Source organism: Pokkaliibacter plantistimulans (assembly GCF_003194385.1).
In the GTDB taxonomy this organism is placed as follows: domain Bacteria; phylum Pseudomonadota; class Gammaproteobacteria; order Pseudomonadales; family Balneatricaceae; genus Pokkaliibacter; species Pokkaliibacter plantistimulans.
The window spans coordinates 1-57671 of sequence record NZ_LAPT01000032.1 but is presented as its reverse complement, the minus strand read 5'-3'; the positions used below and the strand labels follow the sequence as shown (position 1 = coordinate 57671).

Here is a 57671-nt window from a genome sequence, read left to right as displayed (position 1 = left end):
GTCCATGACGTTCAGTGACGAAGGCCCAAAGCATCCATATAAGAACAAAGGCGACAACTAACTGATGGTAGTCCATGACATTGAAGCTCAAGGCATAAGAGGAAACGGGGTTAGCCTAGAGTCGATGCGTTATTCTGTCCAAGAATATTTAATCAGATTTATATGTCTGATCAGCATAAATGATGGGTGACTACGTGAGGGTCACCCATGTGGTTTAAATGAGTCCTAGTTACTGCTCAGCTTTTTCAGTTCGCTCTGCAGCTGCTGGATACGCAGGGTCAACTCTGCCTTGTGCAATTCCTTTCTGGCTTTTACCAAGGACTGCTGCTCTGGAGTAAGAATGGCAAACACCTCATCCATGACTTTGTGATCAATATCATGTTCCTGCTGGTGCAGATTTTCGCGTTCCGCTTGATGAGATGCCTGGATCGTTTTGATATTAGCCAGTTGCTCGTCGGTCAGGTCCAGATCGCGGGTCATGTGCATGAAGTCGTTATCGTCATGAGCGCGAGGTGGAGGCGTACCCACATCGTGTCCAGGCATTGGCATGGGAAGCATGACAGGGACGGCACCACAGTTCTGAGTGATAGGCATGGGCTCGGCATGTACAAGAGACATGTTTAATAATCCAGCGGTTGCGGTACTTAGCAGGACGCTGAGAGATGGTTTCATACGGGTAAGCTCCTCAGTTAATGTTATGCAGCACAGTCTATGGAGGGCGGCGTAAACCGGGGTCATACCTGTGTAAAGGAGGGGTAAAACTTGTTGCATGGGCTGGCTAGCCCATTTGGTTATGTCAGAATGGGCGCAATTAGAGAGGAGTCCGTATGGCTACACTATTACTTGTTGAGGATGATGAAGGGTTGGCAGGCCTACTGACCGAGTTGCTGGAGTTGGAAGGTTTTACCCTGTTACGGGCCAGGGATGGAGAAGAAGGTTTAGTGTTGGCGCGGAGTAACGAGGTTGATCTGGTCATCCTCGATATCATGCTGCCCAAGAAGAATGGTTTTGATCTGTTGCGTGAACTGCGCCAGGACAAGTCTACTCCGGTAATCATGCTGACAGCGCGTGGTGACGAAGTGGACCGTATCGTGGGTCTTGAAATGGGTGCGGATGATTATCTGCCTAAGCCTTGCAGCCCACGTGAATTGTTGGCACGGATTCGTGCCCTGTTGCGGCGAGTTGATCTTGAGCGTCAAACAGCGGTTGAAACCACGACTTCATTGACGGGTGTTAAAACGATCGGCCTGTTGCAGATCAACCCCAAGTCCCGTCAGGTCAAGGCCGACAGCCGCGAGCTGTCGTTGACCAGTACCGAATATAGTTTGCTGTTTGAGCTGGTCAGCCATCCCGATGAACTGCTCAGTCGTGAAACCTTAAGTCGTACGGTCCTGCACAAACGCCTTCAGCCTTTTGATCGTAGCCTGGATATGCATGTCAGCAATCTGCGCAAGAAGCTGGGAGAGGGTGATGGGTTACCACGCATTGCTACTGTACGTGGTCAGGGGTATTTGTTGAGTATGCCATCTGCACAGATGCGCAATGGCTGAGTGCACCAGTTTGATCAATCCCCGCGCCTGATATTCCCATCGTCAGTCGGCCCTGAAACTGAGCGTGTATAGAATGGGAATACGTCTTTATTGGAAAGTGCTTCTGGCAGTGTTGCTTACCATGATCCTGGTCAGCGTTGCCACATTCTTTATAGCGGATGAAGTACGACGCCAGCAGTTCGAGTCTGAAATCAACGTCGAACAGTGGCAGCATATGGGAGACGACCTGGTCTCCCGCTATCGCCGTGATGGTGAACAGGTACTGACTGACGCATGGAATGCTGAAGGAATGGTCCTGCTCTCTCCTGCGATGCAGCCTTTGACCAATATCCCTATCCCTATTCCTCCTCCGCCCAACGGGCATCGTGATGAAGAGGGGCGGCCAATGCCGCCGCCTGAGCAGATGGTGCCTCCAGCCAATGGAGCTCCCAGTGACCGGGCTCCCGGTCCTCCGCCAGATATGGTGGGTAAGAGCTTTGTGCCTAATGGTGAGCCATCAGGCGGTCCTCCTGTGCATTTTCGAGCCTGGCAGCATATCGAGCTGAGCGCCAGAGATGATGGTAAACCGTACTGGTTGGCTATCGATCAGGTCAAGCGTTTCGACATAGCACAACGTAATCGCCTGCCCCTTTATCTTGCTATCGCCGTTGCTCTGGCTGCTTTCTGCTGTGCCATTTTGACGGGCTATATTACCCGTCCGCTGAAGGCGTTGAGTCGGGCTACTCGAGAGCTGGCTGAAGGTAATCTGAACTCGCGCGTGGCTGAGTCGGTTTCCTCCAGAAGAGATGAACTGGGTGAGTTGGCGAAAGATTTCAATACCATGGCCCAGCGTCTGCAGTTACTGCTGGAAGATCAACAGCAGCTGTTGCGTGATATTTCACATGAGTTGCGCACGCCACTGGCACGACTGCAGATTGCACTTGAACTGGCAAGGCATCGTGCGGCGGGTGTAGTCGAGCGCGAGCTGGACCGCATTGAATATGAAGGCAATGCCATCAATGAGCTGATCGATGAAGTCCTGACGCTGGTCAGGGCCAATCAGCCCGCAGACGCATCGGAGCTGGTGGATGTAGCGGACCTTTGGCTGGAAAGAGTGGAGCAGGCTCAGCTTGAAGCAGAGGAGCGTGGCATACGTATTGATACCGTACTGCGTGATCACATTGAGGTGATTGGCCAGCGCCGCTGGTTGGGCCGGGTAATGGACAACCTGATTCGCAATGCGCTCAAGTACAGCCCGGATGACTCAGTTATCAGTATTGCTTTGCAACGTGCTGGTAAGGGATGGGAGTTCAGCATTGCTGATCAAGGGCCGGGAGTAGAGCCGGAAGCGCTGGAGCATCTGTTTAAGCCCTTCTACCGTACCGATCAGGCAAGGCAGACAGGCAGTGGCTATGGCATTGGCTTGTCGATTGTAGAGCGAGTCATCCGCTTTCACGGTGGTAACGTTGTGGCTCGGAATGCGCAGCCCAGCGGGCTTGCAGTAGTGGCCAGCTTTCCGGTCCTTGTTGATAGCGTGCGGTCAGAGTAGTTCAGAGATGCGGTGCTTATGATGATGCGCCGCTCAGTTTTGTATGGGCGGCATGGTCGCTGACAGACATTTTCCGCTGAGGTAGGTTACACTTACTCGAAAATAAGCTGATCTGAGCGGTGTATGTGGATACGCTACTGACCCGTCAATTGCAGCGGTCAAGGCCGATGCGGTTTGGTTTTCTGTTACTTCCGAATTTTTCTCTTCTGAGTTACTCCTCAGCCGTTGAGCCATTACGTATGGCTAACTGGATCAGCGGACAACCTCTATATGAGTACCTGACCCTGAGCGCAGATGGTTTGGCTGTCACGGCAAGTGTTGGGAGTACGGTGCAGGTCGATTTCTCCCTGAATGAAATCCCCAGTCTCGACATGTTGCTGGTGTGCGGTGCCAGCCCCATTGCCAAGACCGGCCATGAGTCGGTACTGAGCTGGCTACGAACACAGGGTAAGCGCCTGCCCGCCATTGGTGGTGTGGGCACGGGGAGCTATCTGCTGGCACGGGCGGGGCTGTTGGATGGGTGTCGGGCCACTATTCACTGGTGGGATCTCAATCATCTGCGCGAAGCCTTTCCCAATACGCGTTTGACCACCAACCTGTATGAAATTGACCGCAACCGCTTTACCTGTTCAGGTGGTTCGGCGGCGATGGACATGATGCTCTATATCATCGGACATCAATATGGCATGGACCTGGCCGCCTCTATATCTGAACAGTTTGTCTGTGAACGTATCCGGACCAACGAGGAGCCGCAGCGTGTACCACTGAAGTCGAGAATCGGTGTGGCTCAGCCCAAGCTGATTGAGGCAGTTACCCTGATGGAGGCCAATATCGAGGAGCCGCTGAGCCCGGATGATCTGGCGATGCATGTCGGTGTGTCGCGCCGCCATCTGGAGCGCTTGTTCAAAAAGCATCTCGATACTGTTCCCTCCAAGTTTTATCTGGAATTGCGGCTGGAACGTGCTCGGCAGATGTTGCAACAAAGTGACAAGTCGGTCGTGCAGGTGGGGCTTGCCTGCGGGTTTTCCTCGGCTTCTCATTTCAGTACGACGTACCGTAATCACTTCAACATCACTCCCAGAGAAGAGCGTAATAACCGCACTCGTCCGGGTGGCATGGGCTTTTCGGTCGAACTACCCTCGTGATCTTTCGGGGTCAGCCGCCTGTGGATGCGGCGGCAGCACTGAGCAAGTACTTCTCTCTTTTTACCTGCCGGACCGAGAAGTGTCGCTGTTTCATATAGGCCCACACATCATCGACCATAGCGGGATGACCGCAGACATAGACAAGATCCTGTTCCGCAGTCGGCTCAAGTTCGTTCAGATGCTGCAGCAAGCGTCCCTGCCTTTCGAAGTCATGCAGGTGTGCGTCGACAGGCAGACGGCTATAGCAGGCTAACAACTGGAAATTCTGCTGCCGTTTAGCAAAGTGGATAAAGTCGTCCCCGTACAATAACTCCTCAGGTTGCCGGACGCCCATCAGCAGTATGACCTGAGTATCAGGCTGAACTTTCATTCGTCGTGACAGTAGCGGAAGCATGGAACGATAGGGGGCTACGCCCGTGCCGGTGCCTATCAAAAGTAAGCGTTTAGGTAGCTGCTCGGGCAAGGTCAGAGCCCCGAAGGGGCCGGTCATGGTCAGTTCCGCACCGAGTGGCGCATGCATGAAGTAGTCGCTGGCCTGACCGTTGTCCAGACAGGTAGCAGCAATTTCCAGCTCCATATTGGCGTGGATGTTATCGGTGAGGGTGGCCACACTGTAGCTGCGTGTCACCTGTCCTGTTGCGGTAGGAATGTGTAGTGAAAAAAACTGGCCGGGTTCATACACGATGGGCTCATTGTCGGCGCGCTGAAAAACCAGCTTGAGAGTGCGTTCAGACAACGTCTCTCGTGCAACCAGATTGATGGTAATAGGGCTGGGCATAGCAGACTCCCTGTACTGGGATCGTTATTGTTTTTTAGCCTGAGGGTTTGCTGATCAGATCCTTTCAGTCGACCTTGCTTGTCTCAGACTGGGTTTACCGTCGCCAAAGATGACGTCATGCTTTTCATGCTGCAATGCGATGCCCGCTTCAACCCCTGTGTGGGCTTTCTGTTTACCATGCGCGCAGCTGTTGGCATTCACCCTGCCACAGAACGCTGTGCGGTGCGGTTGAGTCAACCAACAGCAAACGTTCAGCCGAGGCAATCGCCAGCCATTGAGGCTTGCTAAGGGTCCACTGCAGATGACTACTGTCGAGATGACCAAGCAACACTCTTTGGCCTTTTGGATCCTCTGCCCATAGGCCCAGCGTTGCGCCTACTGGTAATGCCTGCTGTGGGAATAGCTTGACTACAGCATGGCCCGGCGCAAGCCGTGCTGATGTGACCACCAGCGAGGGGGATTCTCTGGCATCGCGTAACACTGCCATGTAATGGGGCAGGACCGGGATGGTGGAGTGGGGCGTAATGGCAAACTGAGATAGCCATAGCATCAGCAGCAGGCAGGCTGCCAGAGCCAGTTGGTTGAGGGTATGTTGCCAATACTGAATCACTGAGGCGACCCTCTTGGTGAGGGCGGGCTGATCAGGCAGCTGCTGGGTAATACGTTGCCAGATATGCTGTTGATTGAGTTGTGCCAGCTGATCGTCCGTCACCGTGGTCGTCAGAAGTGGCTGTAGCCGTTGCTCCCACTGTATGACCAGAGCCTCCATACTCGGTAGTTCTGCCAGCAGTTGCTGGCATCGCAGGCGGACCTTCAACGTCTGCATGCCCAGCGCGTAACGCTCAGCTAATCGTGTTTGCAGCTCGGATTGCAGATATCTCAGTGGCATAGGCATTGGCGTAATTTCTCCATTCCTCGCCTGACCCAGGACTTCAGTGTGCCTAAAGGGGTGGCAAAATGCTGGCTAAGTTCTTCGTGGCTGTATCCCTGGGTATAGCTCAATAGAATGGCTGCCCGGCTCTGTGCTTCCAGCTGATTGAGGCAGTGCCAGATGCGCTCGCGCTCATGAGGAAAGCCGGGGGCTGGCGCGTCAAATACCACCTTATCCTCCATTGCCACGTCTTCCTGCTCTGACTGCAGTGACACTGCCGTGCGCCGCTTGCCGGAGCGTAGCTGATCAAGCGCCAGGTGGCGGAACAAGGCAATCATCCACGCTTCACCATTGCCACGTTGGGGCTGCCAGGTATGGGCTTTGTGCCAGAGCTTGATGAACCCCTCCTGAATTACATCCTCTACGGTGCTGGCATGGCCAAGCAGGGGATAGAGCAGGGCAGCCAGACGACGAAAGTAGGCCTGATACAGTGCCGCCAGCGCTTCTTTATCGCCTCTGGCAATCTCTTGCAGCCAGTACTCAACCTGAGCCGTGGCATCTGCAGCCGGAAAGGCTGTTGAAATGGGAGGGCGTTCCATTGTCACCGTGAGTGTCTGTTCCCTGGCTGATGGGGAGTGAGTGGCACGTGCATGTTAAGTATTACGTCTATACATCGTTTTCAGATGCATCCAAACGCATGAGGTAAACGTATTCCTGTTGATCCATTCCGATCAGACACAGGAGTTACCCATGAACAAGCAGACCGTAATCGCATTAGTATTGACCCTTGTCGCCTCCTCTGCCATGGCGGATCCAGCCATGGTTGGAGACAGTAAGCTAGGTAAGGTACTTACCGATGGTCAGGGGATGACGTTGTACACCTTTGACAAGGACAGCGCCGGTGTCAGTCAGTGCTATGAGCAGTGTGCCAAGGCATGGCCTCCGCTGCAGGCAGCAGAAGATGCCGTGGCGGCGGGCGACTACAGCGTAGTGAAGCGTGAGGATGGCAGTATGCAGTGGGCCTACAAAGGCCATCCGCTGTATACCTGGGTGAAGGACAGCCAGCCGGGAGATACCACGGGAGACGGTGTGAAAGGCGTCTGGCATGTAGCCAAGCCCTGATGATCTGAATGGCATAACGCAGATGAATTCGGTCATCCCTGACCCTGCCATTCCGCGTGCTGTTGATGACTATGAAAGTACAGTCATAGTCATGGCTCGTGAAGCAGTGCTTTGATTATTGGCGAGATTCCGGGGGGATATAGCCCGGGATCTTGCTGTAATCAATATCGTCGATCTGCTCTGCCTTCAGGAAGCGCTCAGCAAAGCTCAGATAGACCTTGTGATCGATAAAGATGTCAAACAGATCGGGGTCAATGTGATTGCTAAGCTTCAGCTTGCCCATGATGTACAGACATTCGCTGATCTTTTTGGCGTTCTTGTAGGGCCGGTCTGATGCGCTCAGGGCTTCAAAAATGTCAGCGATGGCCATGATACGTGCAGGTACTGACATCTGCTCGCGGGTCAGTCCGCGCGGATAGCCGGTGCCGTCCATTTTCTCGTGATGACCACCGGCATACTCGGGCACGCGGCGCAGATGTTTGGGGAAGGGCAGGGCCTCCAGCATTTCCAGGGTGATATCCATGTGCCGGTTAACGATCTTGCGCTCCTCGGCCGTCAGCGTGCCTTTGGCAATGCTGAGGTTATACATCTCATCATCACTCAACAGATTCTGCACCTCGCCACCGATCTCTACCTGCATGTCCTTGCCGATATGGCGTACCCGTTGCTGATCTTCAGGTGCCATGAACTCACTGCCAATATTGATCTTGTGCAGGAAACAACGATCCTCTTCGATACTGATCAGCTGCTGTTCCAGCTCACTTTGCAGCCGCTGACATAATTCGTCATCACCACTGCGTTCAGCCTGGTAAATCTGTTTGAGGAACCGGATTTCCAGATCGCGCTTGGCAATTTCCAGCTTGGCATCCACCAGACTGATGCGGTCGTATAACGTCTGTAATTTGGTGGCTTTGTCCATCACGTATTCGGGTGTGGCAATCTTGCCGCAGTCGTGCAGCCAGCCTGCAATGGACAGCTCGTAGCGGTCGGCGTCGGTCATGCGAAACGTCGCCAGCGGCCCCTGTTCGGTGTTATGCACCGCCTCGGCAAAAATCATGGTCAGTTCGGGGACCCGCCGACAATGGCCGCCGGTATAGGGTGATTTCTCGTCAATGGCCTTGGCGATCAGCCGCGTCAGGGACTGGAACAGGGACTCCATACTGTCGATCAGATGGCGATTGTTGAGCGCTACTGATGCCATGGATGTCAGGGTCTGCACCTGCTCGATCGCTGGCGGCTGGAACGGAACCACCTTATCGCCCTCCTGGGCGTTGATCAGCTGCAGTACACCATTGAGCAGGCCTTCATGGTTCTTCATCGGGATCGTCAGCACCGACAGGGTGTGGTAACCATTCTTCTGGTCCATGCTGCGAGCGGCACTGAGGTCATACTCACTGCAGTTGTACGCATCCTCGATATTGATGATCTCCCCTGTGGCTGCTGCCACAGCGACCAGCGCATTGGTGTTGGGATTGCCGTCGTCGTGGTAGATCGGGATATTGGGAAAGGGGATGGAGTCCCCGGAGACGCCACCCAGATAGAGGTTCAGGGAGTCGTTGATCAGCGTTTCGAACTTAAGCTGATTGTTATCGGTGATGGAGTAAATGGTCCCGCCATCGGCATTGGTCAGATCTCGCGCGGCTTGCAGAATATCTTCCAATAACTTGGTGGTGTCCCGTTCCGACGACAAACGGATACCAATATCCACCATATGGCGAAGTGCATCTTGGTGTGTGGTGCGAGCCTGACTCATGGTGTCTGAACCTGCTGAATGATGCCAGGAGCTGACCTGCAACTGCTGCAGACTCCCGTGATGTTGATTGGTTGCCGTACACCTTCACGACTGACGATGAAATTGCAGTGATAGATCCTGCGCCCTGCCAGCAAGACGTTTCAGATCGCTGTCATTTGCTGGTATGGGCGTAGCTGCCATCCCAGTCATCACCGGGTGGCGCCTGTCTCAGGGCTCTCACTCTCTCCAGATAAAGCAGGTACAGCGATTGATGTTCAGTCTGATGCTGTAATTCTAGCAACAAGCTTTCAGCTGCGTTCCATTGCTGGGCGAAGTAGTGCGTCAGTGCCTGGTTAAAACGCGACAATTCGTAGCGTTGTGCCTCGGTGAGCTGAGCAAGTCTGCCCAGCGGTTCATATATCGAGACAGGTAGCTGTTTACCTTTAACCTTCACCCTGTCGACTGGCATAAAGGCCCAGTCAGGACATTGCGCCTGGGTGAACTCACTGACCAGCAAACGGACCCCATAAAATTTGGTCAGCCCTTCAAGGCGTGAGCCCAGATTGACTGCATCGCCGATCACCGTATAGGCCCGTCGATAACTGGAGCCCATATCGCCGACGTTCATATCGCCAGTATTGATACCAATGCCGATATCAATGGCAGGTAAACTTTCAAGCTCAAATACCCGTTGCAGCTCATCGGTAATCTTCAGCATCGCAAAAGCCGTTTCTACCGCATGTTCGGCATGCGCCCGGTCTTCCAGAGGCGCATTCCAGAACGCCATCACCATGTCGCCGACGTATTTGTCGATGGTGCCCTGATGTTCAAAGATGGCCTTGGTGATGGGGGAGAAGAACCGGTTCAGTACGGACTTCAGCTCACTGGCCCCCAGTTTTTCGGAAATACTGGTAAAGCCACGAATATCGGAAAACAGCACGGTCATCTCACGGCGCTCCCCGTCCATTCCCAGCCCTTCCGGGTGATTCAGCATGCGCTCGATATGGGCTGGCGGGACATACTGATCAAAAATCGACTTGATGCGACGCCGCTGGCGGGCCTCACCAAAGAACCCGGATGCCATGTGAAAGACGGTGAGCACGGTGATCAGTAACAAACTCAGCGTCAGCGACAGATCCAGGCGCCATACCACCCACAGGTAGCCATTGATCAGCACCACGGCAGTCACCAGCAGAGCGCCGTTGATGGCCATGGCCAATGGTCCCAGCAGAGGCAATAGCGCATTCAGTACACTGCCCACCAGCAACATCAGCACCAGCAGGGCACCATCTGCCCAGTCGGGATGGACAGGTAACAACTCCGGGTTCAGCAGCCCTTCAAAGACGTTGGCATGGACCTCCACTCCGGGGTAGAGCACACCGACGGGCGTGGCGCGCAGGTCGGCGTTACCAACGGCAGACGTGCCGACAAACACAATGGCATTACTGAATACGTCCGCTGGTAAGTGCCCGCTCACCACATCCGTCGCTGATACGTACGGGAAACTGTAGGCAGCGCCCCGATAAGGGATCAATACCCTGCCAAAGGTATCGGTTGGTACTCGCTTGCCGCCCACATCGACACCGATGATGGAGCGATAATCTCCGATCTCCGCCGTATCCACCTTAAAACTGTCCGACAAGGTATAAAGCCTTGCGGCCTCCAGTGCCAGTGAAGGATACAGAATGCCCTGATGAGCCATCAGCAGAGCAGCCGAACGGATGAATCCGTCGTCGTCCGGAGTACTGTTGATGAAGCCCGCACCGGCTGCACGCTGTTGCAGCAGCTCGATATTAGCCAGATAGCCCGGAAAGCTGCCGACGGCCAGCGGTTTACTGTTGCTGTCGGTCGTCAGCACCGCTGGCGGCAACTCACCACGAATCACGTTGCTGTCATCCTGAAACAGGATGCCGAGCACTGTATCCGTGTCTTGCAAGTGACGGGCCAGTGCCTGATCAGCATCCAGCTGTCCAACCAGAGGGGCCAGCTGTTGTCTGATCTGAGGATCCTGTACGTGTGTCATGACCAGCTGCACAGGATTGTTCTGCGGTTCGGCAAACAGAATATCGAAAGCCACCACGGCTGTTCCTGCCTGAGCCAGATTGGCCAGCATCTGCGCGACCTTGTCGCGGCTCCATGGCCAGCGCCCCTGTTCACGCAGGCTACGCTCATCTATATCGACAATGACAATGGGCAGGCTGGAGTGAGGGCGCCAGCGGAGTGTCGACTTTAGCCGGAAGTCATAGAGGATGCCGTCTATCCGTTTCAGTACGGCAATGCTGTCGGTCGAGGAGGAAACATACGCCACCTGCAGAGCAGCGATAAGCAGCATCAGCAGACAGCCGCCGAGGATCTGGCGATAGTGTTTTCGCCAGTAGTCGCTCAGGCGCATGACAGGCACATACCTTCTCTGGCAAAGCTGACAGGGAAGGGCAGGGCCTGAGTGGCAAGGTCGGCGGCAATCGCATCCAGCTCATCGTCACTGCGCTCCGGGTCGTAACTGAACAGCACAAGGTGCTTCACTGCTGCCGCCTTGGCCAAAGCAAGGGCTTCAGACACCAGCGAATGGCCCCAGCCATGTTTCATTGGCATGTCTCTGGGCACATATTGGGCATCGTGCAGCAGTAGGTCGACACCGTGCACAAATTCGCACCATTTATCGAACGACGTTACGGGGGTGTGCGGCGGATTGAGTTCGTTGTCAGTGACGTAGGCAAAGCGCTGTCCGTCCGCTTCAATCAGATAGGCGCTGCCCCCGCCGGGATGATTGAGTGGACAGCGCTGGATGTGGAAGCCCTGCAAGGTCCAGGCATGGCTGGCGGGGGCGTTCTCAATCTGAATGCGTGCCGCCAGGGCTGTCGCTGGCACAGGAAATACACTGCCCTTGAGCTGGTTAAGAATGGCATACGGCTCATGTGGCGTGGTCAGTCCGGGAAAAATATGAATCTCCCGATCACGCTGGTAGGCCGGGCGGAAGAACGGGAAACCCTGAATATGGTCCCAGTGATTATGAGACAGCAGCAGGGTAATGGGGCGAGGGTCCGTCAGCAGTTCAGTACCCAGCTGCCTGATCCCGGTTCCCGCATCCAGAATGAGCTGTTCGCCAGCATCGTTGCGAACGAGGACGCAGGCGGTATTGCCGCCGTAGCGAACGGACTGTTGACCGGGGGCGGGGATGGAGCCTCTCACACCGTAAAACTGAATGTGCATAGTGATACCTACAGTGTGGCGTGATCCGCAAAGAATACCTGTGGAAAACGTAGTCCATGAGCCACCCGCTGGCAATCCGGACGCATTGTCAAAGTGGTTCTGCTAAAGGCGATCACATTTTTGCATCGACACAAGAAATGACAGTAAAATCCGCGCCCGCTTGGGAAGGAGTGAATTCCAGGTCGCTTTCCCGACAGTGACCCCCTTTTATTGCTCTGTGGCTGTTACTGATAATTTGTCTGGTTTGCCGTAGGGCGTTCCATCGCAACTCATGTAGCAAGCCTGTGGGCAAGGGGGGCAACGCCAGCGGGAGTGCTGGGTCGACTTCCAAGTTGTCTGCCGTGCGGGTCTCTGCCTGTATGCCTGAGTTGCCGATACATAGCTGGCTCAGCGCAGAGCGGTACACAACAACAAGATTGCATATGTTGCCCGGAGCAGGGGCAGATATGACCTTTGAGGACCTTTGAATGCAAAAACAGCCTAACCAAATGCTTTGGCAAGGCGTGTATCTGGCGGTGGTGATCATATTCTGCAGTGTGGTCTACGCCTCCAGTAAACACATCAACTACAACTGGAACTGGCAGCGTGTCGTTCCCTACCTGATCAATACCGAGCCGCAATCGGTTCGTGCGCCCTTTGACGGTACCGCCAAAGTCAGTACTGACGACAAGACCCTGACGCTGGTGCCCGATGCCGGTGGCGAGCCGGTGGTGGTGAAGAAGTTCAGCGCGATTTCGGTGAACGACGGCGATCTGATTTTTGAAGGTGATCAGGTGGCCACCATCAGCAACTGGCGCATCGGCCCCATCACCGAAGGCATGATCACTACGCTGGAAATCTCGCTGGCATCGCTGGTGTTTGCGGTGATCATCGGCCTGTTTATTGGCCTTGGCCGTATCTCCCGCAATCTGGCCATTCGTCAGCTGTGTATCACCTATATCGAGATCATCCGCGGCACGCCGCTGCTGGTGCAGATCTTCATTTTCTACTTCTTTATCGGCACCGTGCTGTCACTGGACCGCTTTACCGCCGGGGTGGCATCGCTGGCGGTGTTCACCGCGGCGTATGTGGCGGAAATCGTCCGCTCCGGTATCCAGTCGATTCCGCCCGGCCAGATGGAAGCGGCCCGCTCGCTGGGCATGACCTATGTGCAGGCGATGGTCAACGTCATTCTGCCACAGGCCTTCAAACGCACCCTGCCGCCCATGGCCGGTCAGTTTATCAACCTGATCAAGGACTCCTCGCTGGTGTCGGTTATCTCCATCACCGACCTGACCAAAGCCGGTCGTGAAGTGGTCTCCGCCACCTTCGCCCCGTTTGAGGTGTGGTTCACCGTGGCGCTGCTGTATCTGGTGATGACCGGCGCGTTGTCATGGATGATCCAGCATCTGGAAAAGAAACTGGCAGCCAGTGATTAAGGCGAGGACGATACGATGCATTTACAGAACGCCGAAGACATCATCATCGCCAAAGATGTCGACAAGATTTACCCCAATGGCTGCCATGCCCTGAAAAAGGTCTCGGCCTCCATCAAGAAGGGCGAAGTGGTGGTGATTATCGGGCCGTCGGGCTCTGGTAAGTCCACCTTCCTGCGGACCCTGAACCAGCTGGAAACCATCTCCAGTGGCAGTATCGTCATCGATCAGGTCGATATGTACGGCAAAAACACCAATATCAACAAGCTGCGTGAGCACGTTGGTATGGTATTCCAGAGCTTCAACCTGTTCCCGCACAAGAGCGCCCTGCACAACGTGATGATGGCGCCGCTGAAGGTCTCCAAACGGGCCAAAAGCGAGGTGGAGGAGCATGCCAGGGCACTGATGAAGAAAGTCGGTCTGGCCGAGCGCATGAACAACTACCCCAGCCAGCTGTCGGGCGGTCAGCAGCAGCGTGTGGCCATCGCCCGGGCGCTGTGCATGAAGCCGAAAATCATGCTGTTTGATGAGCCGACCTCGGCGCTGGACCCGGAAATGGTCGGTGAAGTGCTGGATGTTATGAAGAGTCTGGCCAAAGAAGGCATGACCATGGTGGTGGTGACTCACGAAATGGGCTTTGCCCGTGAAGTGGCGGACCGGGTGCTGTTCATGGAAGACGGTGAACTGCTGGTGGAAGATACCCCGGACAAGTTCTTCCATAACCCCACGCACCCGCGCCTGCAGCGTTTCTTGTCGCAGGTGTTGTGATGGTGCTATTGGCCTGGGTAATTGCTCGGTAACAACAGATCAGTAGCAACAGGCCAGTAACAACGGTCCAGTGATATCCAGTCCAGAAAAAATCATGCCTGGCAGATAGCCAGGCATGATTCCTTTCCCTTCCTGCTGGCGGACTACAGCAAGTCACGCAAGCGGTAGTACATCATCGCCAGCACCAGCGAAGGTGTGCGTAACCAGCGCCCTCCGGGGAAGCTCTGGTGCTTGAGCCTGCCGAAGATATCCAGACGCTGGCTCTCGCCGTGAATGGCTTCTGCCATGATTTTGCCGGCAAGATTCGTCAGTGCCATACCATGCCCAGAGAAGCCCTGTGCAAAGTAAATCGGGTCATTTCCTAGGCGGCCGAAGTGAGGGGCACGGTTGACGGTGATATCCACCATGCCTCCCCAGGCAAATTCGATTTTGGCATCGTGCAGTGAAGGGAAGACTTTCAGCATGCGACGGCGTAAACCACTGCTGAGATCGGGGGGCTGGACACCGGAGTAACTGACACGGCCACCGAACAGCAGACGATGGTCGCCGGTAGGGCGGTAGTAGTCGAGGACGAAATTGGCATCCGAGATAGCGTAGTAGCCAGGCAGCAAACGACGCAGTCGCTCCTCACCGAGCACTTCCGTAGACACGATATAAGTGCCGACAGGCATCACTTTGGAGGCCAGTTCAGGCACTAGCTGCCCCAGATAGGCATTGCCTCCCAGAATCAGATGACGGCAGCTAACGCTGCCAGTGGCGGTATGCACCACGGGCCTTGCTCCTCGCTGCAATGAGGTGACGCGACTCTGCTCGTGAATGATCACGCCACTGTCATAAACGGCTTTGGCCAGTCCCAGCGTGTAGTTCAGCGGATGTAAGTGCCCACTAAAGCTGTCGGTGACGGCACCGATGTACTGGTCACTGCTGATCAGCTGCGACAGATCACTCTGGTTGAGCAGGCGGAGATGGGGATACTGATAGCGCTCGCTGATGTCATCAAACCAGTGCTTGAGTCCATCCATATGCCGGGGTTTGAGGCCTGCCACGGCGGCGCCATCGAACCAGTCACAATCGATCTGGAACTCGCTGATATGGTCGCGGACCAGTTGTACGGCTTCCACCGACATGTCCCACAGCTTTTTGGCGTCGTCGAAGCCCAGCTGTGCTTCAATCGGTCCCATTTCACAGGCATAGCTGGTCAGTACCTGACCGCCACTGCGCCCTGAAGCACCCCAGCCGAGACGTTCCCCCTCCAGCAGCATGACCTGATAACCCAGACGACGCAGTTCCAGCGCTGCCGCAAGGCCGGTAATACCGCCACCGACAATGCAGACATCAATCTCCTGACTGCCCTGCAACGGCGGGAAAGGGGGAAGGCCTTCTCGTTGTGCAGTGTGGCTGTAGAAAGAGCGTGGATAGTCCTGAAGCATTGACATTGGCGGCATGGGTAACCCCTCGGTCGGCCAGATGGGAGTGTAGAGTTAACGGTTCTAGTGTGCGTGGAGTCGCTAAAATCCGTCGTCTTGCCAAAAGTGGCGTTGAAACGTACTGCTGTCACCGATGCACTGATCTTGCAGCGCGGCGGGTCGGTAGTTGATGTGTTACTGCGTTGGAGTTTTCCGCTTTATATGCAGAATCCTCCCTTGAAAAGTGATCACATTATGTCTAGCTTAGTACTGCGACGCAAACGGGAAAACAGATATATTCCGCGTCAAATCGCACCGGCCTTTGTTCAGGGCTTTTCTGGAAAGTTTCTCCTTGATCAAAAACGTATCACAAAATATGTCGGGTCGGTTCCTATCAACCTGCCTAGGAGCAGTTTATGGTTTCCATACAAGATTGGTTTAAAGAGAATAAAATCATAGAAGTAGAGGCTATCGTTCCCGATGTCTCGGGAGTTGCTCGCGGCAAAATTGTGCCTGCAGAAAAATACTCTCAGGAAAATGGTATGCGCCTGCCTGAGGGTATTTTTCTGCAGACGGTAGCCGGTGATTTTCCCGATGAGTATTACGACGACACCATCAAAACCGATGGGGATATCATTCTGCGGCCCGATTTAAGCACGCTCTGTCTGGTGCCCTGGGCAACGGAACCGACGGCACAGGTGATTCACGATGCCTATCATCATGACGGCCGGATGGTGGATATTGCTCCCCGCTATGTCCTGCAGCGCGTGCTGAAGCTGTATGAAGAGCGCGGCTGGAAGCCTGTTGTGGCACCAGAGCTGGAGTTTTTCCTGGTGAAACCCAACACCGATTCGGACTATCCCCTTGAGCCGCCTGTCGGTCGTTCGGGGCGTCCTGAGTCTGGGCGCCAGTCTTACAGTATCGATGCGGTAAACGAGTTCGAGCCACTGGTCGAGGACGTATACAACTACTGCGAAAAGCAGGGGCTGGAAATTGATACCCTTATCCACGAAGCGGGCGCCGCTCAGCTGGAAATCAACCTGCTGCATGGTAATGCGCTGACGCTGGCCGATCAGGCTTTCCGGTTTAAGCGGACTATGCGTGAAACCGCTCTGCGTCACAGTATGTATGCCACTTTTATGGCGAAGCCCATGCAAGGGCAACCAGGGAGCGCCATGCATATTCACCAGAGCGTGGTGGACGCAGCGACGGGCGAGAATATCTTCAGTCAGAAGGATGGCCAGCCATCAGCACATTTCCACGCCTATATCGCCGGGCTGCAAAAATACACGCCTGCGGTAATGGCGATGCTGGCACCGAACGTCAACTCTTATCGTCGCCTCGGACCAAATAGTGGTGCGCCAGTCAACGTGAACTGGGGGTACGACAACCGTACTGCGGCCTTCCGTGTGCCGATGTCATCACCCGAAGCGCGACGGGTAGAAAACCGCCTGCCAGGTGCGGATGCCAATCCCTATCTGGCGATGGCTGCCACGTTGGCCTGTGGCTATCTGGGATTGATCGAAGGGCAGATGCCCAGTCAGCCCAGTGATGCACACTTGCAGGCCAGTGCCGATGATTTACCGCAAACCCTGAATGAGGCGCTGCGTCTGTTTGGCGGCTGCGAAGTATTGCGTGATGTGCTGGGTGATCGTTTTGTTGAGGCGTACAGAGCCGTTAAACACGCGGAATACCTGACCTTCTGGCAGGTCATCAGCTCCTGGGAGCGCGAATACCTGTTGCTTAACGTGTAATCGTTAATAGCGACTTTCGCTGTCTTTCTCGCCTTGATGGGGAGGAGTAGTATTGCTACTCATTCTTATCAAGGCGGTTTTGTTTTTATCGCCTGCGTGGTCGTATAGTTGCTGTTCTGATCCAGGAGTGTGACGATGAAAATAACGATACTGGACGATTATCAGGGTGTCGCTCTGAGTATGGCCGACTGGAGTGAGGTGCATAAGTTGGCTGAAGTGCGGGTCTGTCGCGAGTTGCTGACAGGCGAGGCACTGCAGGAGGCGATCTCGGATGCGGATATTATCTGTGCCATGCGTGAGCGTACCCCGTTCGACAGGGCACAACTACAGCAGTTACCCAAACTGAAGTTGCTGATTACATCCGGTATGCGTAACGCAGCCATCGATATGGATGCGGCCAGAGAGCTGGGGGTTGTTGTCAGTGGGACGCCTAACAATGGGGCTGCTGCAGCTGAGCATACTTGGGCGCTGATTCTGGCGACTGTGCGTCATATCCCCCTGGAAGATCAGCGAATTCGGCAGGGGCAGTGGCAAACGACTGTAGGCGGCGATCTCAAAGGGAAAACGCTGGGGATTGTGGGGCTCGGCAATCTCGGTCAGCAGGTTGCCAGGGTGGCTCAGGTATTCGGCATGAAGGTGCTGGCCTGGAGCCCGAATCTGACGGCAGAGCGTGCTGCGGCTGCTGGAGTGGAGTATGCCGATAAGCAACGTCTGTTGCAGCAGTCCGATATCGTGACGTTGCATATGAAGCTGAGTGAGTCCACTCATCATTTGCTGCAGGCAGATGATCTGGCATTGATGCCAGCCCATGGGATTCTGATCAATACATCACGCGGGCCGCTCGTAGAGGAGAATGCTCTCATTGCCGCTCTGAGTAACGGCCAGATCGCGGCAGCGGGGCTGGACGTATTTGATCAGGAACCCATTGCACCGGATCACCCCTTGCTCAAGCTGAGCAATACGGTGCTGACCTCTCACGTAGGCTTCGTTACCAAAGAAACCTATACTCTGTTTTATCAGGGGATGGTTGATGCCATTGTTGCATTTTGCCGGGGGGCGCCTATCAAAATACTTAATGGCTAACTGACTCGCTGTGCAAGCCAAAGTCGGGCTGGTGGTGCAAAGCTAAATAGCGCCACCAGCCACTGTTACAGCTATAAGCACGACTGACACAGGCGCGGAGCTAGCTTTCATACCCCCGAGGGTTGTTTGACTGCCAACGCCAGGTGTCGGCACACATCTCATCAATCCCCCGCTTTGCCTTCCAGCCTAATTCACGTTCAGCCTTCGTCGGATCCGCGTAACAGGCGGCAACATCGCCAGCCCGTCTTGCAACCTGTACGTAGGGAATAGGCTTGCCGCATGCTTTTTCAAAAGCACTCACCATATCCAGTACGGAATAGCCCTGGCCGGTGCCGAGGTTGTAGGTTAATACGCCTGAGTCCGTCTGATCTAACTTCTCCAGTGCTTTGAGGTGGCCATCGGCAAGATCCATGACGTGGATGTAGTCCCGGACGCCTGTGCCATCATGGGTGGGGTAGTCATTGCCAAAGACCTGCAATACTTCCCTTGTTCCCACCGCAACCTGACTGACATAGGGCATCAGATTACTGGGAGTGCCATTGGGGTGCTCACCTATGAGACCACTTGGATGAGCACCCACGGGGTTAAAGTAACGCAGAAGAGCTATTTTCCACGCCTGATCAGCAACAGGAAGATCGCGCAGCATTTCTTCCTGAATCAGCTTTGACCGACCATAAGGATTGGTTGCTGAGGTGGGAAAGTCCTCACGTATGGGCAGGCTGGCAGGGGCTCCATAGACCGTCGCCGAAGAACTGAAGACCAGTGTCTTGCAACCTGCCTGAGACATCGTCTCACATAATGTCAGGGTGCCACCGACGTTGTTCTGGTAATACCAGAGTGGTTTTTGCACCGATTCGCCTACCGCCTTGAGACCTGCGAAATGAACGACTGCCTCAATCTGATGGGCGTTGAAAATCGACCTCAAGGCATCAGCATCGTTAATATCTGCCTGATAGAAGGGAACGTACCTGCCTGTCAGCTGCTCTACTCTCTGCAGGGAGGCCGCAGAGCCATTTACCAGATTATCCAATGCTACGACGCGATATCCGCCAGCCAGCAGCTGGTGGATAGTATGGCTACCGATATAACCCGCCCCACCAGTAACGAGTATGCTTCCTTGTTCAGACATGATGATCCCTGCAGTAATTTCCCGCAAAGAAGATAGCAGAAATAAGGAGATGTGTTCTTAAAGCCTCCGCATGAAATCTAAAAAATGTGCAGAGAAGTGAACTATTTGAAAGAAATATATACATAGCGCTTGAGGTTTATTGCAGTACAAAAAGGTATGGTTGAGGCGGCCGTATTCTTGTCATCACAACATCTAAAAGTGCAAGTGGATACCGCAAAAACAATATATGTGTGTAGAATTCAAAGTGTATAGATGTCCATATGTATCCTAGGGCAAAGACTAAAAAGGTATATATCTGGAATGACTAGGCTACCGGTTAATTAATGAAATACAAAAGACTACCGCATTCAGCGACTCATCAGCGAGTCGTGGCACTGAGTCGCTCGCAAAAGAAAGCAATCATGATCGTTGCGGACCTCATTGCCCTTCCAGGTGCACTGCTCTCAGCGTACATGTTAAGGCTCTCCACCTGGTGGCCAGTCGAGTTTTTGCAGCCTGCCTGGTGGTTGTTTGCAGTGCTACCCATTCTGGGTGTTTTCGTATTTGCCAGGATTGGCCTGTACCGAGCGGTTATTCGGTTTATGGGGGCTCATGCCATTCTGGCGATAACAAAGGGCGTCGCCGTATTGGCGGTTGCCCTTGCCTGTCTTGCATATGCTTCGAATGTAAGTCCTTTTCCCAGATCCATACCCGTCAATTTTGCGCTGGTTGCATTGGTCTATGTGGGCGGAACGCGACTATTGGTGCGTCAGTACTACCAGTGGCTTGTCCGTCATTTTGTGGACAAGAAGCCTGTGCTCATATACGGAGCCGGTGGTGCTGGAGTGCAGCTGGCGGCTGCACTGGATAATGGCGGAGATTACTTTCCGGTTGGATTTATCGATGACGATCCACGGCTGTGGGGAGAGATTGTAAGAGGTCGACCTGTCCACCGGTCTAAGGATATTGAGGCTTTGATTGCTCGATTTGGTATCCGGCAAGTGCTACTGGCTATTCCATCTCATAGTCGTGAGGCTCAGAGAAGCATCGTCGAGAGACTACTTCAGTATCCCGTTAAAATACAGACGGTTCCTAGCATGGCAGAAATTGTCGAGCACAAGGTAGCAGTTGATCAGCTTAGGGAGATACAGCTCGAAGATCTCCTGGGAAGAGAGCCTGTGCCTGCCATCCCAGAGCTATTGGAGAAATCAATTGCTGGCAAAACGGTGTTGGTAACTGGAGGTGGTGGCAGTATCGGTTCTGAGATTGCCAGGCAAGTCATGGCTCATAGCCCAACTAGGCTTATTATTTTGGAGCAAAATGAGTATGCACTTTACCAGATTGCTATGGAGCTTGAAGAAATAAGGAATAACAACCAGTTGCACGCAATTGAGGTAATCCCGATTCTTGGTTCTGTTTGCGATGGCTTGCTCGTAGGAAAAATATTGACCAACTACAAAGTTCAAACAGTTTATCATGCTGCAGCCTATAAACATGTGCCTATTATTGAGGAGAATATCAAGCAGGGCATAAGGAATAACATTCTGGGTACCGCCACACTGGCCCATCTTGCAAGTAAGGTTGGAGTAGAGCGGTTTGTACTGATCTCTACGGACAAGGCCGTCAGGCCGACCAATGTAATGGGAGCGACCAAACGCGTCGCAGAGCAAGTTCTGCAGTCATTGGTAGTGGAAGGGACGCAAACAAGATTCTGTATGGTCCGCTTTGGTAATGTCTTGGGTTCGTCCGGGTCTGTTGTACCGCGCTTCCGGGCACAGGTAGAGCAAGGTGGGCCCGTAACGGTTACCCATCCAGAAATTACGCGATATTTTATGACGATTGAGGAGGCGTCCAGCCTAGTAATCCAGGCCGGATCCATGGCAAAGGGCGGTGAAGTATTTGTGCTGGACATGGGAGAGCCGGTCAAGATAAGACACTTAGCAGAAAAGATCATCGTGCTTATGGGGTATACACCTAAAAGTGAAGACAACCCCAAAGGTGATATAGAGATAAAGTACACAGGCTTAAGGAAGGGGGAGAAACTGTATGAAGAGCTGCTAATCGGTAGCGACTCTGAGAAAACATCTCATCCGAAGATTATGAAGGCCATGGAGGAGTGTGTTGAATATGAAAAACTTACCGAGTCTTTATCCGTTTTCGAGAGTCTGCTTTTGACTGACGAGGAAGATAGGGATCTGGATACCATACTTTGCCAGTTGCTGGGGGAATTGGTATCAGGCTTTAGCAGAGTACAAGAAGTAGAAAGCTTTGATAAACAAAGCCTGGAACTAAACGAGACAGGAAACTCGTGTGGCTTCTACAAAGAGCTAAAATAAAGTGATTTCAAATATAGCTGCGATGCCGCGGATGTATGCTTTTTATTTCTTGGCTTTCAGGGAATGGAACTAGAATTTTTGTGAGGTTCTAATTTGCTACTTACTGTGTGGAAATACAGAGAATTTATAATTGGCTCTGTCAAGAGAGAGTTTCAGGCTCGTTATCGCAACTCAATACTGGGTATGGCATGGACGGTACTTAATCCGTTATCCATGATAGTTGTGTATACAGTAATATTCTCTCATGTAATGAAAAATAAGTTAGCTGGTGTAGAAAATGAATTTGGCTACAGTATTTATCTATGTGCTGGTGTTTTGACTTGGGGGCTCTTTTCAGAAACTGTTAACAGAATTCAAGATGTTTTTATTAATAATGGTAATCTTATAAAGAAGGTTAATTTTCCTAAGCTTTGTTTGCCAGTAACCTCAATAATGATTTCGTTATTGAATTTTGGAATAATTTTCACATTGTTTACTCTATTTCTTGTCGCGACGGGTAACTTTCCAGGTGTGAACTATATATGGCTGTTTCCAGTATTACTTATACAGATTCTGTTTTCTCTTGGGTTGGGTGTGGTTCTTGGTGTGTTGAATGTTTTTTTTCGTGATGTTGGACAGTTTTTTGGAATATTTCTCCAGCTTTGGTTTTGGGCTACACCGATTGTCTACCCTGAGTCGATACTGCCAGAGTGGTTCAAACCTGTGATGGGATTAAACCCCATGGCTGATCTGATTGCTGCATACCATACCATTCTGATTGAGCATACGGTTCCCGGATTAGAGTCTTTAGTATATGTGATAGTACTGACAATATTGGTCTGTGCATTGGCTGTAAGAATATTTAAAAAGCACTCCGCAGATATGGTAGACGAACTGTAATGGGCCTGATAAAAATATCCAGTCTGGGAAAAGCATACAAGGTATATGCAAATCGTTGGTCTAGACTGAGCGAATGGTTAAGTTTAAGAAAAAGTAATAAGCACGACCTACACTGGGTAATCAGAGACGTGAACTTCGATATACAGCCAGGCGATGCTGTTGGAGTAATAGGGATAAATGGAGCAGGTAAGAGTACGTTATTGAAATTGATTACAGGGACAACCAAGCCAACAGAAGGGCGTGTTGAAATAAAGGGTAGAGTAGCTGCGTTACTTGAGCTGGGGATGGGGTTTCATCCTGACTTTACTGGTCGCCAGAATTGTTATATGTCAGGTCAACTGCTTGGATATAGCAAGCAAGAAGTTGAGGAGTTATTGCCAGAAATAGAAGCATTTGCAGAAATAGGGGAATATATGGACCTCCCTGTGAGAGTGTATTCCAGTGGTATGCAGATGAGGTTAGCTTTCAGTGTAGCAACCGCGAGAAGGCCTGATGTATTGATTGTGGATGAAGCGCTATCTGTTGGTGATGCGTATTTTCAGCATAAGAGTTTCGAAAAGATTCGTCGATTCAGCCAAGAAGGGACAACGCTATTAATCGTCTCTCATGATAAAGTTGCTATTCAGTCGATTTGTAACAGAGCAATACTTCTGGCGAATGGAAGTGTATTAATGGATGGGCAGCCTGAGGCAGTAATGGATTATTACAATGCAATGTTAGCTGATCGCCAAAAACAGCAGGTTAAACAGATTGCTTTGGATGGAGGGCGGATTCAGACAGTATCTGGTACCGGAGGGGCAAGTGTAACCGAGGTAAGGCTTCTTGATGCAAATGGAAAAGCTGTCGAAGTTATTAACTCAGGCGAGAAAGTATTTATTGCTGTTACTATAGATACCTATGAAGACATTCCGAGGTTGGTTTTCGGCTTCTCTATAAAAGACAGGTTGGGTCAGGTGGTCTTTGGTACTAATACACACCACACTCAACAGGCTCTATGCGATGTGGCTGCTGGTAGTCGGATAAATTTGAAAATATCAGTAGTTGCAAATATAGGCGTGGGGAACTTTTCTTTACAGACTGCCCTTTCAGGTGATGACACTCATATTGCAAAGAACTATGAGTGGAGGGATCTAGCGTTGTTGTTTACAGTCGTGAATGGTTTATATCCTCACTTTGATGGACCTACACGGTTAGAAACCCATATTGAGTTCGAATCGCTATGACATTTATATCGTATGCCCAGAATTTGGAAGATGTACTATTATGGCGATGCTTTCAGGATGTAGAGAATGGGTTTTATATTGACTTAGGTGCGGCACTGCCGGACACGCATTCTGTTACTAAACTTTTTTATAATAATGGCTGGTGTGGTGTCAATGTAGACGCTAACGATGACTTTATAAAAGTATTAAAACGAGACCGTGCAAGAGATATAAATTTATTTGTTGGTGTCGGCGAAGATAGCTCAAGGGAAAAGTTTTACAAAGTAAAAAATACAGGTCTTTCAACCTTTGATGAACGCCTTGCTGAGAGCTACTCCAATAATGGTTATGTGGTTGAAAGCTATGATCTTGATATTATTAGTCTTAAAGATATTTGCGCTGAGCACGTAATTAATAAGACCATTCATTTCTTGAAAATAGATGTGGAGGGTTTTGAAAAGAAAGTAATAGCAGGAGGAGACTGGAAATCCTATCGCCCCTGGGTAGTTATTGTAGAAGCAACCATACCTACGACTACTATTGAAAACTATAGTTCCTGGGAGACAGATCTCATGAGCTATGGATATCTTATGGCATATAAGGATGGGCTTAATAGATTCTATGTGGCCACTGAAAGAAAAGAACTGCTTAAACATTTCGAATATCCTCCTAATGTTTTTGATGGTTATGTTTTATCAGAATGTCACTATTTAAAGAAAGAAAACGAAAGACTGAATGTGGAGGTTAACAGCTCTCGCATACAGTCAGCTATGGTGCTTGATTTAAGAAATCAGATTGAGTCTATTGAGCATAGTTTGTCATGGCGACTGACTCAGCCTCTGCGAGAATATAATCCAGTACGCCTGATTCCAGTTGTGCTCTCTGTATTAAAAAGGCACCCCCGTCTGCTTTCTGCTGTTAAGTCAGCCGTGCAAAAATCCCCTTGGCTGTGGGACTTTTTGAAAAGAAGGTTTCTATTTAATAACTCGGTCTATGGAAAAGAGTCCTTTGTTGATATTGACTATGAGTCATTCAGGCTGTGTTTTGCCCGAGGACCGTTAGAGGATATGAGAGGTATTGGACGTGTTTCCAGAGAGTTGCTGAGTAAACTGGAGGCACGAAAGCTTGTTCAAGAAGCAGAAGCTCCAGCTGCAGTTGTTCATTTCTATTCATCAGTACATTGGTGCCCAAATATTCTTCCAAGTTCATCTGTTGTCATGATTCATGATGTGATCCCCATGATCCTGCCTGAACTCTTTCCAAGAGTTTCTGAGGAGTGGAAAAATAGGTACAAAAGGATTGCTCAGCAAGCGGATCTTGTTGTCACTATTAGTGATACCAGTGCTCACGATATAAATGAGTATTTGGATATCCCTTTGGACAGGATTCGAGTAATTTATAACGGAGTTACCAGATTGCCGGTAGAACCGTTACATGATGGAATTCGACTAAATAAGAAGTATTTGGTGTATATAGGTTCATGTGATCATCATAAAAACTTAGAAGTAGTACTTAAAGCGTTAAAGGATCCAAGATTAGAAGATATATCTTTGGTCGTCATTGGTGATAGCAAGAAAACCAACACTTTGGTAGAAAGGTTGGGGGTTAAAAATAAGGTAACTCTTTTGGGAAGGCTGGATGATGGCCAAGTCGGAGCTGTTGTGAGTAGTGCAATAGCGCTGGTATTTCCCAGCCTATATGAAGGATTTGGCCTTCCGCCTATGGAAGCTGCGCAACTTCGTGTGCCATCAATATGTAGCCGCAAGCCTGCCATGACGGAATTGCTGGAAGGTGCTGCAATGTTTGCAGACCCTGATTTACCTGATGAATGGGTCGAGAATATAGTGCGATTAAGTAGTGATGAGCAATATCGAGAGCAGCTTGCAACGCTGGCCTATCAACGAGTCCAGGGGTTTTCCTGGGACGAATGCGCACAAAAACTGCTTAAAGAAGTGAGTGAGATGGTCTTACAGAACAGGGAAAGTTTGAAATCTAATATGTGATTTGGACTATTCAGCTTTAAAAAGTGAGATTATCTTAAATGAAAGTTTTGCATGTTTATAGAACCTATTTTCCAGATACTCAAGGTGGTTTAGAGGAAGTTATAAGACAGATATGTATTAATGCTCAATCTCTTGAAATGGAGCATAGTGTAGAGTGTAGGGTCTTTTATCTCAGTAAAAATCCTATGCCTGATAAGTTTTCTCAGGATGGGATTTTAACAATTCGTGCTCCGCTTCACTTCGAAATAGCATCCTGTAGTATCTCACTTCAATGTATGGCTCTATTTAAAGAGCAGGTGGAGTGGGCCGATATTATAAATTACCATTTTCCATGGCCATTTGCTGATATGTTGCATCTGCTCGGAAGAGTAAAGAAGCCATACGTGGTTACATATCACTCAGATATAGTAAAACAAAAAGGCCTTCTGCAGCTTTATAAACCATTGATGAAGTGGTTTTTAGGTAAGGCTGATGCGGTTGTCGCAACCTCTCCGAATTATGCTAAAAGTAGTGACGTCCTGTCGGCTTGCCAGGATAAACTGGAAATTATTCCGTTGGGTATTAGCGAGGATAGCTATCCGAGCCTAGAGAACGATATCTTGATTTCTTTGGAAGAGAAGCTAGGGAGAGACTTTTTCCTGTTTGTAGGTGTCTTACGTTATTATAAGGGGCTACATTTATTACTTGATGCACTGCGACAGTTACCTGAAATAAAGGTAGTCATTGCAGGAAAGGGGCCAGAAGAACGAGAGTTAAAGAAGAAAGTAGAGGACTTGGGGCTAAACAACGTCATTTTTGTTGGTTATGTAAGTGATGCTGAAAAAGTGGCTTTGTATACCTTGTCGAGAGGCGTAATCTTCCCGTCACATATCCGCTCAGAGGCGTTTGGGGTTACGCTACTAGAAGCCTCTATGTTTTCAAAGCCAATGATCTCTTGTGAAATAGAAACCGGAACAAGTTTTGTAAATTTGAATGGCGTCACAGGAACCGTTGTTGATCCAAGCGTTCCGTCTGAGCTTGTGAAGGCTATCCGTGATTTTCACTATGATCCTGAAAAAGTATGTCTTCTTGGTGAGAATGCAAGAAATAGATACCTGAATCATTTTACAGGTAAGAGCATGGCAAGGTCGTATCTTGAGTTGTATGGCAAGCTACTTAATTACTCTTCTGTTAATCGATGATCTGATAGGACTTTTTTTACTGGCTAATTTCTCCAATATATAAAGCTTACTATTAAAGGTGCATATGCCACTAGTATAGAAATAGGTGCTGAAATCTGGTTCAAGGTAAAAAGAAGTGCAACAGGAAGAAGCCAGAATAAGTTTATAATACAAACAGAAAAAGTTACTCGCATATGGCTATTAAAATAACGTGAGGCTCTTTGGTACATGTGGCTGTTATGCGCTTCAAATATTCTTTCACGATTTATAAGTCGTTTTAATAGTGTCAGTGTTGCGTCAGTGATAAACGCTGCCATCATAATATTCCAGGCTATAAATATTTTTGAAGAGCTGTGAAATGAACAAAAAGTTAAACCTCCAAGCATTATTCCAAGAGAGCCGCTTCCAATATCACCCATAAAAATCTTTGCTGGTGATATGTTGAAAATCAGAAATCCAGATATTGCTCCTGCCAAAAAGATCAAAATTGCAATAGCATCGTAGCTTGATATTGAAATGTGGATAATGATCATTGCAAGTATGACTGTCAGTGCTTCAGATGCTGCGATGCCATCAATACCATCCATGAAATTGAACAAGTTAATAAGCCATGCCAGATAAGTAGTGCAAAGAATAAAAAAGATAACGCAGTAATATGACGGAGTGCCCGATATTGTAAGAGGTGTAAGAATGTATACCGCGATACTTGCTGACAGAAAGTGAATAAGAAGACGCCACTTTGCAGGGACATGCTCTTTGTCATCAAGGTAGCCTATGCCTCCAACCATTACGAGCGGTATGGAAAGCCCAATATATGTGCTAGTCGATATAGCTCCTAGGCCAAAGAATATAGCTAACCCTGTCAAATAAACAATAACGAAAGATAGACCACCACCTCTCGGTGTTGGAATTCGGTGTGAGCTACGATTATTAGGGATGTCTAATTGCCGGGCGTTAGCAAGTCTATTTTTTATTACGTATGTTAGTGCCAGTGACACAAAAAAAGGTACAAAATATAAAAATAGTGTGCTGGATGCTGTTAATGCTAATGTCATAGGGGGATTCGCATGGAGCTTAAGAGGGCAGTATTTTTCCCGAGTAGTTCAATACGCTGACTCATCTATTGTTTTGATTTCGCCAATACTGAGCCGTGTACTTCAACATGTCGGCACATGAGAAGGGTGGAGTCCAGTCAAGAGTACGCTTAGTATGACTGATATCTACTTGTAGATTGTCATATAAACGACTATATAGATCCTTCTTGCTAAAAAGTGCTAGTGAGGCTTTTAAAAACCTTTTATTTGGGCTAAATAGTATCGGCGATGACTTCAAACCTATAGACAATAGCTTAATTAAATCTGTTGTTGATATGTCATAGTCATCTGATGCAAGAAATATCTGGCCAGCCGCTTTTGGGTGCCATATGCAAGTCTCGATAAGGTCGATAAAGTTTTCCTTTGCGATAAGACTGCGCTTGTTTTCCGTTCTGCCAAAGGGAAGAGGAAGATTGGAGTCAATAGCTTTTATTAGTTGTAAAAGATTGGCTTTGACATTTTTTCCATAAATAAGTGGCGGCCGCAGTATCACAAGCTCCATCCCTGATTTTTCGCAGATGTGCTTTAGTTTTTGTTCTGCCAGATATTTTGATTCTGCGTAAAGGCCTTGAGGGCGTGGTGTATCCAGGTGGGTAAATGGAATAGAACATTCGGTCTGTTCACCATTGACCTTGATACTGCTAATAAAAATGAATCTTTTCACTCCAGCCACTGCTGCACATTGTGCTAGATCATTCGTTGCATCTACATTTACCGAATTGAATGAGTTGCCTAGTTCCTTTTCTTTGTTCTTCGGAATGTGAACTGTTGCCGCCGTATGTACGATTGTATCTATGTCTTTCAGTAGCTCATGCCAATCTCCTGAACTCTTCAGATCTGCGATTGAGTAGAATTTTACTCCTGAAGACGAGGATATGGGTCCAGGGCTCCTTGTGATGGCTGTTACCTGGTATTGATGACTTGATAATACTCCGCACAAGTCCTTCCCTAAAAAACCATTTGCCCCTGTAACTAGAATACTCTTCATTTCTTTAGGATATCCACCATATTATTGGAACGGGAAGAATATCGGTATCAGTATTATTGCTGTCGAAATATAAAGGGTGCTAATTATTACGCCAATTTTGATAAAATCTGTTGTTCTATAGTGACCAGGAGAGTAGACCATTAAATGGGTCTGATAGCCAAAGGGAATCATGAAGCAGGCACTGGCGCCATATGCGACAGCCATAATAAAAGGTTTTGGGTCAACACCAAGTGCATTTGCTGCAGATAAAGCGATAGGAAATGCCAGAGCTGCTGCTGCGTTATTTGTAATGATTTCGGTCAGCATTACCGTCATGAGCATGATACCTATAAGTGCTCCATACTGGCCATGGCCATCAAAAACTGCCGTTATTAAATTTGCGATAAGATCCGCTGCACCAGATGACTGCATGGCTTGAGCCAGGGTAAGGGCTGAGCCGATGATAATCATCAGTTCAAAGGGGAAGCGGCGTCGCAACTCACTCAGTGTTACTATTTTCGATAGTAAAAGAATAGCAAGTAACATTAGGAGGCTATTTAATAGTGGGATAATGTTCATTGCAGAAAGTAGGATTGCTAATGCAAATCCTCCAAACGATACTATGCTTTGAAATAGTGACAGCTTTGGCCTTACAGGAATATTGCCAAGTAGATGAAAGTTTCTATCTATATTTCTGTGCTGTATGAAGTCTGAACTAATTGCAAGTAATAGACTATCGCCCACCTTCAATGGAATTCTTCCAAGTTGGCCTGTTAATCTTCTCTCGCCTCTTCTAATGCCAACTACGCCAGCACTAAACATTGTTCTAAAATCCACTTCTTGAAGTGTTCTTCCTGATAGCTCCGAGTCATTGCTTATAATCACTTCTGCCAGATTCGACTTTAGCAGCTCATTCGCGTGGTTGCCAAAAACCTGTAGCCCAGGAAATTTCTGGAGAATATGAAATTTTTCTATTTCCCCAGTAAATACAAGGGTGTCATTCTCTTGCAGAATTTCATCAGGAGTTACTGGAGTAATCAGTCTACCGTCGCGAGCTATTTCCAGTAAAAATAGGCCTTCCAGTGTTCTTAATCTATTTTCCTCTATTGACTTTCCAATCAGTGGGGAGTTGCTTGTAAGAATCGCTTCAAGGAAATATCGCTGCCCTGAGTCTTGCTCGGTACTTATATTTTCTGGAAGCAATTTTCCAAATATAACTAACGCCAGAATGCAGAGCAGGGTTATTGGCAGTCCAACAAATGCAAAGTCAAACATATGGATAGCTGGCAATCCAGCATTTATAACAAAGGAGTTTACTATCAGATTTGTTGATGTGCCTACCAGTGTAGTCACTCCACCTATTATGGATGCATAAGACAGAGGAATCAGAAGCTTTGAAGGTGCTATATGTTTCTGCTTGCAAACAACGTTTAGCAGAGATCCTACTACTGCAGTATTGTTGAGGAATGCAGAAAAAAACGCCGTAACGCTTGAAAGCTTGAGTATTGCAATGCTCGTCCTGCCTCGACATAGCCTCTCGGAAAGAAGGTCCAGGATTGCGGATCGCTCAAGTGCCACGGAAATCAGTAACAGGACTAGAAGGGTGATGAGTGCCGGATTGGTGTAATTCATTAGCATCGTCTTTTCATCAACTAGCCCTGTAAGCAGAAAAGCTCCCGCCCACGTGGCAAAAAGTACTGCTGGAGGGGTTCGGCCATGAATTAACAGCGCTAGTAATACTCCAACACTTACAAGAACCAGCCAGCCAGCCATAGCTCGTCTCCTTGGCTTTTATCGTCGGCACATATTATATAAACTGGTGCTGTTTTTCTGCAATTTTGTACGCAGCGATGATGAAAGAGTGCCAGTTTACAGGGGAAGGCGATGCATAGGCATGTTAAAGATTTATCGCCGAGTACGTTGAGTGAGAGGCGTAGACTTGCTGTTGAGTTGCGCTTACGCGGTGCTACTTTGGCTGAGGCTGCTAAAAAAACAGGACTCAGCAACCCTACAATCATCTCAGCATTCAAAGCCTATCTGATGGGAGGCTGGCCTGCTGTCGATGTCAAGAAGCGCGGAAGAGTGCAAGGTCAAGGCCGGCTGTTAAGTGCTGTGCATGAACAAGCAGTGGAAGATGTTTTATGCAGTTCGGTATCTGATAACAATGGAAAACGCCTGTGGGCACTGGGTGAAATCTATTCGATGATAGAGCGTCGTTTAGGTGTGCAGCTTTCAGAGCGTACTTTTGCCCGTTACTGCGGTCGTTGGGGGATTGAGGGGCGATTACTAGATCAAGCTGCCTGCCAGAAAGGAATGTCATATTGGTCTAAGTGCATCCTGCCAGCTATACATAAGGCAGCCCATGAGCGCTCGTCATTGGTTCTGGAATGTGTTGTTACTCCTGTATTCAATGGTAGTTCTGTTTCCATCCTGATAAGAAATCCTGAAGGAGAGGTGAGTTGCTATTTTTCAGGCGTTAAAGAGCTTACCGACGACATTTTTATAGGCCTCTTTGAGTGCATGCTGACTGCTTACTCAGGGCATATAACCATAATTCTTTTTGGTGTTGACTTACGCCGTGTACGTAATGTGAGTCAATGGCTTTCTCAAAATCCGCAGCGAATAACTGTTCATCAGCCATCTTTCGATAACTCATTTTTGAGTGAAAAGGTAGAAAGTGGAGCTGCTGATTGGGGTATCTCAGGGACGAGTAATCGTCCTCTACCTGAATATTACGGCCTGGAGAGGAATAATATGTCTTTAACACATTTGCAACGGCTGGAGGCAGAAAGCATCCATATAATGAGGGAGGTGGTTGCTGAAGCTGAGAATCCTGTAATGCTTTATTCTATTGGCAAGGACAGCGCGGTAATGCTGCATTTGGCCAGAAAGGCCTTTTATCCATCTATACCCCCTTTTCCGTTGTTGCATGTTGACACTCGCTGGAAGTTCCAGGATATGTATGCATTTCGGGATAAGATGGCTAAAGAAACCGGAATGGATCTTCTTGTACATATTAACCCTGAGGGGGTAGAAAAAAATATTAATCCTTTTACGCATGGGTCAGCAATTCACACTGACATCATGAAGACTGAAGGGTTGAAGCAAGCACTAGATAAATATGGTTTTGATGCTGCTTTCGGTGGCGCTCGTAGGGATGAAGAAAAGTCTCGTGCCAAAGAGCGTATTTTTTCATTCCGTTCTGCTCAGCATCGTTGGGATCCTAAAAGCCAGCGCCCTGAGTTGTGGAAGCTATATAACGCAAGAAAGCATAAAGGCGAGTCAATAAGGGTCTTTCCATTGTCTAACTGGACGGAGTTAGATATCTGGCAGTACATCTACCTTGAAAGTATTCCTATTGTTCCTCTTTACTACTCTGCTGTTCGCCCTGTTGTAGAAAGAGATGGTGCTTTGATCATGGTAGATGATGACAGGATGCCCTTGAAGCCCGGTGAGGTTCCCATGATGAAAAAGGTGCGATTCCGTACTCTTGGGTGCTATCCGCTGACAGGTGCTGTTGAATCTGAAGCGGACACTCTTCCTTCAATCATTCAGGAAATGCTGCTTACTAAAACGTCTGAGCGCCAAGGTCGTGTGATCGATCACGATTCTGCCGCTTCTATGGAGAAGAAGAAGCAGGAGGGGTATTTCTAATGGCACACGTATCTGACCTGATTGCTACCGATATTGATCAATACCTTAAGTCTCATGAGAAAAAGAGTCTGCTACGCTTTATTACCTGTGGCAGTGTCGATGATGGTAAGAGCACTCTTATAGGTCGACTGCTCTATGAATCGAAAATGCTTTTTGAGGATCAGCTAAGTGCAATTGAGGCTGACTCAAAAAAATGGGGAACTCAGGGTGACCAGATTGATTTTGCGCTGCTAGTCGATGGTTTGGCTGCTGAGCGTGAACAAGGGATCACAATCGATGTTGCTTATCGCTTTTTTTCGACGGATCGGCGTAAATTTATTGTCGCTGATACACCAGGACATGAGCAATATACACGCAATATGGTCACTGGGGCCTCCACGGCAGACGCGGCTATCTTAATGGTTGATGCGCGGAAAGGGGTGCTCACGCAAACTCGACGCCATAGCTATCTGATGTCTTTGATCGGCATTCGACATGTTGTAGTTGCCATCAATAAAATGGACCTGGTTGACTATAAAGAGTCTGTCTTCAGATCAATTGTCGAGGATTACAGCGAGTTTGCTAAGCAAATTGGCCTGGACAATATTACCTTTATCCCAATGTCTGCATTTAAAGGGGATAGCATAATCAATCTTAGCAGCAATATGCCTTGGTATCATGGTACGACGCTGATGGGGTATCTGGAGACTATAGAGGTTGATGACACTCGTATGCAGCGGGAGCCATTCCGCATGCCTGTACAGTGGGTCAATCGCCCGAATCTCGATTTCCGTGGATTTGCCGGTACGATTGCCAGCGGTGTTATCAAACCTGGCGATAAAGTCCGAGTGCAGCCGTCCGGAAAGGAAAGTAGCATTGCGCGCATTGTTACGTTCGATGGAGATTTGGAAAAAGCCGTTGCTGGTCAGTCTATTACCCTGACGTTGCAGGATGAGATCGACATTTCAAGAGGCGATGTTATCTCTGGCATTGAAGCCCCCGCTGCAACAGCAGATCAGTTTGAGTCAACATTGATCTGGATGCATGAAGAGCCCATGCTGCCTGGCCGCCCCTATTTATTGAAAATCGGAAGTAAATCAGTATCTGCGACGGTTACTGAGGTCAAGTACCAGGTTAATGTTAATACCATGGAACATGTTGCGGCGAAGAAGCTTGAGCTGAATGCCATTGGTATTTGCAATTTAAGCCTTGATCGTCCTATTGCTTATGACCCCTATAAGGATAACAGAGATACAGGGGGGTTCATTCTTATAGATAGAATGACTAACAATACAGTAGGGGCTGGACTGCTGCATTTCTCACTGCGACGCAGCCAGAACATCCACATGCAGCATGTTGATGTAGACAAGGAGGCGCGCGCTTTAGCCAAAGGACAGAAAGCCAGCATTTTGTGGTTTACCGGTTTGTCAGGGGCTGGAAAGTCGACCATAGCTAATGCATTGGAAAAGCGTCTGCACGCAATGGGGCGTCATACTTATCTGCTCGATGGTGACAACGTTAGACATGGTTTGAATAAAGATCTCGGTTTTACCGATACTGATCGTGTTGAGAATATACGCCGTGTATCAGAAGTCGCAAAACTAATGGTCGATGCAGGTCTTATTGTAATTACTGCATTTATTTCTCCGTTCAGGTCTGAACGACAGATGGCACGTGAACTGGTTGAAGCGGGTGAGTTTATTGAGGTCTTTGTCGACACACCGTTAAGTGTTGCTGAAGATCGAGATCCCAAAGGGCTTTATAAAAAGGCGCGTCGTGGAGAGCTCAAGAACTTTACCGGTATAGATTCTGTATACGAGCGTCCTGAAAGTGCAGAAGTGCGTATTGATACCACGTCGTTGTCGGTAGATGCTGCAGTCGATCTTATTGTTGATGCTCTGAAGTTAAAGAACATACTAGTGGATTAAATAATTACAGGTGCAGAGTAATCTGCACCTGCTTTAATTCATTTGTCTCCACACTATAAGGATGCAGGTAAGTCTATGCAGGAAGTAAATGAAAGCGTGCTGGCTGAAGTAGAGAGAATAGCCCGCAAAGCCGGCGATCTGATCATGGAGGTTTATGCAAGAGACTTTGCTGTCGTTGATAAAGACGATAAATCTCCGTTGACCGAAGCGGATGCCAGGGCACATAGCTTTATTGTCAGTGAACTTAAGGCCTTGTCTCCGGTTACGCCAATTTTGTCTGAAGAGGACGTTGGCTCATTCACTGGTCAAGATAAGTATTATCAGTACTGGTTGGTGGATCCTCTTGATGGGACTAAAGAGTTTATCAAGAGAAATGGCGAGTTTACCGTCAATATTGCGCTCATCGACTCAGGTAAGGCGATATTAGGTGTGGTTTACGCCCCTGCAATTGATGTGTTGTATTCGGCAGCCCAAGGCTTCGGAGCTAAGAAGGTTGAGGGCAACGAGACTGCCTCCATTTCGGTATCAAGCTATGTTCAGGGAGAGCTTTGTCGTGTCGTGGGAAGTCGCTCTCATGGCAGTGATGCCATGGGGACTTTTCTGCAGCGCCTTCCACAGCATCAAATGGTGGCTATGGGAAGCTCCCTGAAACTTTGCCTCATCGCTGAAGGGAAAGCAGATATTTATCCGCGCCTTGGGCCTACTTCTCTCTGGGATACTGCCGCTGCTCAGTGTGTAGTGGAAGTGGCTGGAGGTAAGGTGGTGACTCTGGCAGGCGAGCCTCTTGGATATGGCAATACCAGTAAAATACTTAATCCGTATTTCCTTGCCACCGGTGCAGGAGATATTGACTGGGTGGGAATGTTTTCTGACATTGTGTAAGTAGAGCGTTATATATTCTATTACCTCCCCTTATAAAAATGCCCTCAACAAGAGGGCATTTTTCATTGGGTTTATTCTACGAGTTACTTATAGGCATTGCTGAAACCATCAAGATAGATATTTTGGTCTCTCATGCGGGTAACGTCATACAGTTGTGAGGTTCTTTGCAGGCGCTGACCGCCATCACGAGTCAAAGGTTGCCATGTGATTGGTGCATACTTGACGGTAGAGCGCGTGAAGAAGGCATCAAATGGTACGACCAGATATATTCCTTTATCAAAGCTGCCCTCACCGAAGTCTTCACTGCTTACATTGGTGAATGTTGCCCAGAATCCTGCGGAGACACCGTTATCAAAATAGCGGGAGAAGTCAAAGGTTACCCCTTTATCTTTGGCCAGATATTGGCCAATGCTGACTTTTGCCAACAGGTCTTGGTCTGCGAAGTTGTAATAACCTGTCAGATGACCAGTAGTGGTTGTGTAGTCCCGGAAGCCGAAGCCTCTATCAAAGTCACGCTGTTTGACATAGTTGACATCCATTCCCAAAGCCCAAGGCTTCCCTATAGGGCGATACAGAACTTCACCTCCAATACCGCCATACATGGTCTCCAGCAGGCCACCGTAGGCCTGTCCGTACCAGTTATCTGACAGCTGTTTTCGATAACTTAACTGCAGATTCTGTATGCCGTAATTTGAGTTGGTCATGTACTCACGGATGTAGGTGCGGACCCGTGGGAGATTACTCGGTGCGTCATATTTGAACTTGTCAAAGTTATCGATAACCCCGACGCTAAGCGTCGAGCTCAAGTCTAGACCTGGTGTGAAAGTATAGGTTGCTGTTGCATTGGCCGTAACTTGATACAGATAGAAGGCATCTGGCCCGCCGATATTTTGGATCAGACCCGGCCAAAAATTGTAGCGGAAATGTTCCAGTTTACCTGTATATACTTCAGTGCCTGCTAAGCTGCCGGGATCTCTCAAAGTCATTTGTGATTTGAGCTCATCCGTAGATATATCACCTGCGTCGGCAGCTTCTAAGCTTTCTCTGGTAATCGTGGACTTGGTTAATGGAAGACCATTTTTGGTGTCGATGATGGTGATGTTGTTCGTTTCGCTGGCTGTATTATTTGCGAGAATTCGAGCCGCCCGCATCTTGGCCTTGCTGGACTCGCGGTAGCTGGTCTGCTCTCCTACCAGCGTGACCTGATCACTATCGGTGCGGATTGAGCTGACATCATAGCCAGCATTGTTACGTAAATCGTTTGCAACCTGCTGCCAATCTGAAGTAGCAGTAGGGGACGTCAAGGGTTCTGGGGCTGGGTCAGTGCGAGTTTGGTTAAACGGTGCCGCCATATTGGCTTTGTAAGTAAAACCGAGCATAGCCGTGTTTCCGCGCTCCCAACCCAGCTGGAAATCGATGTTGTCGTTGAATTGATAGACGACACCGACATTGATCGGAGAAGACTGCTCCTGATTGTTGTTGCGCGGTTCATGCTGATAATCGTTTCCGTCATACTCCGCTTTAAGAATAAACGGTGAGTTCGGGATGTAGTAAGAGACACCGCCGAATAGGGAGGTGTCGCCACTGAAGTAATTACTAAAATTGAACTTTCCTCCCCCACTCTTGGCAGCGCCTCGCTCATCGAATCTGGCGCTTAGCAGTGAAAGCGGATTACCTAACGAGCCTCTTGCTCCTACGTATCCCCATCCCAAGCCAAGAGAGAAATCAAGGTTGCTCCAGCGTTTGCTGGCAACGACATATTCACCACTGAATAATCCGGTACCGCTAATATCTCGACCCCCAATGGCCACTGCAGGAATATAGCGATCTTCGTCCCACAGACGGACTTTGATATCTATTGCTTTATCTTTATAGGATTGAGTTCCACTCAACGACTCCGGGCCATAGGGTACATTCGAAATGGACATATACCTGAACCCACCTTCTAGCCAACTAAAAGGCTGAAAGAACAGGTTAAAGCGCGAGTAGGGTGAAGTATGGCTGTAATGAAAGTTTAATTGCCCAACAGGTGCCATTCTGGCTGTGGGAGTCTGCATCAATCCAGCCCCACCGAAATCCCCTTGGGTAACTGGCCCTGTCTCTTCATAGGCTAAGGCAGACTGCGCCATGACTGTAGTACATGCACAGGTCAGCAACGACAGTCTGAAGTTTCTTGTTTGCCTTCTCATGGAAGCGATCTTGTTGTGAGCCACTGGACAAAACCTTCGTTGAAATGGGGAGCGGCACTCAGTGCGTCATTGTCAATCGGTATATATACCCAGCTGCCAGGCACTAGTCTTACGTGTTTAAAATTCCAAGCGGCTATTCCGACTTTTTCTATCTGGCCTGCAGGGCTAACGATATAAACTTCATTCTTGTTTGCCCATGAAGCAATATCGTCCTCATTAAAATAATTCTGGATATCTTTCCCGGGCAGGTAGGGCACTTTTCGGTAGGGTGATGTTCCATCAGATGTTCCATTGAGCCCAATAATAGAAATGAAGTCTGGGCGGTTTGGGTAGTTCAGGCGAGCGTCTGACGTTATTTTCTTGTTCGCTGTTTTATCAATTTCCAGCTGGAATGGATCAAGTGTAGTAACCAACTGACGTCCAGTAACAGGCTGAGTTTGTATCCAGCTTCTCAATGCCAGTAACCACTCTGCAAACGGTTTGTCCGACTCTTTATCTGATGCAGTGTAGTTATAGATGCTCTTTAGACCCTCAAGCATTGCTGACTTCGCACTCTGTTCACTGCTTAGATTCTGCTTCAGGAAGAGTGCTGCACCTGGTATCCACGCCGAGCCAGCAGGGACTCCATGGGTAATTTCAAACAGTCTGGAGTTGTCTGAGAAATTGGTCGGTCCAGTTTGTTCGACGTTACCAGAATAAGTAACTGTAATATCAGCCATCACTGAAGCCGAGATCAGCATCAGTAGGGATGAAAGAAGTCGCTTCACTGTCTGGCCTCGTCTTTGAAAGGTTTGATTATTCGTGTGGTTATAAAGGGATAGTCAGGGTGAATAAACTGTTTTGACATCACAATGTTATGAGAGTCAGGATCGAACCAGAACTGATTGAGGCCTTCCCAGTTCATCATAGGGATAGTGATTTGTTCATTAACAAGAAATAGGGGGGAGGCATAGCCATCAACATCTTGCAGTCCAACGGGAACAAGCTTGCTATTAACTTGAACGCCATACCAGTGTCCAGGCTCTACATCAATTGTCCACGACTGGGTAAAGGTTTTGCCCGCCAGTAGCTCAGGGCTTTGCAGGGCATCATTCGACAGTGAGGAGTGTAGAAGGTTGTACTGTAAGCCACTACTACGTATCAGCCTTGCATGATTAGTCACTAAATACTCGCTACTGCTGCTATACCAATAACGACCATCTTTCTCCTGATAACCGTATAGCAAGGCTTCGGCTGAATCTGGAGATAAACGCCCAGCCATCGAAGGTTTGGGTAGGCTGTCTATCTGTTGAGGTGTGAATTGTAGTGATTTGTCGGAGAAGCTGTATTTCAGGCTATCGATGCTTGCTTCAAAAACCGGGGAGAGGGAGCAACCTCCCAAAAACACGCTTGTTGCTAGAAAAGTGATGAATTTGTGCAGATGCATGAGAGGTTCCTAGCCAGGCGGAAGAGTGGTCAGCATAAGCTGACCACTTTACAACTTAGTTGGTTGTGCCGGTTGTGCCGGTTGTGCCGGAAGTACCGGAAGCACCGTCACCACCGCCACCAACCGCGGCACCAATCAGCACGCCACCTACAACTACACCGGCTGCAATCGCACCACCTGACAGGCCTGCACCAGTAGCAGGGCCTTTGGCTGATTCAGCGAATGCCATGGATGAAACACCCATCGCCAGTGCAACAACACAAATAACCTTTTTCATAGCTGTGTCCTTTCATTACGTAATGAACAACGGCAAGCCGAATTCACGACATTGCCATTCTCTTACAGGAGGCCTCCTGCAGAGCTTGGGGGCTAAACTTCTACAGCAGTACTAGCCAAAAACTTAGGTACTCTACTATAAAGTGTTTTCTTGCACACTCTAGCTGTTTTGTTTCCATGCATTGACGATATGCGCAACAAGGCCTGAAGTGCTTGGGTCATAACCTTCCAGGCTTCGATGGCCTTGCAGCAGTTCCAGTGTGTCAGAGGCCAGCTTCTTACCCAGTTCAACGCCCCACTGATCGAAGGGGTTGATATCCCAAATCACTGACTGAACAAACACCTTGTGTTCATACAAGGCAATAAGTGCGCCAAGACTAAAGGGGGTTAGTTCGTCAAGAATAATGGTTGAACTAGGTTGGTTGCCGGGATAGCGCTTGTAGCTGGGCAGGCTACTGCTATCGGGTAAAACGCGCTCTCCCAGTGCCAGGAGGCGTGACTGAGCAAAACAGTTGGCTAAAGCTAGCTCATGCTGCTGAGTTAGTGAGGGATTGGTGTGCTCGTGATAGCGCATGGCCGGAGCAATGAAATCACAGCTCACACGTTCGGTACCTTGATGTAAAAGCTGATAAAACGCATGTTGAGCATTCGGGCCCACCTCACCCCAAAGAATAGGGCAGGTTTTGAAAGCAACAGACTGACCAGCGCGCGTGACAGACTTGCCGTTAGACTCCATTTCTAACTGACTTAAATAAGTCGGTAGATACTTTAACCGGCCATCGTAGGGCAAGATGGCGTGCGTATTGATTTTCTGGAAATTACTATTCCAGACACCAATCAAACCCAGCAATACAGGTAGATTTTGTTTCCACGGAGTATTCTGGAACTGCTTGTCCATACAGTGGGCACCGGCAAGGAGCTGCCTAAAAGCACGTATGCCCAGTTTAAGTGCGATAGGGAAGCCAATGCTCGACCACATGGAGTAGCGACCACCTACCCAATCCCAGAAGTACAGCTGATTGGACTCCGGAATTCCCCACGCTGACATCTTGTCCTGTTGTGCAGAAATACCAATAAAGTGACTGGAAAGTACCTTCTCTTTCTCAGAGCATGCCTGATTTAGCCAATTGAGAGCGGTAGCTGCATTCGACAGCGTATCAATGGTAGTAAAGGATTTCGATGAAAGAATAAACAGAGTGGTATGGGGATTAAGCTTATCCAGCAGAGGTGAAAGCTGGGTGCCATCCATTGACGATACAAAATGGATTCGCAGTGGCGTTGGCTCTACATCTATACAATCTTCAAGTGCCATGCAGCTCATCATAGGGCCAAGGTCTGACCCGCCAACGCCAATGTTGACCACATCAGTAATGGCATAACCACTAAAGCCACGCCACTGACCACTACGAATGATTTCAGCAAAGCCTGCGATCTTATCTAGCTCTGCGGCTACCGGCTGAGAAATATCGTCGCCATTGTAAAAAGTATGGTCTGTTGCTGGTGAGCGAAGCGCCCAATGCATCGCGGGGCGATCTTCAGAGGTGTTTACATGCGCACCTGAGAACAGGGCAGCAATACGCTCTGGAAGCTTCTTTTCTTCTGCAAGCTTGAAGAGCAGTTCGACTGTTTGTTCTGTCAATAGTTGTTTGCTGTAGTCAAACAATATAGGAGAGCTGGATACATGGAACTTCTCGAAACGCGCCTGATCTTGCTCGAAAAGCGAATAGATGTGAGAGGATGCCAATTGATCTGCATGTTCAAGTAGGGCGCTCCAGGATGGAGAGTCCTGCATATCTGCAAACTGAGTTCTTTCCATGTTACTTACCATTAATTCCAGCTCTGATCTTCGTTTCAACTTACTCGGGCAATATAGACGGTAAGTTTAAAGGCTTTATTGCGCTACTTGGTATCAGTGATGAGAGTCTCTAGCGCAGGTGTTTCTTTCAAGGGGGCAAGCAGGGTGATATACGCCTTGATCACACGGTTCACATCAAAGGACTTCTGCATTTTAATACGCCCGGCTTGTCCCAGGGCGACTCGCTCGATGTGAGACATATTAGCAATTTCTGTCAGTGCATCTTTGAGTGACTGAGCATTTCGTGGCTGACATATCAGCCCTGTCAAACCGTGATCAACCGCATCTCGGCAGCCAACGGTATCGGTCGTAATGATAGGCTTAGCCATAGCCGCCGCTTCAAGCAGCGAGCGCGGTACTCCCTCGCGGTAGTAAGAGGGTAAAACAACACAGTCCGCCTGAGCAATTTTCGGTGCCACATTACTCACGCCGCCCAGATAGTTGATGACCCCTTCTTTGTGCCAGGCCTTGATTTGTGACTCACTGATACTGTTGGCGCTCCCCGCATCCACATGGCCGAGCAGTAGAAATTCAACATCTGATCGCTCGGCTCTCAGTTGCCTGGCCGCTTCGACAAACTCCTCAACACCCTTCATCCGCAACATACGTGCGACCAGGATAAATCTGACAATGCCATCGTTTGGGGCTTCTGTTGGAATGAAGCGGTTCAGATCAATACCACTCCCCGGTATCCGTGATGTCTTCTCTGCTGCTACATAGCCGCGATCAATGAATAGGGCGCGATCATCCTGATTTTGGAACAGCACGTGATGAGCTTTGGGTTGCGATATCCTGAATAGAAATTGCGCTACCCTGTTCATGATTGTGGGTTCAGCGAAGAGCGTTCCTAAACCAGTGATGTTATTAATTGCGGGAATATCCAACCAGTGTGCTGCCAGGGTGCCATAAACATTGGGTTTGGGCGTGAAGTTAAGCACGGCCTGTGGCTGGCGCTGACGGAACAGGCAGAATAGCTCCCTGCAAGCGATAAGATCTTTTAGCGGGTTGCCACCCCGACGATGCATATGCAATGTATGATGCCGCTGGCTGATTGCTTGCAGTTTAACGGTGTAATCATCTTCAGGCGCTACCGTCTCAACCTCCCAGCCTGCCTCCTGCAAATCCAGGATTAAACCCTGATGGAAGTTGAACAAGTACCAAGACGTATTGGCAATCATTAGGCAACGATTCACGCTAATCCTTAAGCTGGTCTGGTAACACAGAAGTTCTGCAAGCGGTCATCTTTATTGTTGGTATCCTTTCCAGCAGCACGGATGGAGGCTCTGTGTTAAATGCATGGCTTGTCTCAATTGAGACTCTGAGCACTCCCGTGTCGAAGATCAACCCGGGCGGTTCAGTTATGTGAGGCAGGAAGCCATCATAAACCACTTTGCAGGAAAAGTAGCAAGCGCGTAGTTTTTTGCTCCCAAATGTTATCTAAATGGGAAGTTGTCTCATTTGTTGATGAGGATTTTTCTCTCATCGTAGTTAATTTCAGCGACTAAGGAATACAAGGTGAGTTTGTCGAAGCAGCAGCTACAAGACTTTGGTGTCTGTTTTATTGGCCCTGTATTGGCTCACTACTACCGTTGGCTGGGAGAGCAGGTGAGTCAGTATGGCGTTGACAACCTGCTTTTTCTGGCGCGTGAGGGGTATTTTTTGCTGCAAGGGTATGAGCAGCTACGGCATCAGGGGTTGGTTCCGGATGTACAGACCCACTACCTGCTGGCTTCACGTACCTTCCTCTATCGGGCCATGCTAGATCGTCCTGAATGCTGGGAGTTGGCCCTGCAGGGAGCGTTTAGCGGTAATCTAAAACAGCTGTGTGAGAAGCGGCTGGGTCTGAAGAATTCAGAGGTAGACAGCATCTTCAGTCCTGCGCAAAAGGCAATGGAAGTTGTCTTACCAGACGATAAAGAAAAAGTAATACGTGTATTCAAAGAGCACGTTTCTCGGCTCGCTGCTTGTGCTCAGCCTACCAGAGATGCCTACTTGCGCTATTCAGCACCTATGTTGTCATCGGCTGGCTCAGCACTGGTCGACTTGGGTTACAGCGGTACCATTCAAAAACTGATAACGCTATTACACGGCACCGATACACAAGGCTTTTACTGGATAGCGACTCGTGCTGGTGAGATCGAGGTCGGCCAGTACCGGGCTAGAATGCATGGTGCGCTAAAAGAAGGAGTGGCTCTAGGGCAGGGCTACATACCGCTGGATCGCTCGCTGTTTCTTGAGGCTGTATTGACCTCTCCTAATGGTCAGCTGAAAAATATGTCTGTTGATTCGTCAGGGAAACTACAGATGACCTATGGTGGATTAACGCATGTGCAGCGTCATTTTCATGAGCTCGAAGTGATCATGGCGGGAGCCATGAGCTATGCAGAGGACATGTTGCGATCTGATGTGGCAGCGACCGGGCAGGATGTGGAAAACATGTATGCCGCAATGATTAAAAGCTTTAGTAACCTGCCTACAGAACTGAAAAAATTATTTGATATTGATGATGATAATGCAGGGCTTGGTGTGATCAATCCGCTGACAATCTTTGCTTGACTGAAAGTAATTGAAGCGAAAGTGTATTGCTCTATTTAATTGCTGTTTCACAAAAGAAAGGTATTTCTGGTGTCACGGAAAGTATTGGAAAAGAAACTTAAAGATTACCTACGTAAACGTAACCCCCAGGCATTGCGGTTTCTGGTCAAAGTCAAACAGCAATGGCGCAAAAAAAAGTTACAGCAGCAGTTTAAGGCAATACAGGTCAGGTCTGATGCTGGAGATGCGGCATTATTAGACAAAGCGACTCATGACTGCTTATTTGACTTTGAATGGTATAACAGCAGAAGCCTTCATCAATTCGGCGATGCATCATCAGCGTTTGCTGACTATTGCCGAAAATCACAGTACTCGAATGTTTCTCCTTCCGCGAAATTCGATACCGAAGACTACATGCGACGTAATCTGGACGTATATTTCTCAGGTATTGGTGCACTGGAGCATTATCTGTACGCTGGTCAGAAAGAAGGCAGAGAAATTCATAGTGTTAAACCGCTCTGGCAACCTTCGCAATCACTTCCGATCGATCTGGCTGACAACAGCTATAAGAATATGCAGATCGCACTCTGTCTGCACATTTACTACAAAGACTTTATTGGGCGCTTTGCCACTTTATTAAAAAGCTTACCAATAAAGGTGGATATCTATGTCAGTGTAGCTCACCCAACATGGGTGGAAGAGGTGCACTCAGTATTTGGCCGATGTCCTGAGGCAAGGGAAATTCATTGCGCGGTATCAACCAATCGCGGAAGAAACTTTGGCCCATTGCTGGTGGAGTTCTCTGAGAGGCTCAAGCATTACGACCTGGTTGGGCATTTGCACTCCAAAAAATCACTTTACTCAGGCCGTGAGCAAACTCAATGGTCAGACTATCTCAATGAATACTTATTAGGCGATGCCGGTGTCATCCGCGGCATACTGCAGTTGTTCGCCCATAACGATGATTTGGGGATGTTCTTTCCGACTTCCTATTGGTTAATGCCAAGCTGGGTAAATCATTGGACAATGAACAAGCAGGCAGCCAGACACTATCTGGAAAAATGGAATATCGCTCTGGAGGAGGATTTCCTGGCCTATCCCGTTGGCGGAATGTTTTGGGCGCGCCCGGCTGCTCTGCAGCAGCTGTTTGATCAGGCCTGGTCATACAGCGATTTTCCAGAAGAGCCGCTGGCCAATGATGGTTCCGAGCTGCATGCGCTGGAACGTCTTCTTCCTCTGCTTGTGAAACATAACGGCTACAAGCCATTTTTCTATCATCCACCGACAGGGCAGTTTACGCTTGATAAAGGCTACATCTATACACAGTATCACCAGCCTCTCAGTGAATATGCCAATCAGCTGCACAATGCAGATATAGCCAGTTTTGATCTTTTTGATACGTTACTGCAGCGTCGCTATTACCAACCGGATTATGCAAAGCTCAAGGTAGGCCAGCTGTTGTTTGGCGCAGGCATTGTGCCGAGTGCCCAACAGTTTGTGAAAGAGCGTAATCAAGCCGAGTTCGAGTGCCGGCAGTCACGTCAGTTCTCAGGTGATGTAGGGTTGGTTGAAGTCTATCAGCATCTGGCTGCAACTATTGATCTGCCAGCAGAGCCTGACGCCATGGCTGAACTGGAGTTCGAAATGGATCTGGAAGAGTGCCAGCCAAAAGAGGAGGTGCTGGCGCTGTTCAACTCATTGATTGAAGGCGGCAAAAAAGTGCTGCTGATATCTGATACCTATTATTCCGCCGCTCAGATAGAGCGCTTGCTGTATCACATCGGTGCCCGGCACCCGGATCAGATATGGGTTTCCAGCGAAAATGGGCTGAGAAAAGACAACGGCAGCCTATGGCGTGAGCTGGCAGGAAAGACCGTTGATAAAGGCATCAAGGTCGCTCATATCGGTGATAACGTCGTTGCGGATGCTCAAATTCCGGGAGACTTCGGTTTTCAGAGTCTGCACATTCTTAATCCGATAGATAAATGGCAGGCAATGGGTCTGCCGGGCGGGCTAGCCCACGATGAAATGCAGGAGCCGGAAATTAAAAAGTGGGGGCGACTGATATGTGCAAACGGGCGTTATCCTTTACTTAAGTATTAAGGTCGTTCGCTAATAGGGTATTGATTCAGTTCATAGATTATAAAACGGCACCGAGGTGCCGTTTTATATTTGGTCGAGATGTTATGCCGCAGCGCTGTTCCAGTTTGCCGCAATCACCGTGTCCAAGCCTGCATAGTCGGTATTGTTCAGCGTCACTTCCCCGGTGGCTGGCGGATTGAAGGCCGCCATGGCATTGACCAGATTGTCGATCTGAGAAGACAGCAGGATGTCACCAGAGGCTGTCTGGAACTGATCAATCTGAGCCTGACTGTCCTGATACCAGTTCTGCAGGGTAGAGCTGTCCGAGGTGCCGATGATCGAGACCAGCAGATTGTCTCCTTGGCGAGAGAACCACAACTGGTCGCTAGCAATATCATTACCGAACAGCAGCGTATCTGTAGCGTCGGAGGCATCGAAGTTATTAATCGTGTCCTGTCCATCGCCACGGCCGAATACGTAGGTATCGTTACCTTCACCACCCACCAGATGATCATTGCCCGCACCGCCCATCAGGCGGTCATCGCCATTCTGACCGAACAGCTGATCGATGCCATCACCCCCGTTCAGTACATCGTTACCGTCCCCGCCGATAAGGCGGTCATTGCCTTCCTGACCGAACAGCTGATCATTCCCCGTTTCACCATACAGGGTGTCGTTGTCGGCACCACCGATCAGGCGGTCATTGCCCGCGCCACCGACCAGCGTGTCAGCCCCTTCCTGGCCATAGAGGGTATCGTTGCCGTCACCGCCATTAAGCAGATCATTACCAGCACCCCCGACCAGCGTATCAGCGCCTTCCTGACCGTAGAGGTTGTCGTCACCGTCACCGCCATTGAGCAGATCGTTGCCCAGTCCACCAATCAGGCGGTCTGCACCCTTATCGCCATACAGGTTGTCATCGCCTTCACCGCCGTTGAGGAAGTCGTTGCCGTCTCCGCCAATCAGGCGATCGTTGCCTTCCTGACCATAAAGTGCATCCTCTCCGTTTTCACCGTTGAGTACGTCATTACCCGCTCCGCCGATCAGGCGATCATTGCCGTCCTGGCCATAGAGGAAGTCATTGCCCTCCATGCCCTGAAGCTGGTCATTGCCTGCACCGCCAATCAGAAGATCATTGCCATTGCCGCCCACCAGGGTGTCATTGCCGTCTTCTCCACGCAGGGTGTCATCACCCTCGCCGCCGTTGAGCAGATCGTTACCCTGACCGCCAACCAGAGTATCGTTCCCTTCCTGACCAAAGAGGGTATCGTTGCCGTCTCCGCCGTTAAGCAAGTCATTGCCTAAACCGCCGACCAGGCGGTCATTACCCGCTTCGCCGTACAGGGAGTCGTTCCCGTCATCGCCCTGCAGGGTATCGTCGCCCACGCCGCCAACCAGGCGGTCATTGCCTGCACCACCGATCAGCACATCGTTGCCCTCATTGCCGAGCAGGGTATCGTCTCCTGCGTTGCCGGTGAGGACATTGCGCAAGGCATTGCCGATCAGACGATCATTGCCGCTGCCACCGATGGCATTTTCGATATCTACATTGAAGGCGATACCCAGATTATTGCTGCCATCATACAGGTCATCATCAAGGTAGCCTGCGTTGGATTCGACCTGATAATAGATGGAGCTAAGAGTGCCCTGGTGCAAATCAATGACAGAACCATCACTGAAGTTGCTGATAGAAATAGTGTCGTTACCACCCGCATCCCAAATAGTTTCAATAAAAGGGGTGCTGGGATCAAAGGTATAGACATCATTACCTGCGTGGTAAGACATGTTGGCGCCATACAGATACTGAATGGCTGCGATGTCGTAGATCATGGGAGTCGAAGGCTGAACATAACCATAGCTTCCAGAGTTGTCATAAACCCAGCCATTGGGATGTTCGTTGTAAGACATCACAGTAGTACTGAGGTCATACCCTGCTGTATTGCCTTCGCCTTCGGGATGATTAAGGCCCAGAGCATGGCCAATTTCATGAATAAGGGTCAACGAGCCAAGATGTCCGGATGTCAGGTCGGTACCGCTCCAGATATCCTGGGCAGGATTCAACCATACATCTCCACTCCAGCTCGGGTAGTTAGGGAAGTACGCCCAGGCAAGAGAGTCACTGTCCATAAGGTCGTAATACGCTACACGTATATCGCCGACAGTAGTTGCGCTCTCATTCACCTTGGTAAAGGTGATATTGGCAACGTTGGACCAGGTTGTCAGTGCGGCAGTAAAGGCATTGGCTACTTCACTATTTACAGGGGTCATAAAGGTTGGCTCATCACCCAGCGGGTAGTCGGGCCAAGAAGCATTGGCACCTGGGATACTATAGGTAACAGTGGCACCCGTGCCCTGAGCCCCTCCCCATTTGTAAGTGAATTCGCTTTCTAAAAGTGCATTGATATAACTGGCTGTATTACTCCCATCGACAGAGGAGTAGGTGTTGGTTCCAGTTGAATTATTAGCGGTGGTCATAGTCCCCTCTCGAACATACTTACGGTACTACAGCAAAACACTTAAAGAGTGAGTCATCAGGCAGTATGCTGTTCCGGCTCACGGCAATCACCGTTTCTAAACCGGCCTAGTCAGCACTATGTCGAGTCAGCTCTCCTGTTGTTGGTGAATTAAACGCCACCATAGCGTTGAACAGGTTATCGATTTTGGAGAATTACAGTACATCATCTGTGGCGGCCTTGAGCTGAACCACCTATGCCTGTTTAGAGACATGAACTATCAGAGGCGCCAATGATCTTGGAATTTACCTGAGCTGTCATAGCTTCCCCATCAGTCTCTTAAGGAGATGTTCGTATAAATAAACGGCACCAAGGTGCCGTTCATTTATCTAGGCAATGTTACGCCGCAGCGCTGCTCCAGTTTGCCGCAATCACCGTATCCAAGCCTGCATAGTCGGCATTGTTCAGTGTCACGTCCCCGGTCGCAGGTGGATTGAAGGCCGCCATGGCATTGACCAGATTGTCGATCTGAGAAGACAGCAGGATGTCACCAGAGGCTGTCTGGAACTGATCGATCTGAGCCTGACTATCCTGATACCAGTTCAGCAGGGTAGAGCTGTCTGAGGTGCCGATGATCGAGACCAGCAGATTGTCTCCCTGGCGAGAGAACCACAACTGGTCACTGGCAATATCATTACCGAACAGCAGCGTATCTGTAGCGTCGGAAGCATCGAAGTTGTTAATCGTGTCCTGTCCATCGCCACGGCCGAATACGTAGGTATCGTTACCTTCGCCACCCACCAGATGATCATTGCCCGCACCGCCCATCAGGCGGTCATCGCCATTCTGACCGAACAGCTGATCGATGCCATCACCCCCGTTCAGTACATCGTTACCGTCCCCGCCGATCAGGCGGTCATTGCCCTCCTGACCGAACAGCTGGTCATTTCCCTCCTGACCGAACAGCTGGTCATTTCCCGTTTCACCATACAGGGTGTCGTTGTCGGCACCACCGATCAGGCGGTCATTGCCCGCGCCACCGACCAGCGTGTCAGCCCCTTCCTGGCCATAGAGGGTATCGTTGCCGTCACCGCCATTAAGCAGATCATTACCAGCACCCCCGACCAGCGTATCAGCGCCTTCCTGACCGTAGAGGTTGTCATCACCGTCACCGCCATTGAGCAGATCGTTGCCCAGCCCACCAATCAGGCGGTCCGCACCCTTGTCGCCATACAGGTTGTCATCGCCTTCACCGCCGTTGAGGAAGTCGTTGCCGTCTCCGCCAATCAGGCGATCGTTGCCTTCCTGACCATAAAGTGCATCCTCTCCGTTTTCACCGTTGAGTACGTCATTACCCGCTCCGCCGATCAGGCGATCATTGCCGTCCTGACCATAGAGGAAGTCATTGCCATCCATGCCCTGAAGCTGGTCATTGCCTGCACCGCCAATCAGACGATCATTGCCATTGCCGCCGACCAGGGTGTCATTGCCGTCTTCTCCACGCAGGGTGTCATCTCCCTCGCCGCCGTTGAGCAGATCGTTACCCTGACCGCCAACCAGAATATCGTTCCCTTCCTGACCAAAGAGGGTATCGTTGCCGTCTCCGCCGTTAAGCAAGTCATTGCCTAAGCCGCCGACCAGGCGGTCATTACCCGCTTCGCCGTACAGGGAGTCGTTCCCGTCATCGCCCTGCAGGGTATCGTCGCCCACGCCACCAACCAGGCGGTCATTGCCTGCACCACCGATCAGCACATCGTTGCCCTCATTGCCGAGCAGGGTATCGTCCCCAGCGTTGCCGGTGAGGACATTGCGCAGGGCATTACCGATCAGACGATCATTGCCGCTGCCACCGATGGCATTTTCGATATCTACATTGAAGGCGATGCCAAGATTATTGGTACCATCATAGAGTGCCGCATCCTTGACACCAAAGTGAGAAGGTATGTCATACCCAATAGAGCTCAACTCTCCCTGATTGAGGTTAATAGTTGAGTCAGTTGTGAAATTGCTAATGGAAATTGTATCGTTGCCACCCGCATCCCAAATAGTCTTCATAAAAGGCGTGTTGGGATCGAAAGTATAGATATCGTCTCCTGCGTGATAACGCGTATTGGCACCATACAAATATTGGATTGCAGCTATGTCATAAATCATGGGTGTAGATGGGGTAACGAAGTGGTACGTACCTGTAAAAATATTATCAACAATCATGTTATGTACATTATTGTAGGACATGACAGTAGCACTGCGGTTATAGCCTGGATTCCAGCCGTCCCCTTCAGGATGATCAAGACCAAGGGCATGGCCAATTTCATGAACTATAGTGCTGAAGCCTTCGTGATTATTCTCTAAATCATTGGCACTCCACATATCAAGAGTGCTATTTAGCCATATATCACCCGATATTGAAGAATAGCCAGGGTTATAAGTACCTGCTAATGTAACCTCGTCATCTGACTTCTCAAAGCTTCGACTATTAGCTATACGTATATCGCCATGGTTTAATATAGATTCTGAAACTCTTCTGAAGGTAATGTTTGCTACATCTGACCATGTTTCTAAAGCTGATGTAAAGGCTGCTGCTACAATGCTGCTAACAGGTGTCATTGTTGAGCGTAGATTATCTTTAGTATAGAGATAATCCCAAAAGTCATATGAGGCTATATTAGCAGGAGTACTATAGGTTATTGTTGCACCTGTACCCTGAGGTCCACCCCATTTAGATGCATCCTGAGCAATAAGCGAGTCTATGTATGCAGGGGTACCTTGATCGTCGACGGATGAGTAGGTGTTGGTTCCAGTTGAATTATTAGCGGTGGTCATAGTCCCCTCTCGAACATATTTACGGTACTACAGCAAAACACTTAAAGAGTGAGTGATCAGGCAGTGGTATTGATCCTGCTCACGGCATTACCGTTTCTAAACCGGCGTAGCCAGTGCTACGCCGGGCCAATTCTCTTGTGGCTGACGGCTTAAACGCTGCCATAGTTTGCTCAGGTTATCGATTTGGGAGGATTGCAGTGCACCATGTGGCTACATTGAGTTGAGCCAACTGTGCCTGACTGTCCTTATTCCTGTTCAGAAGTCTTAACTATCAGAGGTGCCGATGAGCTTTGTCGTTTCTCTGGGCTTTCACGGCATCCACATCAATCTCTCAAATATATGCTTTTCTAAATAAACGGCACCAAGGTGCCGTTTATTATCTGGCAGTGATGTTACGCCGCAGCGCTGCTCCAGTTTGCCGCAATCACCGTATCCAAGCCTGCGTAGTCAGTGTTGTTCAGCGTCACTTCCCCGGTGGCAGGCGGATTGAAGGCCGCCATGGCATTGACCAGATTGTCGATCTGAGAAGACAGCAGGATGTCACCAGAGGCTGTCTGGAACTGATCGATCTGAGCCTGACTGTCCTGATACCAGTTCTGCAGGGTAGAGCTGTCTGAGGTGCCGATGATCGACACCAGCAGATTGTCTCCCTGGCGAGAGAACCACAACTGGTCGCTAGCAATATCATTGCCGAACAGCAGCGTATCTGTGGCGTCGGAAGCATCGAAGTTGTTAATCGTGTCCTGTCCATCGCCACGGCCGAATACGTAGGTATCGTTACCTTCGCCACCCACCAGATGATCATTGCCCGCACCGCCCATCAGGCGATCATCGCCATTCTGACCGAACAGCTGATCGATGCCATCACCCCCGTTCAGTACATCGTTACCGTCACCGCCGATCAGGCGGTCATTGCCTTCCTGACCGAACAGCTGATCATTCCCCGTTTCACCATACAGGGTGTCGTTGTCGGCACCACCGATCAGGCGGTCATTGCCCGCGCCACCGACCAGCGTGTCAGCCCCTTCCTGACCATAGAGGGTATCGTTGCCGTCACCGCCATTAAGCAGATCATTACCAGCACCCCCGACCAGCGTATCAGCGCCTTCCTGACCGTAGAGGTTGTCGTCACCGGCACCGCCATTGAGCAGATCGTTGCCCAGCCCACCAATCAGGCGGTCTACACCGTTATCGCCATACAGGTTGTCATCGCCTTCACCGCCGTTGAGGAAGTCGTTGCCGTCTCCGCCAATCAGGCGATCGTTGCCTTCCTGACCATAAAGTGCATCCTCTCCGTTTTCACCGTTGAGTACGTCGTTACCCGCTCCACCGATCAGGCGATCATTGCCGTCCTGACCATAAAGGAAATCATTGCCATCCATGCCCTGAAGCTGGTCATTGCCTGCACCGCCAATCAGACGATCATTGCCATTGCCGCCCACCAGGGTGTCATTGCCGTCTTCTCCACGCAGGGTGTCATCCCCCTCGCCGCCGTTGAGCAGATCGTTACCCTGACCGCCAACCAGAATATCGTTCCCTTCCTGACCAAAGAGGGTATCGTTGCCGTCTCCGCCGTTAAGCAAGTCATTGCCTAAGCCGCCGACCAGGCGGTCATTACCCGCTTCGCCGTACAGGGAGTCGTTCCCGTCATCGCCCTGCAGGGTATCGTCGCCCACGCCGCCAACCAGGCGGTCATTGCCTGCACCACCGATCAGCACATCGTTGCCCTCATTGCCGAGCAGGGTATCGTCTCCTGCGTTGCCGGTGAGGACATTGCGCAAGGCATTGCCGATCAGACGATCATTGCCACTGCCACCGATGGCATTTTCGACATCTACATTGAAGGCGATGCCAAGATTATTGGTACCATCATAGAGTGCCGCATCCTTGACACCAAAGTGAGAAGGTATGTCATACCCAATAGAGCTCAACTCTCCCTGATTGAGGTTAATAGTTGAGTCAGTTGTGAAATTGCTAATGGAAATTGTATCGTTGCCACCCGCATCCCAAATAGTCTTCATAAAAGGCGTGTTGGGATCGAACGTATAGGTATCGTCTCCTGTGTGATAACGCGTATTGGCACCATACAAATATTGGATTGCAGCTATGTCATAAATCATGGGTGTAGATGGGGTAACGAAGTGGTACGTACCTGTAAAAATATTATCAACAATCATGTTATGTGCATCATTGTTAGACATCACAGTTAGCGTGCTGTCATATTGATTGCCTATATTATCTAGACCGAGTGAAAAGCCTAATTGCTGAATTAGATGAAAGTATCCATCATCTCCCTGATTGTATGCGATACCTGAAGCGAGATTATTGTTTGCCCAGATATCTACGTGGGTGCCATAAATCAGACTCCAAAATGGATTGCTGGTGTGGTCTGTACTGTCAACGGGGCGCTGTGTTGCATAGGAGCTGCCAGCAAGGTTGATATCAGATAATGAGAAACGGTTGCTTGAGAGAGTAAATGTAACGTCTGCTACCGCAGCCCACGCCTCTGCAGCAGATTCAAATGCGCTTGCAGCTGATATATTGACGTCGCTGTGAGTGCTTCTTTCTGTTCCAGTAGCATAATAGCCAGTGTAAGCTATCGCATAAGGCCTGTTGATAATTAAATCGGCTCCTTGCCCTAATACTGAGCCCCACTTAAAAGTATTATCACCAAGTAAATCCTTTATTACTCCCTCAGAGCTGCTGGTATCTATGGAGGAAATTGTGTTATTGAGCATGCTTCTTTCCTGGTGGTGTGTTAATAGCCTAATGCTTTCCTAGCGTTCCTTTAGGCTTTCGTCTTTATAACGAAGTAATGGAGAAAGGAAAAACTCAATTACTCGTCGCTTGCCGGTTTCTATTTCTGCACTGACGGCCATTCCAGGTGACAAGCGTACCGGCTTGCCGTCAATATCCATGGTGTCGCGATCCAGCGTAATCAGTGCTCTGTAACGCTGCTTATCCTGCCTGTCCTGAGTGGCATCTTCAGAAAGCGCAGCGACTTTGCCGGTTAAAACGCCATACTTGGTGAAGTTGAACGCGTTAACCTTCAGCTCGACATGCTGGCCTGAGTGGACAAAGCCGATATCTTGGTTCTCTACCCAGGCTTCAACTTCAATAGGCCCCTCATCGGGGACGATTTGCATCAGCACCTGAGCGGGGGTGACGACACCGCCAATGGTGTGGATAGCAAGATCTTGCACTGAGCCATCGATAGGAGAGGTGAGGGTGAACTGGCTAAGACGCTGTTCGGCTTTACGCTTTTCCTGTAGCAAAGAATCGCGCTGCGTGACCTGCTGTTGCAGATCATTGAGGGCCGTCTTGTAACTCTCATGGACCAGTGCATCACTGGTGGCCTGATTGGCGCTAATGGCTGCCGACAACTGGTCTCGCGTGGCCTGCTGTACACGCACATTCTCTTCCACCTCGATCAGGTCCTGCATCAGCTCCAGATATTGAGCCCTGGAGCCCAGTTGTTTGTTTTGCAGTGTTTTCAGGGCAGTTACACGCTCGCCGATAACCCCCTGCAAGCGCTGATTTTTAAGCATTTCTGCTTCAGCGACCCGTTGCTGTGCCTGCAGTCGTAGCCGCTCCTGCTCGCCCTTGCTGATATTGGCCAGCAGTTCGTCAGCCTGCTGTTGCAGCTGCAGGTATTGCTGTCGCTGATCAGCGTTAGCAGGGGAGGCTGGCAATAAAAATGTCGTTACAGGAGCGGTGCGTCCCTGTTCAAGCCAATGCGTATAGGCAGTGAGCCGCCAAAGTTGTGCCTCGGCATTCTGCAACTGTGCAGCGTATCGTGCCGCGTCGCTGGCTGCCGCGGTATCCTCAAGCTGGATCAGCACCTCTCCCTGATGCACCCTGCTGCCATCAGCGACCAGAATATTGCTGACCTTGGCGCTCTCCAGTGCCTGTATCTGTTTCACCCGAGCGCTGGGGATGACTTTGCCCTGAGCAGAAGCGATGATGTCGACCTGGCCCACACAAGCCCACGCAATCGTGATGATAAAGAGTGCCAGAATAGTCCAGAGGAACGTGCGCGTCAGTGGTACCGGCGGAGTTTGCTCAAGTTCAATGGCGGCAGGCAGAAAGCTGTAGATGTCCTGCTGGCGCAAGGGTTGAGTGACAGCGTTATTAGCCATGACGGTCCTCCTTGTCTTCTGCTTTGGAGGCAGGAGCGGAAGGGGTTACCTGACGAATGGTGGGCTGATGAGTCTGATAGCTGTGCAGTCGGGCATAGTAGCCCTGTCGATCCAGTAGCGTCTGATGGTCTCCTTGCTCAATGATTCTACCCTGATCGATCACCAGAATTCGGTTGGCATGACGCACGGTACTGAGCCGGTGGGCAATGATAAAAACCGTACGACCATGACAGATGCGCTGCATATTCTCCTGGATAATGCGCTCGCTCTCATAGTCCAGCGCACTGGTTGCCTCATCAAATATCAGAACAGGAGGATTGCTGATTAGCGCTCTGGCAATGGCAATGCGCTGACGCTGGCCGCCAGAGAGAGTCGAACCCTGCTCGCTGACTTTGGTGTCGTAACCATCCGGAAACTGGCTGATAAATTCATCAGCACCGGCCAGGCGAGCAGCAGCTATTACTCGTTCCATCGGCATTGACGGATCAGCAATGGCGATATTGTCCCGTATGCTCAGATTGAACAGGCGACTCTCCTGCAAGACGACGCCTACCTGACGACGCAACCAGGAGGGATCCAGTTGAGAAAGGTCCCGGCCATCAATCTTGACGCTGCCGCTTTCCGGCAGATAAAGCTTTTGTATAAGCCGGGTAATAGTGCTTTTTCCAGAACCTGAGCGGCCGACGATGCCTATAATTTCTCCGGGCTGTGCGGTAAAGCTGACGTCGTTAAGTACGGGCGGAATATTGGGCTGGTAGCGAAAGCTGACCCGCTCAAAAGATACCAGGCCTTTGATCTTTGGAGGGGTCGAACGGTTGGGGTTGTAGCTTTGCTCTGTGGGGGTATTAAGGATGTCGCCCAGTCGGTTAACCGAAATGCGTGCCTGCTGGAAATCCTGCCACAGCTGTACCAGTTTCAGGATCGGGCTGCTGACCCTGCCTGCAATCATGTTGAAGGCAATGAGCTGGCCAATACTCAGTTCATTACTCATGACCAGTGACGCGCCGACCCAGAGAATAAGGACGGTGGTGATCTTGTTGATCAGTTGCGCAAACTGACTGGCAACGTTTCCAAGGTTGGACGCTTTAAAAGAGGCGGCGACATACCCTGCCAGATTTTCCTCCCAGCGGCGCTGCACCTGTGGCTCCAGCGCCATGCTCTTGACCGCCTCGATGTTGGTGACGGACTCCGTAAGGAAGGCCTGATTCTCTGCTCCACGCTTGAACTTCTCATCAAGCCGGCTGCGCAGTATAGGAGTAATCAACAGGGAGAGAACAACATAGAAGGGAATAGAGCCAACAACGACCAGCGCCAGCACAGGGCTGTAGTAGAACATCACGGCAAAGAAAACCAGAGTAAAGAACAGATCGATGACCAGTGTGAGTGCTGTACCGGTAATGAAGTTGCGGATCGACTCCAGTTCTTTTACGCGGGCGACAGTATTACCTACCTGACGTGAGAGGTAATAGGCAACAGGAAGCCGAATAAGATGATTGAAGAGTTTAGCGCCAAGGGAAACATCTACACGGTTGGTAGTATGCGTGAAGATATAGTTACGCAGGGCATTCAGAATGACATCAAAGACGGATACGATGATCAGTCCGACAGCCAGCACATCCAGGGTGCTCAGGCCCTTGTGGACCAATACCTTATCAATGACCACCTGAAAGAACAGCGGCGTTATCAGAGCAAAAATCTGAATGAAAAAGGAGGCAATAAATACATCTGCCAGGTGCTTTTTGTATTTAAGCAATGCCTGGGCAAACCAGCTCAAGCCGAAAGCCCCACCGGTGCTGTTCACTTCTGCTCTTCGTGTAAGCAGAATGATTTGACCAGACCAGCGTGCAAGAAAATCGTCGGTGGATAGTGCTTCAGGAGAGGGACTAGCGGGGGACTGCTGCAGCACCTTGCCCTCTGCCACACTGGCCAGCACAACAAAGCTGCCATCTTTCATGGCGGCAATAGCAGGAAGGTGTAACTGAGCGAGTTGTTCAAGGCGGGCGCTACTGACCTTGGCTCGCAGGTCCAGAGAGCGGGCAGCCTGAATAATGTCGCTACTGCCAAACGGCCGATCATTCCGCGCAAACTGATGCTTCAGTTGGGCTGGGTCTACGGGAAGATGGTGATACCGGGCGAGTAGGACCAGGCAGGCGAGGCCACTGTCGAGCGCGGAACTGTTCACTTGTTGCATCGTAAAGGAGTGCTTACATAAAATTTTCCAAATTTTACAGTTTGATATTTTTTTGTAAATTGAAATGTTGTTGCTGGTAACAAGTGACTGCCAAGTGACAGACAGAGCAAGGGCTGGCTGAATTTTTGAGAGCAGAGAGCAGAGAGCA

The 57671-nt window shown here is 49.8% G+C and carries 43 protein-coding genes and 1 pseudogene (1 of these 44 running past the window's edge); 19 read left to right on the top strand and 25 right to left on the bottom strand.

All coding sequences use genetic code 11. The annotated features are described in order from the left end of the window. Window positions 1-76, bottom strand: partial view of an SLC13 family permease gene (locus WH50_RS07950; protein ID WP_110186839.1) — the 5' portion only. Its footprint begins 1712 nt before the window's first position; 76 of the gene's 1788 nt are visible here — the first part of the coding sequence; its start codon is at window positions 74-76; the stop codon falls past the left edge of the window. Between the two features lie 149 nt (window positions 77-225). Continuing rightward, the gene (locus WH50_RS07945; RefSeq protein WP_165838354.1) at window positions 226-618 is read right to left on the bottom strand and encodes a Spy/CpxP family protein refolding chaperone; all 393 of its coding nucleotides are present in this window, start codon (window positions 616-618) and stop codon (window positions 226-228) included. 209 nt (window positions 619-827) lie between these two features. Here WH50_RS07945 and WH50_RS07940 point away from each other — a divergent pair, with 209 nt between their 5' ends. From WH50_RS07940 to WH50_RS07930, 3 genes are all read left to right on the top strand, one after another. After that, on the top strand, window positions 828-1550 hold the full coding sequence (locus WH50_RS07940) for a response regulator (protein WP_104155351.1): 723 nt from the start codon (window positions 828-830) through the stop codon (window positions 1548-1550). A gap of 73 nt (window positions 1551-1623) precedes the next feature. Beyond that, window positions 1624-3078, top strand: coding sequence for a sensor histidine kinase (locus WH50_RS07935; protein ID WP_110186837.1), 1455 nt, complete (start codon window positions 1624-1626; stop codon window positions 3076-3078). A gap of 239 nt (window positions 3079-3317) precedes the next feature. Continuing rightward, window positions 3318-4223: a GlxA family transcriptional regulator gene (locus WH50_RS07930; protein WP_243410032.1), complete on the top strand. Its 906-nt coding sequence runs from the start codon at window positions 3318-3320 to the stop codon at window positions 4221-4223. Between the two features lie 10 nt (window positions 4224-4233). On the opposite strand, the gene WH50_RS07925 is transcribed toward WH50_RS07930, so the two are convergent. From WH50_RS07925 to WH50_RS07915, 3 genes are all read right to left on the bottom strand, one after another. Continuing rightward, window positions 4234-5001, bottom strand: a complete 768-nt coding sequence (locus WH50_RS07925; RefSeq protein WP_110186836.1) for an FAD-binding oxidoreductase — start codon at window positions 4999-5001, stop codon at window positions 4234-4236. A 172-nt stretch (window positions 5002-5173) separates the two neighbouring features. Then, window positions 5174-5896, bottom strand: coding sequence for a hypothetical protein (locus tag WH50_RS07920; RefSeq protein WP_133251279.1), 723 nt, complete (start codon window positions 5894-5896; stop codon window positions 5174-5176). Next, a complete protein-coding gene (locus tag WH50_RS07915) occupies window positions 5881-6471 on the bottom strand; it encodes a sigma-70 family RNA polymerase sigma factor (RefSeq protein WP_110186834.1) in 591 nt (196 codons plus the stop codon). Before WH50_RS07915 ends, WH50_RS07920 begins: the two co-directional genes overlap by 16 nt. A gap of 151 nt (window positions 6472-6622) precedes the next feature. On the opposite strand from WH50_RS07915, the gene WH50_RS07910 reads away from it, so the two are divergent. Next, window positions 6623-6994, top strand: coding sequence for a COG4315 family predicted lipoprotein (locus WH50_RS07910; protein ID WP_110186833.1), 372 nt, complete (start codon window positions 6623-6625; stop codon window positions 6992-6994). 115 nt (window positions 6995-7109) lie between these two features. Here WH50_RS07910 and WH50_RS07905 read toward each other — a convergent pair whose 3' ends face one another. The 3 genes from WH50_RS07905 to WH50_RS07895 form a co-directional block, all read right to left on the bottom strand. Beyond that, a complete protein-coding gene (locus tag WH50_RS07905; protein ID WP_110186832.1) occupies window positions 7110-8747 on the bottom strand; it encodes an HD family phosphohydrolase in 1638 nt (545 codons plus the stop codon). 151 nt (window positions 8748-8898) lie between these two features. After that, complete coding sequence (locus WH50_RS07900) at window positions 8899-11118, bottom strand: CHASE2 domain-containing protein (protein ID WP_110186831.1); 2220 nt, start codon at window positions 11116-11118, stop codon at window positions 8899-8901. Beyond that, window positions 11109-11936: an MBL fold metallo-hydrolase gene (locus WH50_RS07895; protein ID WP_110186830.1), complete on the bottom strand. Its 828-nt coding sequence runs from the start codon at window positions 11934-11936 to the stop codon at window positions 11109-11111. The genes WH50_RS07900 and WH50_RS07895 overlap by 10 nt, the downstream gene beginning before the upstream one ends. 467 nt (window positions 11937-12403) lie before the next feature. Between WH50_RS07895 and WH50_RS07890 the strand changes: the two genes are divergently transcribed. Both WH50_RS07890 and WH50_RS07885 read left to right on the top strand, forming a co-directional pair. After that, the gene (locus WH50_RS07890; RefSeq protein WP_110186829.1) at window positions 12404-13354 is read left to right on the top strand and encodes an amino acid ABC transporter permease; all 951 of its coding nucleotides are present in this window, start codon (window positions 12404-12406) and stop codon (window positions 13352-13354) included. A gap of 15 nt (window positions 13355-13369) precedes the next feature. Continuing rightward, entirely contained in the window at window positions 13370-14119 is a 750-nt protein-coding gene (locus tag WH50_RS07885; RefSeq protein WP_165838353.1) for an amino acid ABC transporter ATP-binding protein, read from the top strand. Between the two features lie 143 nt (window positions 14120-14262). Here the strand turns inward: WH50_RS07885 and WH50_RS07880 are convergent, their stop codons facing one another. Then, entirely contained in the window at window positions 14263-15564 is a 1302-nt protein-coding gene (locus tag WH50_RS07880; protein ID WP_207780227.1) for an NAD(P)/FAD-dependent oxidoreductase, read from the bottom strand. A gap of 54 nt (window positions 15565-15618) precedes the next feature. Between WH50_RS07880 and WH50_RS26315 the strand changes: the two genes are divergently transcribed. From WH50_RS26315 to WH50_RS07870, 3 genes are all read left to right on the top strand, one after another. Next, window positions 15619-15984 carry a hypothetical protein gene (locus tag WH50_RS26315; protein WP_165838350.1) on the top strand — a complete coding sequence of 122 codons (366 nt, stop codon included), beginning with the start codon at window positions 15619-15621 and terminating at the stop codon, window positions 15982-15984. A gap of 83 nt (window positions 15985-16067) precedes the next feature. Continuing rightward, on the top strand, window positions 16068-17279 hold the full coding sequence (locus WH50_RS07875) for a glutamine synthetase family protein (RefSeq protein WP_324770619.1): 1212 nt from the start codon (window positions 16068-16070) through the stop codon (window positions 17277-17279). Between the two features lie 135 nt (window positions 17280-17414). Continuing rightward, entirely contained in the window at window positions 17415-18362 is a 948-nt protein-coding gene (locus WH50_RS07870) for a D-2-hydroxyacid dehydrogenase family protein (RefSeq protein WP_110186827.1), read from the top strand. 100 nt (window positions 18363-18462) lie between these two features. Here WH50_RS07870 and galE read toward each other — a convergent pair whose 3' ends face one another. After that, on the bottom strand, window positions 18463-19491 hold the full coding sequence (galE, locus tag WH50_RS07865) for a UDP-glucose 4-epimerase GalE (protein WP_110186826.1): 1029 nt from the start codon (window positions 19489-19491) through the stop codon (window positions 18463-18465). A 401-nt stretch (window positions 19492-19892) separates the two neighbouring features. Between galE and WH50_RS07860 the strand changes: the two genes are divergently transcribed. From WH50_RS07860 to WH50_RS07840, 5 genes are all read left to right on the top strand, one after another. Further along, the gene (locus WH50_RS07860) at window positions 19893-21806 is read left to right on the top strand and encodes a nucleoside-diphosphate sugar epimerase/dehydratase (protein ID WP_207780226.1); all 1914 of its coding nucleotides are present in this window, start codon (window positions 19893-19895) and stop codon (window positions 21804-21806) included. A 93-nt stretch (window positions 21807-21899) separates the two neighbouring features. Then, window positions 21900-22685: an ABC transporter permease gene (locus WH50_RS07855; protein WP_110186824.1), complete on the top strand. Its 786-nt coding sequence runs from the start codon at window positions 21900-21902 to the stop codon at window positions 22683-22685. Between the two features lie 128 nt (window positions 22686-22813). Beyond that, window positions 22814-23908, top strand: a complete 1095-nt coding sequence (locus tag WH50_RS07850; RefSeq protein ID WP_279305910.1) for an ABC transporter ATP-binding protein — start codon at window positions 22814-22816, stop codon at window positions 23906-23908. Continuing rightward, window positions 23905-25890: an FkbM family methyltransferase gene (locus tag WH50_RS07845; RefSeq protein WP_110186822.1), complete on the top strand. Its 1986-nt coding sequence runs from the start codon at window positions 23905-23907 to the stop codon at window positions 25888-25890. The genes WH50_RS07850 and WH50_RS07845 overlap by 4 nt, the downstream gene beginning before the upstream one ends. A gap of 38 nt (window positions 25891-25928) precedes the next feature. Then, a complete protein-coding gene (locus WH50_RS07840; RefSeq protein ID WP_110186821.1) occupies window positions 25929-27071 on the top strand; it encodes a glycosyltransferase in 1143 nt (380 codons plus the stop codon). A 23-nt stretch (window positions 27072-27094) separates the two neighbouring features. On the opposite strand, the gene WH50_RS07835 is transcribed toward WH50_RS07840, so the two are convergent. The 3 genes from WH50_RS07835 to WH50_RS07825 form a co-directional block, all read right to left on the bottom strand. After that, the gene (locus WH50_RS07835) at window positions 27095-28105 is read right to left on the bottom strand and encodes an MraY family glycosyltransferase (RefSeq protein ID WP_110186820.1); all 1011 of its coding nucleotides are present in this window, start codon (window positions 28103-28105) and stop codon (window positions 27095-27097) included. Window positions 28106-28166: 61 nt separating this feature from the next. Next, window positions 28167-29132, bottom strand: a complete 966-nt coding sequence (locus WH50_RS07830) for an NAD-dependent epimerase/dehydratase family protein (protein ID WP_110186819.1) — start codon at window positions 29130-29132, stop codon at window positions 28167-28169. 21 nt (window positions 29133-29153) lie between these two features. Next, entirely contained in the window at window positions 29154-30884 is a 1731-nt protein-coding gene (locus WH50_RS07825; protein WP_110186818.1) for an SLC13 family permease, read from the bottom strand. A 981-nt stretch (window positions 30885-31865) separates the two neighbouring features. Between WH50_RS07825 and cysD the strand changes: the two genes are divergently transcribed. The 3 genes from cysD to cysQ all read left to right on the top strand — a co-directional run bounded on the left by cysD (window position 31866) and on the right by cysQ (window position 35554). After that, window positions 31866-32765, top strand: coding sequence for a sulfate adenylyltransferase subunit CysD (cysD, locus tag WH50_RS07820; protein ID WP_110186817.1), 900 nt, complete (start codon window positions 31866-31868; stop codon window positions 32763-32765). Next, a complete protein-coding gene (gene cysN / locus WH50_RS07815; protein ID WP_110186816.1) occupies window positions 32765-34672 on the top strand; it encodes a sulfate adenylyltransferase subunit CysN in 1908 nt (635 codons plus the stop codon). The genes cysD and cysN overlap by 1 nt, the downstream gene beginning before the upstream one ends. Before the next feature lie 75 nt (window positions 34673-34747). Then, on the top strand, window positions 34748-35554 hold the full coding sequence (gene cysQ / locus WH50_RS07810; RefSeq protein ID WP_110186815.1) for a 3'(2'),5'-bisphosphate nucleotidase CysQ: 807 nt from the start codon (window positions 34748-34750) through the stop codon (window positions 35552-35554). 83 nt (window positions 35555-35637) lie between these two features. Here cysQ and WH50_RS07805 read toward each other — a convergent pair whose 3' ends face one another. The 6 genes from WH50_RS07805 to WH50_RS07780 all read right to left on the bottom strand — a co-directional run bounded on the left by WH50_RS07805 (window position 35638) and on the right by WH50_RS07780 (window position 42478). Further along, window positions 35638-37767, bottom strand: a complete 2130-nt coding sequence (locus WH50_RS07805; RefSeq protein ID WP_207780225.1) for a YjbH domain-containing protein — start codon at window positions 37765-37767, stop codon at window positions 35638-35640. Next, entirely contained in the window at window positions 37740-38510 is a 771-nt protein-coding gene (locus WH50_RS07800; protein ID WP_133251278.1) for a capsule biosynthesis GfcC family protein, read from the bottom strand. The genes WH50_RS07805 and WH50_RS07800 overlap by 28 nt, the downstream gene beginning before the upstream one ends. Continuing rightward, entirely contained in the window at window positions 38507-39169 is a 663-nt protein-coding gene (locus WH50_RS07795; RefSeq protein WP_110186812.1) for a YjbF family lipoprotein, read from the bottom strand. The genes WH50_RS07800 and WH50_RS07795 overlap by 4 nt, the downstream gene beginning before the upstream one ends. 55 nt (window positions 39170-39224) lie before the next feature. Then, on the bottom strand, window positions 39225-39446 hold the full coding sequence (locus tag WH50_RS07790) for a hypothetical protein (RefSeq protein ID WP_110186811.1): 222 nt from the start codon (window positions 39444-39446) through the stop codon (window positions 39225-39227). 159 nt (window positions 39447-39605) lie between these two features. Next, a complete protein-coding gene (gene pgi, locus WH50_RS07785; protein ID WP_243410031.1) occupies window positions 39606-41261 on the bottom strand; it encodes a glucose-6-phosphate isomerase in 1656 nt (551 codons plus the stop codon). Between the two features lie 83 nt (window positions 41262-41344). After that, window positions 41345-42478: a glycosyltransferase family 4 protein gene (locus WH50_RS07780; RefSeq protein ID WP_207780224.1), complete on the bottom strand. Its 1134-nt coding sequence runs from the start codon at window positions 42476-42478 to the stop codon at window positions 41345-41347. Window positions 42479-42815: 337 nt separating this feature from the next. Here WH50_RS07780 and WH50_RS07775 point away from each other — a divergent pair, with 337 nt between their 5' ends. Both WH50_RS07775 and WH50_RS07770 read left to right on the top strand, forming a co-directional pair. Next, the gene (locus WH50_RS07775; protein WP_110186809.1) at window positions 42816-43856 is read left to right on the top strand and encodes a hypothetical protein; all 1041 of its coding nucleotides are present in this window, start codon (window positions 42816-42818) and stop codon (window positions 43854-43856) included. A 69-nt stretch (window positions 43857-43925) separates the two neighbouring features. Continuing rightward, the gene (locus WH50_RS07770) at window positions 43926-45938 is read left to right on the top strand and encodes a rhamnan synthesis F family protein (protein ID WP_207780223.1); all 2013 of its coding nucleotides are present in this window, start codon (window positions 43926-43928) and stop codon (window positions 45936-45938) included. Window positions 45939-46019: 81 nt separating this feature from the next. Here the strand turns inward: WH50_RS07770 and WH50_RS27145 are convergent, their stop codons facing one another. From WH50_RS27145 to WH50_RS07745, 6 genes and pseudogenes are all read right to left on the bottom strand, one after another. Continuing rightward, window positions 46020-48185 carry a matrixin family metalloprotease gene (locus tag WH50_RS27145; protein ID WP_165838352.1) on the bottom strand — a complete coding sequence of 722 codons (2166 nt, stop codon included), beginning with the start codon at window positions 48183-48185 and terminating at the stop codon, window positions 46020-46022. Between the two features lie 584 nt (window positions 48186-48769). Further along, complete coding sequence (locus WH50_RS27140) at window positions 48770-50425, bottom strand: calcium-binding protein (protein WP_341476827.1); 1656 nt, start codon at window positions 50423-50425, stop codon at window positions 48770-48772. 234 nt (window positions 50426-50659) lie between these two features. Continuing rightward, a pseudogene (locus WH50_RS27255) lies at window positions 50660-50977 on the bottom strand (matrixin family metalloprotease); the annotation flags it as partial. 608 nt (window positions 50978-51585) lie between these two features. Further along, entirely contained in the window at window positions 51586-53214 is a 1629-nt protein-coding gene (locus tag WH50_RS27135; RefSeq protein WP_341476826.1) for a calcium-binding protein, read from the bottom strand. A gap of 756 nt (window positions 53215-53970) precedes the next feature. Then, a complete protein-coding gene (locus tag WH50_RS07750; protein ID WP_110186805.1) occupies window positions 53971-55332 on the bottom strand; it encodes an HlyD family type I secretion periplasmic adaptor subunit in 1362 nt (453 codons plus the stop codon). Continuing rightward, window positions 55325-57523, bottom strand: coding sequence for a type I secretion system permease/ATPase (locus WH50_RS07745; protein WP_110186804.1), 2199 nt, complete (start codon window positions 57521-57523; stop codon window positions 55325-55327). Before WH50_RS07745 ends, WH50_RS07750 begins: the two co-directional genes overlap by 8 nt. Window positions 57524-57671 lie beyond the last annotated feature (148 nt).

Excerpts from the sequence above, each read along its gene's own strand:
- WH50_RS07945 (WP_165838354.1), bottom strand. The coding sequence starts at position 618 with ATGTCTCTTGTACATGCCGAGCCCATGCCTATCACTCAGAACTGTGGT.
- WH50_RS07940 (WP_104155351.1), top strand. The coding sequence starts at position 828 with ATGGCTACACTATTACTTGTTGAGGATGATGAAGGGTTGGCAGGCCTA.
- WH50_RS07935 (WP_110186837.1), top strand. The coding sequence starts at position 1,624 with ATGGGAATACGTCTTTATTGGAAAGTGCTTCTGGCAGTGTTGCTTACC.
- WH50_RS07930 (WP_243410032.1), top strand. The coding sequence starts at position 3,318 with ATGGCTAACTGGATCAGCGGACAACCTCTATATGAGTACCTGACCCTG.
- WH50_RS07925 (WP_110186836.1), bottom strand. The coding sequence starts at position 5,001 with ATGCCCAGCCCTATTACCATCAATCTGGTTGCACGAGAGACGTTGTCT.
- WH50_RS07920 (WP_133251279.1), bottom strand. The coding sequence starts at position 5,896 with ATGCCTATGCCACTGAGATATCTGCAATCCGAGCTGCAAACACGATTA.
- WH50_RS07915 (WP_110186834.1), bottom strand. The coding sequence starts at position 6,471 with ATGGAACGCCCTCCCATTTCAACAGCCTTTCCGGCTGCAGATGCCACG.
- WH50_RS07910 (WP_110186833.1), top strand. The coding sequence starts at position 6,623 with ATGAACAAGCAGACCGTAATCGCATTAGTATTGACCCTTGTCGCCTCC.
- WH50_RS07905 (WP_110186832.1), bottom strand. The coding sequence starts at position 8,747 with ATGAGTCAGGCTCGCACCACACACCAAGATGCACTTCGCCATATGGTG.
- WH50_RS07900 (WP_110186831.1), bottom strand. The coding sequence starts at position 11,118 with ATGCGCCTGAGCGACTACTGGCGAAAACACTATCGCCAGATCCTCGGC.
- WH50_RS07895 (WP_110186830.1), bottom strand. The coding sequence starts at position 11,936 with ATGCACATTCAGTTTTACGGTGTGAGAGGCTCCATCCCCGCCCCCGGT.
- WH50_RS07890 (WP_110186829.1), top strand. The coding sequence starts at position 12,404 with ATGCAAAAACAGCCTAACCAAATGCTTTGGCAAGGCGTGTATCTGGCG.
- WH50_RS07885 (WP_165838353.1), top strand. The coding sequence starts at position 13,370 with ATGCATTTACAGAACGCCGAAGACATCATCATCGCCAAAGATGTCGAC.
- WH50_RS07880 (WP_207780227.1), bottom strand. The coding sequence starts at position 15,564 with ATGCCGCCAATGTCAATGCTTCAGGACTATCCACGCTCTTTCTACAGC.
- WH50_RS07875 (WP_324770619.1), top strand. The coding sequence starts at position 16,068 with ATGCGCCTGCCTGAGGGTATTTTTCTGCAGACGGTAGCCGGTGATTTT.
- WH50_RS07870 (WP_110186827.1), top strand. The coding sequence starts at position 17,415 with ATGAAAATAACGATACTGGACGATTATCAGGGTGTCGCTCTGAGTATG.
- galE (WP_110186826.1), bottom strand. The coding sequence starts at position 19,491 with ATGTCTGAACAAGGAAGCATACTCGTTACTGGTGGGGCGGGTTATATC.
- WH50_RS07860 (WP_207780226.1), top strand. The coding sequence starts at position 19,893 with ATGATCGTTGCGGACCTCATTGCCCTTCCAGGTGCACTGCTCTCAGCG.
- WH50_RS07845 (WP_110186822.1), top strand. The coding sequence starts at position 23,905 with ATGACATTTATATCGTATGCCCAGAATTTGGAAGATGTACTATTATGG.
- WH50_RS07840 (WP_110186821.1), top strand. The coding sequence starts at position 25,929 with ATGAAAGTTTTGCATGTTTATAGAACCTATTTTCCAGATACTCAAGGT.
- WH50_RS07835 (WP_110186820.1), bottom strand. The coding sequence starts at position 28,105 with ATGACATTAGCATTAACAGCATCCAGCACACTATTTTTATATTTTGTA.
- WH50_RS07830 (WP_110186819.1), bottom strand. The coding sequence starts at position 29,132 with ATGAAGAGTATTCTAGTTACAGGGGCAAATGGTTTTTTAGGGAAGGAC.
- WH50_RS07825 (WP_110186818.1), bottom strand. The coding sequence starts at position 30,884 with ATGGCTGGCTGGCTGGTTCTTGTAAGTGTTGGAGTATTACTAGCGCTG.
- cysD (WP_110186817.1), top strand. The coding sequence starts at position 31,866 with ATGTCTTTAACACATTTGCAACGGCTGGAGGCAGAAAGCATCCATATA.
- cysN (WP_110186816.1), top strand. The coding sequence starts at position 32,765 with ATGGCACACGTATCTGACCTGATTGCTACCGATATTGATCAATACCTT.
- cysQ (WP_110186815.1), top strand. The coding sequence starts at position 34,748 with ATGCAGGAAGTAAATGAAAGCGTGCTGGCTGAAGTAGAGAGAATAGCC.
- WH50_RS07795 (WP_110186812.1), bottom strand. The coding sequence starts at position 39,169 with ATGCATCTGCACAAATTCATCACTTTTCTAGCAACAAGCGTGTTTTTG.
- WH50_RS07790 (WP_110186811.1), bottom strand. The coding sequence starts at position 39,446 with ATGAAAAAGGTTATTTGTGTTGTTGCACTGGCGATGGGTGTTTCATCC.
- pgi (WP_243410031.1), bottom strand. The coding sequence starts at position 41,261 with ATGGAAAGAACTCAGTTTGCAGATATGCAGGACTCTCCATCCTGGAGC.
- WH50_RS07780 (WP_207780224.1), bottom strand. The coding sequence starts at position 42,478 with ATGATTGCCAATACGTCTTGGTACTTGTTCAACTTCCATCAGGGTTTA.
- WH50_RS27145 (WP_165838352.1), bottom strand. The coding sequence starts at position 48,185 with ATGACCCCTGTAAATAGTGAAGTAGCCAATGCCTTTACTGCCGCACTG.
- WH50_RS27140 (WP_341476827.1), bottom strand. The coding sequence starts at position 50,425 with ATGAAGACTATTTGGGATGCGGGTGGCAACGATACAATTTCCATTAGC.
- WH50_RS27135 (WP_341476826.1), bottom strand. The coding sequence starts at position 53,214 with ATGAAGACTATTTGGGATGCGGGTGGCAACGATACAATTTCCATTAGC.
- WH50_RS07750 (WP_110186805.1), bottom strand. The coding sequence starts at position 55,332 with ATGGCTAATAACGCTGTCACTCAACCCTTGCGCCAGCAGGACATCTAC.
- WH50_RS07745 (WP_110186804.1), bottom strand. The coding sequence starts at position 57,523 with ATGCAACAAGTGAACAGTTCCGCGCTCGACAGTGGCCTCGCCTGCCTG.